Source organism: Pseudomonas sp. AC242 (assembly GCF_979258655.1).
This window is the reverse complement of sequence record NZ_OZ409873.1, coordinates 4,211,985-4,269,655: the sequence shown is the minus strand read 5'-3', so window position 1 is coordinate 4,269,655 and position 57,671 is coordinate 4,211,985. Positions and strand designations below refer to the sequence as shown.

Below are 57,671 nucleotides of genomic sequence, written 5' to 3'. Positions count from 1 at the left end.
CACCCCGGCGGCGGCCAGCCCGGCGTTGCGCAGGTCTTCGAACGCCACTTGCGGATGGCGCAGCAGGTGCAGGGTCCAGCCTTCGGCGCTCAGGGGCAGCGATTCCCACAGATAATCCGCCGTGCCTTGCGGGCCTTCGACGCGACGCAGATCGCTGTTGTCATCGAAGCGGCGCAGCGATAAATGAGTCAAGGGCAGCAGCGATTGCTTGTCGTACTGCCGGGTGGCTTTGATCTCATCCATGTCGCGGGCGCTCAACGGCCGCAGCGCGCGATAACGCCAGCCGGGCTGATTGGCGATGAAGATAATCCCGCGCGCATCGCTGACCAGCAGCGTGTCATTGCCCTGACTCCACTCCCGTTCCAGTTCGGGGAATTCCAGCTTGACCACCATCGCGCCAAGGAACTCGTCGTTGTCACCCAGCACCGCGCTGGAGAGAAAGTAGCCGGGAATTCCGCTGGTCACGCCCACGGCATAAAAGCGCCCGGTGCCCTGGGTGCGGGTCTGGCTGAAGTAGGGACGAAAACCGTAATTGTGGCCGACGTAACTGCTCGGCAGACGCCAGTTGCTCGCCGCCACGGCGAGGCCCGTGTGGTCGAGCAGTTCAAGGGTCGAGGATTGTGCCGCGCCGTTGATCTTTTCCAGCTTGAGATTCAGCGCCGCCTGTTCGGCGGCATCGACTGGCCCGGCCAGTGCCGAACGCAATTGCGGGTCCAGCGCCAGCACGGCGGGCAGGGCACGGTAGCGGTCGATCAGGGTGTGCAGGGAATTGGCGTACAACGCCAGTTGCTGGTTGGCGCGGGCGGCGTCTTCCTCCAGCGCCTGACGTTCGGCGTGGCGGATCGCAAGTGTGGCGGCAAGCGCCGCGCCGGCAATGATCAGCAGGGTATACAACGACAGACGCAAGGTACGGGAAGTCGGCAGCATGCTGGGCAAACGGATGGCAGTCGGGCGGGCACGATAGCATGTCGGCAGGCGGGAACATTGTCCCCGCTCAGAAAGCCGCCCATTTACGCGGCGGCGTTGTGAGCAGTTCTATGCTTTTGCACCGTTAACGCCAGACCGTGGAGCATGTCGGTGATTCGGGCTGTTTCCTGGTCTAGATCGTTGAGGTCGACGCCGTTCATGCTTGTCCTGCCAAGTGCGTGAGCATACTCATGGACCGTGTTGTTACTCGCCTCGATAGCCTGTGCAAGTCCGAGAATTTTCCCTTCGAATGCAAGCATTTTTTCGCTGGATTTTCCAGCGATGGCCTTAGCCGTTTCATTGACAATTTCCGGCAACGCCCATAACGCCGCGGCTCCGCTAGCGATGGCGCCGGCCGCTGCGGGAGGTAGTGAATTGAGAGTTCCCTTCACGCCCACCGCCGTTAGTTGAGCGCCCGCCTCCTTCACCAACTTGAGTCCGGATTTTTTGTCGCGGGGAATCAAGCCCTGGAGTTTGGCGTTTAAGTACTCAAGCGGCTGCATTTGTTTGTGTTGGGCTTTCTCAATAATAGTGTCCGCTGACACTTTGGAGGTTTTCAAATTGACCGACGCGCTCAGTCCGGTTCTTTCGGCCGCATAGTCGATGAGCGCGCTGACCCCGATTTTTGCGCCGTAGCCCATCCCTGCGCCTATCACATTGCCGACACCGGGTGCCGCTGCGCCGAGTGCCTGAGCACCGACACCGACCGTTAGACCGACGCCATAACTGAGGGCTTTGCTTGCGACCAATACCAGCGTTCTGCGTGTTGTCGCCAAGGCAATGTCGCTGCCTGAACCCATTCTGTCGAGTTGCTTTGCGGCATCGCTTGTGCGGCGCTGGGTGATCCCCAGGATTTCAATGTGTTGCATCATCTGATCATTCATTTGGCGGGCCATACGTTTTTCTGCAAGGCGTTGTCCATTTCTGGCATGGCTCGCATTTTGCGAAGCAATGATCCGATCCACTCCGGCATTCAGAGCATCCAGAGTGGGCCATTTTATTTCACCGTTGAAGTCGACATGGCCGATCGGATCGTTGCCCACGAACACATACAGATTCAGCCCATCCACATCCCCCGCCGGATCGGCACTGGCCCAGCGTTGCAACCACGCTGCGTAATAGCGCTCACCGTAGTAGTACAAACCACTGACATCCATCTCCTTGCCCGAATAACGGATGAATTTGTAGCGCACTTCCACTTCATGTCGTGCGGCCATCCACGCCGTTTCGCCGAAGGGGTAATAGCCTTCCTCGCTGATCACATCGGCCTGTTGATCAAGCTCCATGACACAGGAACCGAGGTGATCTTTCAGGCTGTAGCGCAGTTGATTGTTTTCGATGCCGCCGGGGCGTCCGCTGACCCAGTGCAGGCAACGTGCATTGCCGAGGGTGATGACGTGCAGCTCTTCGCCGTTGTCTTTGGTGCGGATTTCCAGGCCGGGCAGGTATCGCACCTGATGAAAGTGGCGGGTCGTGTCGGTAAACCATTCATGGCATTTGAAGACGCGCTGGCCTTGGCTGTAACGGTAATGCTCGGCGTCGCTGTTGCTGTTTTTTCGAGTCACCAGCGGCACGCTTTCCAGCTCGTCGCGCGCGTTCCAGTGCAACGTCGACCCTTGCTTGAGATCCAGTTGATTGCCGTGGCGATCAAACAGGGTGTCGAAATCCGGCAGATCGTCGCCGGTTTTCCAGCGCACGCTGCGGTTGCTGTTCGGGTCGACGCACATTTGGCGGGTAAAGGGATTGCCGTCTCGTACGTGACGCAGTTCGATCAGATTACCGCCGTTGTCGTACCGATAGGTCTGGGTGTAATTGAGGCGATTGTTCGGGTCGCCCGATTGCGGCAGGCCGGGAATGTCCGGCGGCGGGGCGTCGTCGTAGCCGGTGGTGCTGGTCAGCCGATAGAGCGAGTCGTAGGTGAAGTCGCGGTGGCCGTCGATCAACTGGTTGGCGAAGTAGCGTGGCTGAAAGACGTGGTCTTCGATGCGGGTGATGTTGCCGACAGGGTCGTAAAAATATTCGAAATCGTGAAGAACAGCGCCACTGTCCTTGCGACTGGACTGGGTGTGCAAACGGCCGTCCATCGGGTCGTAGGTCCACTGACTGCGCACCTGATTGCCGGCCAGTTGTTCGATGATCTGGTCGGCGGCGTTGTACTGCGCATCCAGCAGCACCGCTTGCCAATCGGTCTTGCCGTTGATTTGCAGGCGTGTTTGCTTGAGCTGTCCGCTCAGACCGTAGCGCGACTGTTGTCGATGACCGCCGGCGTCAGTCTGTTCCAGTACCGCGCCGAGGGGGCTGAATCGCCGTTGGTTGGTGAACGCCTGGCCATCTCTAAAGGTGCGTGTTTCTGTCAGCGACTGGCCGGCGAGAGCGAAGCTGTCGGTGCGCAATAAACCCGAACGGTCTTGCTGTTCCAGCAACTGGCCGCGCTGGTTATGCCCCGCGTCAGCCGTGGCATCGGCGTAGCTGAAAGTGTCGACATCCTCTCCGTTTTCCTTGACCTCCACCACGCGCAGTTGCTTATCGAAGGTCGTGCGCCAATGCGTGTCGCGCGCGTCCCAGCGTTGCAACGGCTCAGCGGCCAGCCCAGGCAGGTTGAGACGCCAGCCAGCGTCGACGCTGTCGATTCTCAATACCTTGCCGTCCAGACGATAAGCCGTGGTCAGACACGGGACAGACAGACGCGGATCCCATTGTTCAACCAGTCGTCCTGCGTGGTCGTGATGTTGCCGGGTAACCAGGGCAGTGAATGCGTCATTGGTCACAGTGTGCAAGTAACCCACTGTTCTGACCGGCAGCTTGCGCGGATCCCAGCTATGAAGGGTCGGGGTGCCTGAATGCAATGAGTCCATGTGCGTCCTCATGGCCTCAGGCTGCCCGCTTCACAGCCTTTTCCGCTGCGTAGACTCGATATCTGGCGAGTACGGCTTTGGTTTGGTCTACGCTGCGCAGTGCACTTTCTGTTGAAAGCCTGATTGCCGAGAGTTCAATCATCCTTGAATTCGAAGCGGCGACCCGTCCTTGTCCAAGGTCTCTCAGGTAATCTATAGAGTTCGTATATACCTGCTCGACCCCCAGTTCGTTGAACGCGACATTAATGGCCTCTGATGAACGGACAATGCCCTCGCGCAGGCTGTCGAGCATTGAGTCATACACATCTAATTCGAATTTGCTCAGTAGTTGCTCGGCTTTGGTCGTGTCCTTCGATAGTTGGAAAAGCTCAGCGAGTTCTGAGACTCCGGGAATCAGGGCTCCGCCAACCGAATCACGTCCAAGACTGAACAATGCTCTAATATTTTCAGATCTTTCCTGCCAGGTCGTTGGCGCTACAGAGTATCTATCCAAGGGGCTGGCGGACTTTCCAGAGCTTTGATCGTGTAGTAATTGCACATCCAGATCCGAGTGTCGCGGAAGAATAGATGCGTTCAGTTGTGATGTGATGTTTGAGTAGGCCCTACTCGCGTAGTCGGCGGTCTCGTTGCCTACGGTCAAGCCTTGTAGTTCTCCTGGCATATTTGATGGAAGCATACCGGTCGTACCATAACCGCTGAAGAAACCTACAGTCGCTCGTCCTGCAAGATAGATGAAGTTTTTTATAAGTTTTATTCGAAAGGTTTTAGGAGAGGTCAAGTCCGCCAACGTACTCTGTACTTCACTCATTCCGCCTGGAATATGAGCAAGAAATTTCGACTCTTCGGCGATAACATCTTTGAGCTGCGATGGTGTTCTTGTCGTACCACCAGTATCGATGTAGCTCATTGGATTGTTGCCTACAAATCCATAGAGATTCAGCCCGTCCACATCCCCCGCCGGGTCCGCACTGATCCAGCGCTGCAACCACGGCGCGTAGTAGCGCTCGCCGTAGTAGTACAAGCCACTGACATCCATCTCCTTGCCCGAATAACGGATGAATTTGTAGCGCACTTCCACTTCGTGTCGTGCGGCCATCCACGCCGTTTCGCCGAAGGGGTAATAACCTTCCTCGCTGATCACGTCGGCCTGTTGATCGATCTCCATGACGCAGGAACCGAGGTGATCTTTCAGGCTATAGCGCAGTTGATTGTTTTCAATGCCGCCGGGGCGTCCGCTGACCCAGTGCAGACAACGCGCATTGCCGAGGGTGATGACGTGCAGCTCTTCGCCGTTGTCTTTGCTGCGGATTTCCAGGCCGGGCAGGTAACGCACCTGATGAAAGTGGCGGGTCGTGTCGGTGAACCATTCATGGCATTTGAAGACGCGCTGGCCCTGGCTGTAATGGTAATGCTCGGCGTCGCTGTTGCTGTTTTTTCGAGTCACCAGCGGCACGCTTTCCAGCTCGTCGCGCGCGTTCCATTGCAACGCCGACCCTTGCTTGAGTTCCAGCTGATTGCCGTGGCGATCAAACAAGGTATCGAAATCCGGCAGATCTTCGCCTGTTTTCCAGCGCACGCCGCGGTTGCTGTTCGTGTCGACGCACATTTGGCGAGTAAAGGGATTGCCGTTTCGTACGTGACGCAGTTCGATCAGATTACCGCCGTTGTCGTATTGATAGGTCTGGGTGTAATTGAGTCGATTGTTCGGATCGCCCGGTTGCGGCAGGCCGGGAATGTCCGGTGGCGGGGCGTCGTCGTAGCCGGTGGCGCTGGTCAGTCGATAAAGCGAGTCGTAGGTGAAATCGCGGTGGCCGTCGATCAACTGGTTGGCGAAGTAGCGTGGCTGAAAGGCGTGGTCTTCGATGCGAGTGATATTGCCGACACGGTCGTAGAAGTATTCGACGTTTTGCAGGGCGCCCCCGCCGTCCTTGCGACTTGATTGAGTGTGCAAACGAGCGTCCGCCGGGTCGTAGGTCCACTGACTGCGCACCTGATTGCCGGCCAGTTGCTCGATGATCTGGTCGTTGGCGTTGTACTGCGTATCCAGCAGCACCGCTTGCCAGCCCGGCGTACCGCTGATCCACAGATCCGCTCGCTTGAGCTGCCCGGCCAGACCGTAACAAGAGCGGCGCCGATGGCCGCCGGCGTCGGTCTGTTCCAGCACTGCGCCCATCGGGCTGAACACCGAGTGGCTGCTGAACGCTGCCTCATCCTGGAAGGTGCGCGTCTCGCTCAGCGGCTGGCCACTGAGGGCAAAACTGTCGGTGCGCAGCGAACTCGAGCGATCTTTCTGCTCCCGCAACTGGCCACGCTGGTTGTGCCTCGCATCGGCCGAGGCGTCGGAATAGGTGAACACATCGACATTGACCTCGCCATTTTCCTCGACCGCGATCACTCGTAATTGCTTGTCGAACGTCGTGCGCCAATGGCTGCCGCGCTCGTCCCAACGCTCCAAAGGCTCACCGGCCCGCCCGGGCAGGGTCAGGCGCCAACCGGCGTCGACGCTGTCGGATTTCAACACCGTACCGTCCAGACTGTAGACCGTGGTCAGGGCAGGTGCCGACAGGCGTGGGTCCCACTGCTCGATCAGACGTTCGGCGTGGTCATGTTGCTGGTGGCTGACAAGGGCAGCAGGTGTGTCATCGGCCACGTTACGCAGGTAAGCAACTTGCCGTACCGGCAGGCCCCGGGCATCGCTCACCGCCAGCGCGGGTGTACGCCGGTGCACATTGGCAGTCATGACCGCGATGCCTTGGCTGGCGGGGACGGCTCGGCGGTGTCATTGAAGTCTTCGCTGGTGTGAAACCAGGGGTGATACGTTTCTCGAGAGCAATCGCCCTTGGCGTTGACCACTTTGATCTGTCGGCCAAGGGCGTCATAGAACACCTGATCGAAGAAGCCCATTTCGCGCAGGGACTGATCGTTGACGTAACCGTGGGTATCGGCGAAAAACGGCCGAAACTGACGGACTGGCAATCCCTTGTTGTTGTATTCGACCCGCTCGCTGATGCGCCAGCGCGAGTCAGTATCGACCTCTTTGAACTGGCCATTTTCGACGATCAGTGAACCGTCGTCGCCCACGGCATATGCCTTGCCCGGATCGACCCGTTGCTGGGTTTGCAGAGCCCTGCCAAAGCCGTCGACACAGGCTTTGACGATCTGGACCTGCCTTAACGGATCATCGGGGTAGCGGTCGGCACTGAGGATCACGCTGTGCACCGGTTCTCGGCGCACCGCACCGATAGCCTCGTGCAATGCCCGCTCTTCAGGCGTCAAGGCTCCCTGGCGCCGGGCGAGTTTTTGCCGCGCACTGGCCCTGATGTGGCCGCTGGGCAGGAGATAGCCTTGGGCAATCCATGCGCTGGCGCCGTTGGCGATCTGCCCCATCCAGCTGAACAGATCCTTGCGCAGGGTACTGGCGGCTTTTTGCACGGCGGCGGGCGGATCGGCAATCGCCGTAGCCGGGCGCCGATCCTGCGGAGGCAAGTAGTCGCTCAGCGGGTTGAAACCCACAGCCTTGTCGTTTTCGGTGCCGTAAAAACTGCTGGCCAAGGCCTGGCCGGAAGGTTCATGGAGCGCTTCGTGAGTGTTGTCGTTGGCATCGATGATGCGCAGCGGTTGCAGCGCGTGGTAGTCGTACTCAATGCGCGTAGTACAGCCGTCCGGCAGCACCACGAGCGTCACGGCCAGCGCATGAGCGTCGTATTCGGCGCGGGTGTACCCATGGCTGAGGGTTTCGCGATAGCGCAGTACCTTGTAGAAGCCGTCGAGGCCGGCGTATTCGGCGTAGCCGAAACTTGCCGACCACAGGTCATGCTCCGTGCTGCCCAAGGGATTTACCCAGAACAGAAACGGCATGGGCAGATAGCCAATCTTCTCCAGTTCGTCACGCACATTGAAGGGCGCAGGCAACACGCTGTAAGCGTCCAGCGCGGTCTTGTCCAGTTGTGCCAATTCCAGTGGACCGGCCAGGGCCTCGAATCCGGCAACGCCGTCGTCCAGCAGTTGGCCATCGGTGCTCAAGTAGCGCTGTACAGATTGCGTGATCAGCATCCGTTCAGCGTTCCAGTGCGCCGAATCCTCATGTTTCTTCAGGCACTCATAGGACACTTGCTCAGGCGTAAGCCCGGTGGGCAGTGTGCCTTTGGACAAGACCAGCGCATTGCCACGCTGCTGATAGGGCAAGCCGAGGCGCCAACGCAGCAGGTCTCTGATCAGATCGATGAACGTTGCACGGCTTTCATTCAGGTAAAACGATTGTTGCGCCAGGTCATGGGCGTCGCGCCACCATCGCTGTTCATCAGGATCCTTGAACGGTGGCGTATCCTTTTCTGTGAGTCGCCGGCCGTAGCTCACTGTGATGGAATGCGTCGGCTGACCGTGGACGTTATGGCGCAGGGTCACCTCATTGCGACAGCGTGGATCATCGATAAAACCGTCGTACTGGTAACTGATCTTCTCCACCACAAGGGGCAGCAGAACGGCGGCAGCATAAGGACCTTGCTCGCGCACTTCACGTACCAGGTAACGCAGCTCCTCGACGGTATAAAGCGTCGCAGTTTCGCCGCTGTCCACAGCTGTATCGGCATAGGTCTCGATGCGTGTGACGGCGCCGACCAGCGCCCGGGAGATCTGATACCGGGCGTCGTCATCGTGCGCAGGAATGATTTCATCGACATCGTCTTGTGAGTGATATCGACTGAACAGGGTGTTGCCCAGAGCTACAGCGTGTACATCTTGATTGAAGTAGTCGTCGCGCGGTCGATCCATTGATTGCCCGGTATGAAACCAGGTGCAGACCCGCATCGGTTCGCTGAAGCCGGTGCCCTCAGCGCCGGTGGCGCTCTCACTGTCGGTTTGTTGCAGCAGGCCGAAACCACGGAACTCGCGCTCACGGCTGTCGTAGAAGCCTTCGCGCCAAGTGAAAGTCTGCGTCAGAACGTTGCCGGTGATTTCATCCAGTTGCTGCTGTTTATGGACCACCGCCACCGGGAACGGCAGGTGGCACGCCGGAAAACGTCTAAGGGTGGGCATATGGCGTTTTTCATCCAGCCATTCCTGCGCCGAACTGCGGTAGACCACGCTGGCACTGCAACCCATGTTGTTGTTACTGCTGGTCAGCAGATACGGCTTGGCCGAAACGAAATCGTAGCGCCAGTGCTGCGGTTGCATGTGCGTCACCGTCAGGATCAGGCTGGAGCAGCCCAGGCCTTGCAGATCGGCGAAGCTCACTTGACTGAGCCGGTCGTAGCGCACGCCGTCCGGCCACGGTACGTTGATCGGTGTTTGCTCCAGACCATTGCCGCCGCGATTCAGGTAGATCTCGAAGAACTCCGATTGCAGGTAAATCAGCGACGCGGCACCGGAGCCGTCCAGGTCAGCAAGGCGCACGCGGGACGAGTCGAACGTTTCGTATCTGAAAGGCAATTCGCCGATCTTGCGACCTCTGCCAAACCGGCCGTGACCCAGGTTCGGCCAGCAGCGAATTTCGTCGTGACGTATCCGGCACAGCTCGGGCATGTCGCTGCCCAGCAGGTTGCCCAACAGCACCAGTTCCGTGCGGGAGTTGCTAAACAGTGGCAAGCGGTCGTCGTCGGGCTCGTGCGGCACCTCTTCAGGCGCGGCGAAGCCTTGTTCGCGCTGGTTGGCGTACAGCCGCACGGAGTGCGGCCCGATCAACGCCAGGCTACTCAAACCGTCGCCGATCAAGTCACCAAGCGTCGAGAGGGTGTTGAAAAACTCCGGCGGGAATCTGCCGAAAGGGACGAAGTCGGCAAACGTGCGTTGTTCTGTCAGGGTGCGAAAACCACTGATGCCCGGTTGTGCGGTGACCCAGTCGAGCCGACCGTCACCCGTCAGGTCGGTCAGCAGTTGCTGGACCGGACGGTTGCGATCAGCGACCGGAATCTTGTCCAGCGCGAGCCAGGGCGCATAGTCGATTTCATCGGGGCCTTTCGTCGCGCGGCGTGGTTCGCGGTAGTACCAACTCTGGTCATAGCGGCAGAGAAAACCCGGCACGCCTTCGCCATAAAGATCGACGCACTGGTAAAAACCACCGTCCTCGATACCCGGCTGAACATCGAATTCGAGGAAGCGCGCCGGGGTTTTATTGATGTCGAAAGGGGCGTAGTCGAACTCGACCGGTGGTGTGTTTTCGACTACGCCGCTGGCATCGAATGCCTGATAGTGCGCCGCGCTGATCTGGCTGTAGGCCCACTGCGCGATATTTTGCGGTTGTTGATATTCCAGTAACAGGCGGCGCACCAGTTTCGGTTGCTCAGTCGACTGCCCGGGAAAGTGATGAAACAGCAACGCCTGCTGGCAGAGTCTGCGAGTGCCCAGTTCAAAACCCTGACCGTGGGTTGAAAAACGATCAGGACGGACTGTCCAGGGTTTGAGGGAGTCACCGTCATATACCGGGATATCGGTCAGTGACGTGCTGCGCTCGCCGTAATCGAACAGCAGATGAAAGTGCCAATCCAGTTCGGCCGGATTATCCGTTGTCCAACTGTACAAATCGCTGCTGGCCGTGAAGTTGCCGTAACACACGCGGCGCAGATAACGCTGGGCGCGGTAGTCATGCAGCGGGTCGGGATCCTGATCATCGGCCTTGTATTCGAAGCAGATGTGTTCGCCGCGCGCGTTCATGCTTTCGCACAGCAGCCATGTGGCGATGTGTCCAGGGGCGTGCGGGTCGGCAACTCGTGTGGCTTCGGTTTTGCCGTAAAGGTGCAGCGAGCCGTCAGCGCCGTGTATCAGCCAGAATACCGGTGGATCGGCTTCCCCGGTTTGCCGCTGCCAGCGCTCGCGCAGGGCGAAATCGCTTTCCACTCGAGGCCAGTAGCGCACGACTCTGTGCGGGCCGATGTCGACGCTGTTGTAGGTGCTTTCCTCACGGAATTTGAGTTCACCGTTTTCATCCAGCTCCGGCATCCACACTTCGCCATCGACCCCGATGATCTCGTCGTGGTCGGAGTAACGCGGCACGCCTTTGTTGGTTCTGCGATTGATCTGACCGACGCCACCCAAATGCCAGGACAGGCCGAACGGACCATTGCCGCTTTGGCTGCTGTAATTCAGCGAAAACTGCGGATCCCAGCCCCGCCCGGCAGACGTCGGAATCGGCAATTCGAACGACGCCGCCCCGGTCGGCCCCACTGCGCCCCAGCTTTTGCCGATGGTAGCGATCGATGCGCTTTTGGCGATGGAAGGGGTGGTGATGCTCAGCTCTTGTTGATCAGGCATGGTCGAATCCATTGCGCGCGAGAGGGGCGTGAATGGACTGACGCTAACAAGAACAGCGCATAAATGAACCTGTCAGATCTGACAGGTGCGCAAGATCATTTTGTGTGCTTCGGCAGGTTTTTTATCGCGATTGGTTTGCACATGCAAAAACGGCCGGGTCACCCCTGAGGATGAACCGGCCGTTTTCATGCAGGCGAAGGGCTTACTGCACTTCTACCGCCAGGCTTTCGCTGATCTTCTGTTGCCAGATCGCAGGGCCGGTGATGTGCACCGACTCACCTTTGCTGTCCACCGCAACGGTGACCGGCATGTCCTTGACCTCGAACTCGTAGATCGCTTCCATGCCCAGTTCGGCAAAGGCCAGCACTTTCGACTTCTTGATCGCCTGAGCGACCAAGTAGGCAGCGCCGCCGACAGCCATCAGGTACACGGCTTTGTTGTCCTTGATCGCTTCGATCGCGGTCGGGCCGCGCTCGGATTTGCCGATCATGCCCAACAGGCCGGTCTGCTCGAGGATCTGCCGGGTGAACTTGTCCATTCGCGTCGCGGTGGTCGGGCCCGCCGGGCCAACCACTTCGTCACCGACCGGATCAACCGGGCCGACGTAGTAGATGAAGCGACCTTTGAGGTCCACCGGCAGGGTTTCACCTTTGTTGAGCATCTCGACCATGCGCTTGTGCGCGGCGTCGCGACCGGTGAGCATTTTGCCGTTGAGCAGGACGGTTTCGCCCGGCTTCCAGCTCTGCACGTCTTCCGGGGTCAGGGTGTCGAGGTTGACGCGACGGGCCGACGGGCCGGCTTCCCAGACGATTTCCGGGTAGGCGTCCAGCGGTGGCGCTTCCAGCGAGGCTGGACCGGAACCGTCGAGTACAAAGTGCGCGTGACGGGTGGCCGCGCAGTTCGGGATCATGCACACCGGCAGCGAAGCGGCGTGAGTCGGGTAGTCCATGATCTTCACGTCGAGCACGGTGGTCAGGCCACCGAGGCCCTGGGCGCCGATGCCCAACTGGTTGACCTTCTCGAACAGCTCCAGACGCATTTCTTCGATGCGGTTCTGTGGGCCACGGGCCTTGAGTTCGTGGATGTCGATGGATTCCATCAACACTTCTTTGGCCATGACGGCAGCTTTCTCGGCGGTGCCGCCGATGCCAATGCCGAGCATGCCCGGTGGGCACCAGCCGGCGCCCATGGTCGGAACGGTCTTGAGTACCCAGTCAACGATCGAGTCGGACGGGTTGAGCATGGCCATTTTCGACTTGTTCTCGGAACCGCCACCCTTGGCCGCCACGTCCACTTCCACGGTGTTGCCCGGGACGATGGAGTAGTGGATGACCGCTGGGGTGTTGTCCTTGGTATTTTTCCGAGCGCCCGCCGGGTCGGCGAGGATCGAGGCACGCAGGACGTTTTCCGGCAGGTTGTAGGCGCGACGCACGCCTTCGTTGATCATGTCGTCCAGGCCCATGGTGGCGCCATCCCAACGTACGTCCATGCCGACGCGCACGAACACGGTAACGATACCGGTGTCCTGGCAGATCGGGCGATGGCCGGTGGCGCACATGCGCGAGTTGATCAGGATCTGCGCCATCGAGTCACGGGCCGCTGGCGATTCTTCGCGCAGGTAGGCTTCGTGCATCGCCTGGATGAAATCCACGGGGTGGTAATAGGAAATGAACTGCAGGGCGTCGGCAACGCTCTGAATCAGGTCGTCTTGCTTGATCACGGTCATGAGTCGCGCTCCTCTAAAAGACGGGAACATTCAATAAGGTGCCTGCGGCTTGGGTGCATCGGTCGGTCGCAAGCACCTTTCAAGGCACGCCGGGGCTGCTGGCGCGACGCTAAAAAGGCGCGGCAGTATACCGCGCCTCGGTGGGGCGCACACGCGCTGGCAGTCATTCGTTGGTCGCATGGGTGGGCGAATATCGGACAGCGGGTTTGCACGTCAAGATTTACCCCCTCACCCCAGCCCTCTCCCCCAGGGGGGCGAGGGGGAAAGGGAGCCGATCTTGATGCTGTACAAACCTGAGCTCGACTCAGGAAAGGGGTCGATGTGCATGCTGTTCAAATCTGGTTTCGACTCAGGAAAGGGAGCCGATCTTGATGCTGTTCAAACCTGAGCTCGACTCAGGAAAGGAGTCGATGTGCATGCTGTTCAAATCTGGTTTCGACTGAGGAAAGGGGGGCGATGTTCATGTTGTTCAAACCTGAGTTCGGCTCGGTATTCCAGGTCGGCGTATCGCCAACAACCGACTCGGTCAGTCCCCTCTCCCTCTGGGAGAGGGCTAGGGTGAGGGGCTTTTGGCGGTATAAGCAGGCCACACTTTTGACGTCAAATTTCGAGCCCGAAAATCGGTGGTCATTTATCGACTACGCCTCTAAAGTGGCAGCCGGTCTGTAGAGTAGGACACTCGGTCAGCCTCTTATCGCACGGTGAGTCAACGATTGACCCATAACGCCATTCAACGTCTTTTGCTCAAACGCTTTGCCCTCGCTGCGGCCACCTATGGATTGGCTTTGCTGCTGCTGTGGCTGTCGTTTTTCACGGGTCATTACGAGCAGTCCCTGACTTCTGTGGCCGTCGGCAGTGCGCTGGTGGTGATCAGCCAGTCGGTGCTGTTCGCACTGTTCTGGAGCGGGCACAACCTGCGCTTTGCCGATCCCAGCCTGACCGAAGCACAGGTGCTGATCGGTCTCGGCTGGCAGACCTGGCTGATCGCCCATCTGGATGAAGCCCGCGGCGCCTTTCTGGTGTTCTACGTGTTGATCCTGCTGTTCGGCCTGTTCCACCTCAGTCGACGGGCGTTCATACGCTGTGCCCTGCTGGTGTTCTTCAGTTTCTGTGCCATCACGCTGTGGGACGGCTACTACTTCCGCTTGCGCGAGCCGGCGCTTGCCGCCTTGCAGGTGTGCATTCTGGCGATGGTGCTGGCGTGGCTGGTGCTTTACGCGCGCTTCGTCCAGGTTTCGCGACAACGCCAGCGCCAGCGCCGGTTTGCCTTGCAGGCGCATCAGGACACCCTGCGCGGGATGATGCGTCAGCTGGAAGATCTGGTCGCCACCGATGAACTGACCGGGCTGTTCAATCGTCGGCATTTTCTGCGCCTGGCTTCGCGAGAGCTCAATGCCATGGACGACGATGTCGTGCATGGCCTGGCGTTGATCGACCTCGACCACTTCAAACGCATTAACGACCTGCACGGTCATGCGGCGGGCGATCAGGTGTTGCAGGCCTTCGCCGGCGTTGCTCAAGCATGCCTGCGCGACGGCGATGTGCTGGCGCGTTATGGTGGTGAGGAATTCGTTGTGTTGTTGCCCGATTGCGATGCCGAACGGCTGACCGCGTGTTGCGAGCGTCTGCGTATCGCCTTCACCGACGTTGAACTGGTCGGCCTGAATGTGCGCAACCTCAGCCTGTCGGCCGGCATGACGCTGTTGACGTTGGGCGATGATCTGGACGATGCCTTGCAGCGCGCCGATCAGGCCTTGTATCGGGCCAAGCGTGACGGGCGCAATCGTTGTGCGGCCGCGTGGGAGAACGTCGATGCCTGAACTTCGCGTCGGTGAACGACAATGGTCTGTGGCCGCGGGCAGCAATCTGCTCGATGCACTCAATCAGCATGGCGTCGCGGTGCCTTACAGCTGCCGCGCCGGCAGTTGCCATGCCTGTCTGGTGCAATGCGTGCAAGGCCTGCCGGCTGACAATCGGCCGGACGCCTTGAGCGCCGAGCAGCGTCAGGAGGGCTGGCGCCTGGCGTGTCAGTGTCAGATCGTCGAAGATTTGCAGGTGCATACGTTCGACCCGATCACCGACGGTCGCCCGGCAGTGGTCGAAGCGCTGGACTGGCTCAGCGACAGCGTCCTGCGTTTGCGCCTGACCCCGCAGCGGCCGTTGCGCTACAGCGCCGGGCAACATCTGGTGCTGTGGATCAATCACATCGCGCGGCCGTATTCGCTGGCAAGCCTGCCGGAAGAAGACCGCTTTCTCGAATTCCATCTCGATTGCCGCCAGCCCGGTGAATTCAGTGATGCCGCACGGCGCTTGCAGATCGGCGACCCGATCCGCCTTGGCGAACTGCGTGGCGGCGCCTTGCATTACGACCCGGACTGGCACAACCGGCCGCTGTGGCTGCTGGCCGCCGGCACCGGTTTAGGCCCGCTGTTCGGCGTGCTGCGTGAAGCCTTGCGTCAGGATCACCAAGGCGCGATCCGCGTCATTCACGTCGCCCATGATGCGGGCGAGCATTATCTGGGCAAACCCCTTGCAGCGCTGGCTGCACAGCGGGAAAACCTCAGCGTCGAGTTGTGGACAGCGGCCGAGTCAGCCGCCGCTTTGGCGCAACTGCGCCTTGTTTCCCGACAAACCCTGGCCTTAGTCTGCGGCTCGACGGCCAGTGTCGATGCCTTCGCCCGACGTCTGTACCTGGCCGGATTGCCGCGCAACCAACTGCTGGCCGACGTATTTTTGAGCCGTGGTTGAGCGCTGAATTTCAGACGCGAGACACGCCATGACTGATGCCATCCTGCTGGAACGCGAACGCGGTTTGCTGACCCTGCGCCTCAACCGCCCGGACAAGAAAAACGCTCTGACCCGCGCCATGTACAGCCGTCTCGCCGAGGCGCTGAAGCAGGCCGGTGGCGACCCTGAAATCAACGCCGTGCTGATCACCGGCAGTGCCGAGTGCTTCACCGCCGGTAACGACATCGCCGACTTTGTCCAGCAACCGCCGAGCGACCTCGACAGTCCGGTGTTTCACTTCATGCTCAATTTGCTCGAATGCCGTAAACCGGTGATAGCGGCTGTGGCCGGCGCGGCGGTGGGCATCGGCACCACGCTGTTATTGCATTGCGATTTGGTCTACGTCAGCCGCGATGCGCGGTTGCGCATGCCGTTCGTCAATCTTGGATTGTGTCCGGAATTCGGCTCCAGCCTGATTCTGCCGCGTCTGCTCGGCCAGGCCAAAGCAGCAGAGCTTTTGTTATTGGGCGAAGGCTTTACCGGTGAACAGGCAGCGGCGTGGGGCATTGCCACCGAAGCATTGGGCAGTGGCGATGCGGCGTTGCGCAAGGCACGGGAGGTGGCGTTGCGTTTCGACGAACTGCCGGCTGAGGCGGTGCGTATCAGCAAGCAATTGATGAAGGCGCCGGATCGCGAGTTGATTCGTAAGGTGATCGAGGAGGAGGGCGCATTGTTCACTCAAAGACTGCGCTCGCCGGAAGCGTTGGCGGCGTTGACCGGATTTATCAAACGACATTGAAAAGCCAGCCCTCACTCAGAGGGAGAGGGAGCCGACCGAGGTGTAATGCGTTATACATCGACTTGAAAGAACCGGTCGGATTCAGCGCAGAGATAACAGGTCGGTGCAATTCTGCAATATCCCTCAATCGGTTCCTTCTCCCTCTGGGAGAGGGCTAGGGTGAGGGGCTTTCGATTCAACGCAGACAACAAAAAGCCCCGGCACTCACATGCCGGGGCTTTGGTTTTTCAGCGCGTCACTCAGACCTGCGGGTCGCCCACGTGCAGGATCTTCATGCCGTTGGTGCCGCCGGTGGTGTGGTAGCTGTCGCCCTTGGTCAGGATGACCCAGTCGCCTTTTTCCACAACGCCGCGCTTGACCAGCTCGTCGATCGCCTTCTGGCTGACTTCGTGCGGTTCCAGCGAAGCCGGGTCGAACGGTACGGTGTACACGCCACGGAACATGGCGGCACGCGCCTGGGTTTCACGGTGCGGCGAGAACGCATAGATCGGCACCGAAGAACGGATACGCGACATGATCAGCGGGGTGTAGCCACTTTCAGTCAGGGCGATGATCGCTTTGACGCCCGGGAAGTGGTTGGCGGTGTACATGGTCGCCAGTGCGATGCTTTCGTCGCAGCGGGTGAATTCCTTGCCGATACGGTGGCTGGAGGTTTTGCCGGTCGGGTGCTTTTCAGCGCCGACGCAGATGCGCGCCATTGCCTGCACAGCTTCCAGCGGGTACTGGCCAGCGGCGGATTCAGCCGAGAGCATCACGGCGTCGGTGTAGTCGAGCACGGCGTTGGCCACGTCGGATACTTCGGCGCGGGTCGGCATCGGGTTCTGGATCATCGACTCCATCATCTGCGTCGCGACGATCACAGCCTTGTTGTGGCGGCGTGCGTGCAGAATGATTTTCTTCTGAATGCCCACCAGCTCGGCGTCGCCGATTTCCACACCGAGGTCACCACGGGCAACCATCACCGCGTCGGACGCCTTGATCAGGCCGTCGAGGGTTTCGTCGTCGGCCACGGCTTCAGCGCGTTCGATCTTCGCCACCAGCCAGGCAGTACCGCCGGCTTCGTCGCGCAGTTGACGGGCGTATTCCATGTCGGCAGCGTCACGCGGGAAGGACACCGCGAGGTAGTCAACTTCCATTTCAGCGGCGAGCTTGATGTCGGCCTTGTCTTTTTCAGTCAGGGCCGGTGCGGTCAGGCCGCCACCGCGACGGTTGATGCCTTTGTGATCGGACAGCGGGCCGCCGATGGTCACGGTGCAATGCAGTTCTGTTGCGGTGGCGGTATCAACGCGCATCACCACGCGGCCGTCGTCGAGCAGCAGCTCGTCGCCCACACCACAGTCCTTGACCAGGTCCGGGTAGTCGATGCCGACCACTTGCTGGTTGCCTTCGGTCAACGGATGGCTGGTGGAGAAGGTGAACTGGTCACCGATCTTCAGCTCGATTTTCTTGTTGGCGAATTTGGCGATACGGATTTTCGGGCCTTGCAGGTCGCCCAGCAGGGCGACGAAGCGACCGTGCTTGGCAGCGAGGTCACGCACCAGCTTCGCGCGAGCCTTGTGCTCGTCGGGGGTGCCGTGGGAGAAGTTCAGACGGGCAACGTCCAGACCAGCCAGAATCAGCTGTTCGAGAACTTCCGGCGAGTTACTGGCCGGGCCAAGGGTAGCGACGATTTTGGTACGACGGACGGACATGCAAAGACTCCTGAGTTCAAGCGCTAGCGAAGGCTACTATGCTCTTGGGGTGTAGTCATTGTTCGTTTGCACTACTTAATGTTTTCTTTATTGAACTCGACAACTGGCGCAAACACTTCTGAAGATTTCTCGGCAAGGGTCGATACAGAGCACAAGACAGGAGAACCCTCATGCGATTCGTACCCATTGCCGCCCTTGCCCTCAGCGTCCTCGCCGTTTCGGGCTGCACCCGTTGGTCGATGAACCATCATTTGAACAACGCCTACAGCGCCTATGACCGTGGCAATTGCGAGCAGGTCATGCTCGAACTGTCCAAGGTCGAACGCGCCAGCCGCGCCCGTCCGTACGTGTGGCCGGAAGTGTCGATGATGCGCGGCCAGTGCCTGGAACGGCAGAAAATGTTTGTCGACGCGGCGCAGACCTACCAGTTCATCATCGCCTCGTACCCGAACAGCGAATACGCCTATCGCGCCCGTGCCCGTCTGGAAACCTTGCAGAGCCTGGGCCACTACCCGACGCGCAGTGCCGCTGCCGTGGTACGACCGACCCGTTTCTGATGACAGTTGTCATACAAAATCTGGCTGTGTGTACAAGCTGAGCTATAGTCGAATAACCCGGATTCAGCGTCAGGTTCCTGAATCCGGAGCAACACCCGCGACTGGCAGTTGTAAGGTGACGGCGACGTAGCGACCGTTACACCGGAAGCGGGGAGAGCGGCCGGCGAAACCGGCTCGTTCCGAAGCAAAGGTGCGGCTCTGTAATGGAGCCTTGCATGGCGAACTGCGCATGTTTACCGAACGGATCGAACGGCATCAGTTGCCGTATTTCCTCAGAGTGTTCAACAGCGTCACCGACAAGCCCATCGGTTTTCTCGGCAACCTCTCCGAAGACGGGCTGATGCTCATCAGCCAACTGCCCATGATGGTCGGTGTGGATTTTCAGTTACGCCTGAAAATCCCCGCCAGCGATGGCTGTCAGCAGGTAATCGACCTCACGGCGTGTTGCGTGTGGTGTCACGAAGACGCCACACCGCTGCACTACGACGCCGGCTTCGTCCTGCAACGCGCGCCGCCGGAATTTGGGCAGCTGGTGCAGGCGTTGCAGCGCTATTTCAGTTTTCAGCCGTTGCCGGCTTCTGCCTGATTCAAAACCGCTAAAAGCTTCGTGAGCAGGTCGCTCCTACCTTCGATTTGTGGTGTGTAACAGATCATGTGGGAGCGGGCTCGCCCGCGAAAGCGTCTCCACTGGAACACCAGTTGCAACGGTCAGGCTGGGTCATTCGCCCGTTCGTTATCCAGCCATTTCGGCTAGCCATATTCCCACCTCACTCAACTGATCAATCGCCATCTCCAGATGCCGTGTTTTGCTTTTCTTTCGGCCAACTCGCGCCTCGCAGCCATCACCGAAGCCGGCGTATCGAAGCGCCTTGTCGACCAGGGTTACCGTTGGTCGGGACTGTCAGGTTTGACAGGTGACATGTATTTGAAGGAGCGCTGATTCTGGACTCGGTTTTTAATTCGCTAATGCAGGAGAAAGAACAGTGACGGATGATTCAGAAATTCCCCTTGGCTGGGCAGCGCCTACTTTTTCTCCCAGTGTTAGCGGAACTCTTCAACAGTTCCCCCTGACTATTCGGGTCAACACAATACCGAACAACCTGACAAAGCGTGAGGTCCACTTCAAGCTTAATGGCAACCATTGGTACGAAATGGATCCAGGCTCAAACTCGAACGAGCAATGGTACGACGTCATTATTCCTGAAATAAAACATAGTGACCGTCTGGAAATACATACGCGTTACGTGGGGGGAATGGTGGGATCGGACTGGGGCTTCTCAGGACAGTTCCGCGTCATCAAGCCTTTGGAAATTATCTCGCCACCTCAAAATAGTTTTGTTTCTTCATCATTTATTATCACTGGCACCGGAGCCTGGGATAATCCCGTAATCGAAGTGACGACAGGCGACAAGTCTTTCAAAGGCACGCCAACCACCAGCGGGACATGGTCTGCCGTAGTGGAAAAACTTCCCCTCGGCAGACACAGCTTCCATGCGACACAAACTTTCGGTGGTAAAACTTCCAAATCCACGGAGTGGAATGTAACGGTAATCGAGGAGCCGCGAATAATATCTCCAGTAAGCGGTGCAGTGATCGGTGAGGCAAAACCGATTGTTTCCGGCACTGGTAAAGTCGGTACAAGGATCAACCTCCACCGGCAAGGAAACCCTCTGGATAGCTATGGTTCAGGAACTGTAGAGTTTGACGGTCGCTGGGAAGTAAAGCTGACCAAGGCGCTGTCATGGGGAAGTTTCGTTCTAGTCGCAGAACAATCGTTCGAAAATACGAAATTGCTTTCTAACCCTGTTGATCTCACGGTTAACCTTTCACCCGTTATTTTAGATCCGGCGTCGGGTACGACACAGTCTCAATCGTTTAACCTTTCTGGTGATTTGTCCATCCAGGGTGCAACCCTGGCTGTTTACAGGGATCTGGAAACAGAGAAAGTGGGGGAGGTCGAGGTCTCGGCTAGTTTCTGGAGAGTGCCGGTAAATGTCCAGCCTGGACCCGCTTCACTCGTAGCGATACAAACTCTAAATAATGTCCCTTCACCTCGCAGCGCCCCCCGCTCTTTCCGAATCCGCCCTCCCAAACTGGCAGAACCTGAGGTCACCTTTCTTCCTGATACAAGCTTGAAGTTCTCCGGCTCCGGCCATTTCGATCAAAACCTCTCGACCGAAATCCAGTTCTCTGCCAGCGACGGCTCGCTGCCTTTGCCGCCCAACGCCCGCGTCAATGCCCAGGGCTATTGGGAAACGGCCCCCGTTGTCTGGTCTCTGGGCAGCTACGATGTGACGTTGATTCAAAAGATCGCCGACAACGCCAGTGGCTGGATCGAATCGCAGCCTCTTGAGTTCAAAGTCCGCAACGACATGCCGGATATCACCGAGGCGAGCTACACCGAGGAGTATCTACCGGTCTTCAGCGGCAAAGGTTATACAGGTGCCACCGTCTCGCTCAGGTTTCCCAATACAAACGAGGCTGCACGGAGTGTAGTGGTCGTGAACGGCCAATGGTCGACGTCTGCTTTGGTTGAGTGGGGCCCAACCAACAAGCGGGAAGTGCGCATTACACAGCATCTGGGAAACCATCCTTCGCAACGTCCTTTCATCCTGTACGTCACGATTCCACCGCTGGCGCCAGGCGTGGATGATCTTGGCGAAGAGGGGCTGGAGCCGGTATTTCGCGGCACTTGCTTGTCGGGCGCCACGGTGAGCATCAGGTTCAGCGACGATACCGAGACGCATGTGGCGACCGTGACGGGATCCACCTGGACATTTCAGCGACCAACCCCGTTCGAGGCAAATATCGAACATGCCGCGGAGGTCACGCAAACAATCCTCGATCTCCTTTCAAAACCGACCTCGAAAACCTTCACTGTCCACAGAGTCATGTTGCAACCGCTCATTGTCGCGCCGGGATCCGGCTCGGAAGTGGGGTTCGACGTCACCATTGAAGGTGATAACGGCATGCAGGGCGCGGTGATGCAATTGCATGACAACCAGATAGGCGCAACGCTGGGTGATCCGCTCGAATTGCTTGAGGAGGGCAAATGGTCTATCCAGTTGCTCGGTCTGGACCTGAGGGAATATTTCCTCCATGCGCAGCAGACGCTCAACGGGCGAGATTCGGCAAACAGTGCTGAGCACAGGCTCAAGGTGGTGGTGCCGCCGCCTCGATTCACGATGCCGATCCCTGGCGGGAGAGCGCCGCGCACTTCGAAAATTGCTGGCACCGGCAGAGCTACCGCGCAGGTGGAGGTCTGGCTGGAAGGCGCTACTGAGCCATTGTTGACGGATATTGAGGTGAACGCGTCAGGCAACTGGGATGCCGAAGTGAGTTTGCCGGTGGGCAACACGACCATCTGGGCTTTTCAAACCTTCGTCCACAATGGCATTGCGCAGCGCTCTCAGGCCAATGAGCGTTTGCGTTACAAAGTTGTGCCGGCGGCTCCGTTTATCGAAACCCCGACTGCCGATGATCATGTCGGCCGACGGGTCGTGGTCTCGGGTTTCGCGACGCCCGGCGACACCGTGACCGTGACGCTGGGTAGCGACCAGGCCAGCGCCGAGGTGCGGGAAAACCGGACGTGGTCGGTAACGCTGGAGCCCGGTCAAGACGAGGGCAATCATGAGCTGGACGCTGTGGCGGCTTGCGAAGGGTTTATATCCGATAGCGCGAAACGCACGCTTCAGCTGGCAACTTATCTGCCCACCGTTGAGATCCCAGAACCGGGACGCTGGGTCAGCAACCCGGTGCTGTTTGCCGGCAAGGGCCGTCAAGGCGTCGGTGTTCTGGTCGATCCGTTCAACCCGGACAAGACATGGCTAGCGTCGATTCAGGTAGACCCTGACTGGCAAGGCCTGTCTGACCAAACGCTACCGTTGGGTGGCAACTGGTGTCGTTTCAAGCTGCAGCCGAGCGACAGCGATCCGATGGGTTCTGACTGGGTCGTCAGTGAGCGGTTTGAAATCGAATCAGTGCCGACGGATAAAATCCGGTTGTAAATTTCCGATGAGCGGTCATAAAACCTGTCATTTCTGACAGTTGGCAGCGACTGCGTTCAAGCGCTAAATCCTTATGCAACGCTGGGTCCGCCTGACACCACAGTCAGGCGGCCCGGGCGGTTATCGACTCAAGGAAAGTGACCATGGCTGATTCACTCCGTCCCGCTGCGCAGTTGTTCATTCAACTGTTTGGTGCGCAAACGTCTTCTGCGCAAAACCGGCTTTCAACGCTCTGGAGTTACCTTGAGCAGGGGGGATCGTTTTTCCCTCTGGTCGAAAAGGGTCTTCCGGTACTGGTCGGCGAGTACGGACTTGAGCAGGAAGAGGCCCGGCGCTTTTTGCGTCGGGCCAACAGCCTGGCGACCTATGTGCGGCGTCGGTTTATTGAGCATCACGCGCAGTGGGACAAAGCCGGGTCGACAGGACCGTCCAGCGGTTTGATGTCGCTCTTTGACGGGCCGCAACTGGAGCGAATATTCGATCTGCAGTTGAGCGCCAAATGCCCTTCGGATTCTCTGGAGTCCATGTTCGGGCCTTCGGCGTATCTCGTCTTCCTGTATCGCTTGATTCGCGACTTGATCGAATCCGTTGGTGACGACACCAAGCTGCCATTGCATGAGCGTCGCACGGATTTGATGAATTTGACGGTCGACAGTAAAACGGTGAACGCGCCGGAGCCATCAGTCGACGTGATCGTACGCGTGCTACAGGCGTTCATCACTGCGAACACGAAAGTTCCAATTGAACAGGCATTGATCAACGCACGCTATCCCAACGGTCTGCCGTATTACCAACATTGGGACACGATTGATGGGGTTGCGGGTTTCAACGGACGATCAGTGGGGGATTTTGCCAACATTGTTGACGGGAAATTCCCCAACTTCTTGCACTCCGGGTCCCTGACCAGTCTTGCCGCTGCTGCCTTGGCTCATGCCTCTCGGCTTGGTCCGTACCAGCAGAAGTTGGTGACTGAAGAATACAAAAATTCCGAGGATATGTATCAGTTCTATCTGGAGAACTTTGGCACCGAAGACGTTGAGTATATGAATCTCAACCAGATATTTTATTTGGCTCAACGTACAAATCTTGTGGCCGAGGAGGTTACAAGTCTTTTTTCGGTTGGGGACTACGCGCCGCGGCGTTCGGACAATGTGGATTACCCCAGTAAACCCGACGTCCCGGAAGGCGGCCGATCCGGCTCGGTTTACATCAATGGTAACGCTCACCCCGCTATCGGTATCAGCGCGCAGTCAGGGACTAATCTTCATCGGATACTCGTTAATCCCAATAACCCAAAAGGCTTGAATACATTTGATCGGCTCAACCGCAAGTTACGCCTGGATAAATGGCTGAATCTGCCTCCTGAGCAGACTGACGCCTTGTTGGCGGCAGCGATCAGGGCTGAAGCACGTGGTGCCGAAAAACCTGAGGTTTGGGCGATTTCGGTAAACGTGATCCATGCATTGGGTCTGTTTCAGCGACTGCGTGAACGCTACAACTGCACGGCAGCAGATTTCGCCGTGTTCCTCGATGAACTGTCACTGTACGGTCGCGGTGATGCACTGTCGCAGTTCGATCAGGTCTTCAACAATCAGGACAATTATCGCAAACCGCTGAAACTCGACGACAAAGCGTTTGCGCTGATACCGACATCGGATCAAGACAATCTGACGGTCAGCCAGCTATGCAGTGGTTTGGGCATTGATCTTCAGACTTACCACTATCTGGCGTTGGCGATAGCCCAGGCTCATGATCTTACCGATGATCTGGTGCGCAGTTCGGCGGTCATCTCCAGTTTTTACCGTTTGGTAAAACTGCCCCGGCTGTTGAATATCACGCCGGTCGAAGGCGTGTTGATGCTCCGTGTGCTGGGCGGAGAAACCTGGCTCAAAGGGCTGGCAGGCAAGCCGCGTATTGTCGACGTGGCGGTTGATGACAGCCGCACTGACGCTACGCCGGGTGTGCTGAGCCTGATCGAAGCCATGCAGGCCTGTGTGCAATGGTGCGAGCAAAACAACATATCGGTGCTGTGGATGTTGCAGCACGTGAGTGCACCACTGCGTTTAAGCGAGTTCTCCCAGCAGGATCAGCAGTTCTTCGACAAGATCGGCGCCCTACTGCCCAGCGCGCGGTTGTCCGGTAATTCTTTTCTCCTGGCCGGTATTCCACCGGCCGGAGAAAGCGACTGGCTGGATTTACTCTCGATTGACAGTGAGGGGCTGGCGCCGGTTGTCGATGTCAATGGCCTGATACTGGCCACTGACCTGACGCCGGAAGATTATTTGGCCTTTGCCCGCGAGAAACTCGAATGGGCCGTCAGGAACGGCCTGGAGATTGAGGAAATCCAGGTCAGCGTCTTGGTCGAGATCATGCTCACCGTTCTTCTGCAGGCCAGAGACGCGCAGGTGTCGCTGGTCAGGGAATCGCTGGCAATCTACGCCGGCATCGAGGGCGAATTGGCCATTCTGGTGTTGGACTGGGTCGATGCCTCGGTATATCAACTGTTGCGCCAGGTGTATGACCGCACCGCCCTCGAATCGCCAGCGAGGGCGCGCAGGCGCGACGAACCTTCCGATCCGTTACTCGAGCTGCTGGCTGTTGTGCGTCAGCGCGCTGAAGTTGTTTCGACACTGGGCTTGAGTGCGGCATTGGTCCGGGACTATCTGGATTATGGATACGCCAAGTGGATCGACCAAATCACCATCATCGATCCCTCTGAAAAATTTGTGTTCTCGGTGCGCATACTTTACGCAATGACCACGCTGACTCGCGCGTTCAGTCTGAGCGAACAGCCGGAGCAGAAGTTGCTGGATTATCTGCGCCAGGTCCATTCATTACCTCCCATGCTCAGCGCCGATGCATTACGCGTGGTGCAGCAGGCCGCGGCCATCAAACTGGCTGAGTTCTTTGCCTGGAGCGCGCAGGAAGTCAGCGAATGTGTTCGCCATATCGATCCTGAAACCCAAGTGTTGAAAACCCTGGATCAACTGGATCTGCTGATGCGCGTTTATCAGTTGTCGATGCAGACCGGTATGGATGCGCGGACCATTTTGCGGATCGGTACCTTGCCGGAGACAATCGATGCCAGTGAGGACTACGCCCAGGCGGCTGAACTGGCTTTGCTGAGTCATACCCAGACGCGTGTGCCGGTCGTGCAAGCACCGGGCGAACTGAAGCAGTTGGTCCGGATGACTTGCACCGTAACGCCTACAGAAGTCTTCGCTGGTAAACCAGACGAGAAAGCGATCATTACGATGACGCTTACTGACGCCCGGGGCGCAGCGTTGAAAGGTGTCGCGGTTGACTGGCACTCCGAGCTAGGGACCATCAGCTTGGGTATCACCGATACCCAAGGAGTCCTCACGGCTGAGTATGTTCCGGGCAAAGTCTTGGGCACGGACAGTCTTTATTTTTCCATGAGCCTGCTCGAGCCTGAGTGGGCAGTGAGCATCAACGTCATTGCCGACGCCGAAAGCATGAATTTCCCGACATCGGAAATGTCTCCGGTGCCAACGGAGGTCGTGGAGCTTGGTAAGACAATCACACTTTTCGCCAAGATGGTGGATCAGTACGAAAATCCTGGGGCCAACATGCTGGTGGACTGGGCCTGGGAAGAAGGAACAGATCCCGAGAAAAGGCCAACGATCCGCCCGGCACAGGGTTTCACCGATCAGGACGGTAGAACCACGGTTTATATCACCAGCGCTTTCAGCGGTGAATTCGAAGTCGGTGTACGCAGCCTGGCAAGCGCGAAGGGGACTGTCTTCGAACCCATCAGGTTTGGGGTGTCGCAAGGCCGCAGCCACTCGCTAGGACAAGCGTCACCGCCTTCTGACAGTGACGCGGGAACCTCTTCCACGGAGCAAGGATCATGACATCGAACAACATTGGTCTGTTGCAGGAAAAACGTCGTACCGCGTTGCTTGATTATTGCATCGGGCAAGTAAGGGCGGAGCGTTACCCGCCTTTGCGGACTCCGGAGGACCTGTTCGAATTGCTACGCATCGACCCGCTGGACAGTGCTCGGGTGCAGACGTCGGGGGTGGCCGAAGCGATCAGTTGTGCGCAGCAATACATCAGTGCCGTGTACAACAAAATGGAGCCCGGTTTCGAAAACCACGAATTTCCCCCAGAGCAGTTGGAAAACTGGGCGCTGTACAACAACTACTCGGACTGGGCTGCGGTGCAGATGATCGCGCTCTACCCGGAAAACTACATCAATCCGTTTGTGCGTCAGCGCAAGACGGATCTGTTCAAGACCCTTGAAAACAATCTCAACCAGGCCCGTCTCAACACCGATTCGGTTCAGGCGGCGCTGCAGGATTACTTGCATGCCTTCGAGCAGATCTGCGATCTGGATGTCGTCAGTGGCTACATGAACGGCACAAACCCTGAGCGCGCCGATTATTATTTTGTCGGGCGTCAGCGGGTGCCGCCGTTCCAGTACTTCTGGCGCAAGGCACAAATCGAGATAACGCCCACTTGCCGCGCCGTCAACCCGGCGGCGTGGAGTGAATGGAAAGCGGTGGACATTCAACCCGCCGGGCGGGTGCTGGACATACGTCCGGTGATCTGGAACGGACGCCTGTGTCTGGTCTGGGCGGAGTGGCGGGACAAGGTCGGCGAGATCATCAAAACCGATCCTCCGGATCCCGATAAGGACGACAAATCCCGGTTCGTACCGCATCAGCTGGATATCAATGTGGCCTTCATGAGGCAGAACGGCCAGTGGTCGGCGCCTTTGAATTTACGCCATCGCGAGTTTGATGAGGATCTCTCTGCAGGTGCCCGGCTGATTGCAACTGTGTGGGTCGATCCTCAGATCCCCAAAGGCAAGCTGGGGGTATTGCTGGTCAACGATAAAACCGGCACAGGTGCCTTGAAAGAGATCGCGATCATCGATGTGCTGATGCGTCCCGTTACCGGGGACAGTGGTAACTGGCTTGAGCTGGCCAAGACGGATCGATTTGTTTCTGCCTTGACGGTTCAGCACCCCTTGGGTCTTGAAGTTAAGGTGGTGTCCACCGAGTCGCCGTCAGGCTCCATGGCCGCTTTTCTGGGGCTGAACGTCTTCGCCATGCGCGTGGATGACAACGACGTGCTGACGGTTGAGGGCTTTTGCAGGTCAACAGGGTTACCAGGCATCGAGAAGACTGCGTTTACCTTGCAGTTGGAACTTGCAACTGTTAACGACCCTGAACCTGTGAGAAGTGAGGTTGCAATCGCCGGCGATTGGACGATGCAGTTCTTGGGGACCTTCACTCGACCAAAAGGGGCTTGGAACAACGTCAGGTTCACTCTAAAGAATGATACTGAAGGCTTTGGCGGTAAACAGTTTGACCTGACGATTGGCGATCTCTCGGATTTCCTCGCGCCAACGCTGCTGAAAAACACCACGGATGCCGCCCAGTTCCTCGACTTTCAAATGGGCGCTGGCTGGGCGCTGCAATACGTTCGGCTCAATTCGCTGTTCGGTCCCGAGTTGGTCACACGCTCCACTGTCTCTCCAGCGACTCTGATTAATTGGGACTCCCAGCATCTGTCAGAGCCGCCGCCTGCCGGTGTTGATTTCGAGGAGCGCAATGGCGCTTTCGACGGTGCCAACGGGCTGTTTTTCTGGGAGCTGTTTTTCCACTTGCCGCATTTGATCGCGACACGCTTGCGTGATGAAGAGCGGTTTGCCGAAGCACAGACGTGGTTGCATTTCGTCTTCGATCCCCGGGCTAATGCCGACAGCAGCACGGTACCCGAGAAACCGAATTACTGGCGCTGCCGACCGTTGATCAACGATCTGGGCAATGTCGGCTGTGAAGCCGTGGCGCCCGCCGACCCGGACGCGATTGGATATTCAGCGCCTGTGCATTTGAGGCTGCTGATGTTCATCGAGTATGTGAAGAACCTCATGGCCTGGGGGGACTGGCATTACCGTCAACTGACCCGCGAAAGTCTGGTGGCGGCAAAGCTTTGCTATGTGCAAGCGGGATCATTGATGGGCAAACCGCCTCTGACTCAAACGGTGAACTTGTGGCAGACCGCGACGCTGAAGGACCTGTTGGCCCAAAGTTGCACCCGTACGGCACTGGAAACGTTCGAGCAGACATTGAATTACAGCCTGGCAGATGTTCCGGCCGGCTCCGATAGGGCTCCCATGCTGGGCATGTTGGGGTGTCCGCCGTTCAGGGCACCCATCAATGATGAGTTGTTCACTTGGTTCAACCAGCCGCAGGACCGCATGAACAACTTGCGCAACAACCTGACGATTGATGGCAAGCCCATGCTCCTGCCGTTGTTCAACCCACCGACCGACCCGAACCAATTGCTGCGCGCTCTGGCTGCAGGTGGTGTCGGGGGCGCCAGACCGATGGGCGGACGGCTGGTGGTGATTGCGTTTCGCTGGCGCGTGATCTTCGAGGTTGCCTTGCGTGCGGTGCAGGCCTTGCAGGATTACGGCAGCCAGGTACTCAATCTGCTTGAGCGGCGTGATCGTGCCGAGCAGGAAGAGCTGCAGCAAAACCATCTGGTGGAGTTGGGCAACTACGCCAAAACCGTACAGGAGCAATCCATCGCTCAGTTGGAAGCGAGCATGACGGCGCTTGAGCAGAGCCGGGCAGTGGCGCGGGAACGGGCTGATGCTTACGCAGCACGCTATGACGAAAACGTATCGGCTGTCGAATATCAGGTCATGGCAAACCTGGACCAGTCCAAAGAGCTGGCGCTGGCTGCCAAAATCCTCAAACCGGTAGGCGTGGCATTTGCGACCGCACCCAATATCTTCGGTATGGCGAACGGTGGTTTTCGGATCGACAAAGTTACGGATGCCATCTGCTTTGGCCTGGAAATCGCTTCGTCGATGCTGCAAATCGATGCCGACAAGCAAGCCACCACCGAAGGTTATCGCCGTCGCCGCAATGAATGGGGGCTGCAACGCGATCAGGCGCTGGCAGAAATCGCTGCCATCGATGCGCAGATCGTCGCGCAGAGCCATGCGATTGATGCGGCCAGAACCAACCTCGCGCAAACGCTGCGAGCTAACGCTCAGGCGTTGACGATGTACAACTATCTGAAAAAGCGCGCGACCAATGCCGAATTGTTCGGCTGGATGCTCGGCCAGCTCAAGGCTTTGCACTATCAGGCTTACGACGCGGTGGTCAGTCTGTGCCTCAGCGCACAAGCGGCGATGAGCGCCGAAACCGGCGATTACGATTCATATATTCCCTTGCCGCAGGTCTGGCAGGATCAACGCCACGGTTTGACCGCTGGCGAGCATCTGCGCGCGTATCTGCTGCGTATGGAGCATGAGTACCTGCAGCGCACCGAGCGACGAGTTGAAGTGGTAAAAACCATCTCCTTGCGTCGCCTGTTCAACGATGCAATAGACCCTCAGCTCGGCATCGGTAGTTGGGAGGCTGCATTGGCGCAATTGCTGGCGACCGGCTCGCTGGTGTTCAAACTCACCCAATTGCTGTTCGATCGGGATTATCCGGGACATTACTGTCGGCAGATCAGTTCGGTGGAAATGGACTTTGCAGTGTTGACGGGCCCATTCGAGGACGTGCGCGCGACCTTGCTGCAGATCGGCAGCATGACCACCAGCCGGGCTTCGGTGCAGTCAGTGCAGTACTTGCACAATCCTGATCCTGATGTAGTGGCCCCTTCCGATCTGCTGTTCAACTTGCGTCCGGGCCAGCAGATAGCCCTGTCTGTGGGGATTGCCGACAACGGCATGACGGCGGTGAAGCCAGATGAAGGTTTGCTCTATCCATTTGAAAATACCGGTGTGGTGTCCACCTGGGAGCTGAAATGGCCATGGCATAAAGAACCGCGACAGGAGGCCATGCTGCGCTCGATGAACGATTGCATCTTGCGCATTCGCTATTCGTCCAAGTGCGGAGATCAGTCGTTTACCGATTCGGTGAAGGAGTTGGTCAATGCAGCGCAAGAACGCCTGGCCGGCAAGGGAGTGCGCAATCATGAGTGATCCTGTCGTTCGGATGAATGAAAACCTGGTGTGCAACGGTGATTTCGAAGAAAGGTTCGAATGTTGGGCAAGGACGGGGACAGTTGTCATAGGCACAGCGTATTACGAAAACAAGCCTGTCAAGCACCTCAAAGCGCCGAAGGGCGCGGGGGTCACTCAGGACGTCACACTTCCCAGAGATCCCGATGGCAATGGTGCTTATTGGCTGAGTTTTCTATGGGAAAGCAGTTTCGGCCAATCAGGCTGGGTGAAGATTTCTCAGGGAGAAGCCGAGCATTACCGCATCGAACTCGAACCCGTCGGTAAACCTGATCTGGCACAACAGCGCGAGGGTTTCGGATCTGGGCCAGAGAGGCGATTCAGTCCGACCCTGCATGAGGTAGAACTGACATCGCCCATCTCAAGTTCAAAGCCACTGCGCATCGAAATATACAGCTCGACAGAGTCTTCGAGTCCATTTGGCGAACTCTGGGTTACACGCGTCAAAGTCGAGTTGAAACTCGCGCCACTTGAGTTGCAGGAAATTGAGCTGGACGGCATCTCGTTCCTGCCCTTGCGCAAAATGTACCTGTGTCAGGGCGCCAGCAGCGGCGGAGCTTTTGGCAGCGACGCATTGATCACGCCCCACATGCTCGGTTTTGTACCTGTGCCGGATAACCCTTGGGACGGCACCCAGGTCGCATTGAGCATCGACAATAACCCGCAGGGCGCGATTGTCGCGACGCCTGCCTGGGACACCCCGCAATTGCTGGACGAGCCATGGACGCTCGATTGCCCGCTGATCGATGATCAGGACTACGAATTCACCCTGAGCTTGCGCAACCGTTACACCGCGCAGGCCTACGAGATCCCCGTATCGCTGGGGCATCATCGACTGATTTTTCGTGAGGTGGTCGAGGCCGCTTACTACCCATTGATTGAGCAAAGTGTCCGTTTGGGGGTGCAAGTGGCGTCGTATTACACCGGCCAGCCATTTGCCGGGCTTACGGTGAACTGGGCGACCGCCGAGCGGGGGGTGTTGGCGGCGGCCGTTACTGATGAACAAGGTTGGGCCTACTTCTGTTATGAGGCGAAGGCAGCAGGGGACTTCGTTATCGAAGCCTCTGTGGTCAGCCTTTATTACGAGCAGGGTGTGTGGACTCAGACGTTTGACGTGCGGGTACTGGGAGAGGATCCGTGGGCACAGATGACTGTCTGTGAGAATAACGAAATCAGGGACTGGATTGATAACAGTTTTCCGAACCGGGGTTCTACCCATTCCATTGATGTAATGCTGGCGGCCAACAGTCCTCTGCGAGGCAGCGACTTCTATCTGCACTGGCACGGTGACAGGCATGAGCAACTGGGTGTCGTGGTCAGTCCGCCTCTGGAAACGGCAGTGCCCATGCCGATCGATGGTGAGGGCACTGCCTCGTGGAGGCTGAGTTGTGAAGACCGGCGCGACGGGATGTTCGAATTGTCACTGGTCTGCTCGAAGCTGTTGTTGCCGTCGCCCAGAAAGCGCATGTCGCTGGCGCGCAACAGGATCAAGATCAAAGAGGTACGCCAGGCCGAGAATAGTCCGGTAGTGGATGAGAACGGAGTTGCGTACCTGCGCTTGCAAGTGGTGCATGTTACTGATCAGGGGGACGGCGAGCCGGTAATCGGTGCGAAGATCGAGTGGCAAACCGACAAAGGCATTTTCCGCAGCCAAACGGGAAGCGCTGGTTGGGGGAGCCTGAAGTATTACACCAGAGAACCCGGGATTCACGCGATCACCGCGGCGGTCCGAGCGCATGAATCGGCCGAGTCGCATGAGTGCGAATTTAGCGTGACCGCGATTGCCAGGAGTTCTTGGAAAGACAAGGTCAACATAACATTTGATCGTGGTGAGATCGTCCTTAATCAAGGTTTTTTCTGCAAACGAGGTCTCACCCATTCCCTGGAGGTCACTGCCCTCGCCGGCAGTCCTCTTATCGGCCAGGAAATCACGCTGGCATGGGGCATTGACGAACCAGGCATCGGGCTGGTGGTGAGTGAACTTGGCGAGCCCAGGGTATTGCGGGCAGATGAACCGCTGATCTGGACTCTGAGTTCTGAATACGCCAAGAGCCGCAGCAGCATGTTCGGACTGCGGTTGCTGACTGATTCACTGGAAGATCGAGAGTTGCTCGGCCGCTTGTTTTCACCGGATATTGACGATGAGTTCACGCTTGTTCTGGATCAAATGAGCCCCGAACGAGGTCAGTCACTGTATCCCTGCCTGGGCGCCGTACACCGGTATATTTTTAGAACCCATGCGCTGAGTGCCCTTGTGGGTCTTACGATGGATTTGGAATGGATCGGAACTCCAGCATCAGAATTGGGCATCGTCCTCGACCCTCCTCCAAAGAGTACCAATGTTATTGATGAAAGTGGCATGACTTGGACATTGAATTGTTTGGCGAGTCGGGTTGCCGGAAGTTTTAGAGTTAATTTTATTGCGGAGCTTGGGGGCCGAACCGATTCAACCACGCTGCACTTGGGCCACAACAAACTCAGCATTGAAACCGTGCGTGAGTCTGCCGTTTTCCCGATCGTGGGTCAGGACCCGGCATGGATGTGGGCGAAGGTCCGTTCGGACTTCTCGGAAGATGCCATGGTTCAAGTACCAACGCAGTGGAAGGTTGATGGTCACTCTGAAGAACGTGTGACTGCTGACGATGGCTGGGCAGGCTTTGCGCATTGGGCAACCACAGGCGGATCGGCGACGGTTGAGGTGTCTGTCAGCAGTCCGTATGACAATGTTACAGATACACGTTCGATGGCGGTCTGTTCGCTGGCCGACGATCCGTGGGATCGATTGCTGTTCAGTATGGACGACGGGACTGCACAGCCTTTTGGCCAGGACACCGGTTTTGCGCGGCGTAAACAGACCCATAGAATCGATATAACTGCTCCGGAAGACACCTTCTTGTCCGGTAAAAGGTTGATGCTGGGCATGGTCGGCAGCGGGCCTGAGGCACTCGGTATTCGTTTTACTCAACCAGTACTCGGTTTGCCACGGACCTTCAGCCGCGAGGCGGGATTCACCGATTCCTTCATGGTCGATGACAAGCGTAACGGCAGTTTCGGCTTGTTTCTGGCCTGCGAAAGCCTGGCTCGATGGTCACCTGTCAATGCAATCTCGGTGGGTGAAGGCGCGCAAGTGGTGACGATCTCCGAGCGTTCGTGGGTTAGCCAGACCCTGTTCTGGGGCGAGGCTGTGTCCAGGCAGATCAGCGTTGTTTCGGCCATCAGCAGCAGGCCTCTGGCGGGGATGAATGTTGTCTGGCGCGCTCCGGATCTTGACGAGGTGACGACGACCACCAACTTCTACGGCGTGGCGCGGATCCGCTTTGTGCCCAAGACTCCCGGAGCGGCGCAGCTGACCGCGACGGTGGGGGACGCGCAGTATTCGGAATCGATTTCATTGCCGTATTTCCTGCACGAGCCGCGAGAGATCAAAGAGCTGGTCAGTGATGATTTGACCGGTTATCCGGGGCAAGAAATTTCAGCTCAGGCTTTGGTGGTTTCAGCCAATACCGGCGAGCCTTTGGCCAATGTCGAAGTGATGTGGGAGTACGACAACACATCTTTACCGGTAACACTGACGGGTGCCGATGGGATGGCAACGGCGCGCGTTGTCTTGGGCGCAGCAGGTGAGGCTTCGTTGTGGGCGTCGGTAAATGGCAGCTTGGCTGGCTGGGACGTGAAAGCGCTGTGGTTGACTGTCAATGAACGTCCAGCGACTGTGAAGTCCGTTGTCGCCTCGCCGAATCCGGCTTTCGTGAACGACTGGGTAAAAATGACTGCGTTGATCGTAGACATGGCTTCTGGAGAGCCGATATCGAAAAGGAAAATTCTTGTCTCCATTAACGGGAGGCCATTCATTGAGTCCAGTACAAATGGCAGCGGTGAATACGAAACCTCCTGGAGGGTGATGGATCTGTCGGAAACCGTTTCTCTTGACGTCATAGTCGAGAATCCCGACGGAACCTCAAGCAGCGGATCTGTGCTCGTGCGGATCAATAGATGATCAAAGCGCCGCACTTCTCTTCCAATTGAGATACTGCGTCACCAGTTCGGCCCCCAACTCCGCGGGCCGGACATCCACCACTGGAACGCCATGAGCGCTCAACCGCTCATGGAGTTCTGCTCGCTCATTCATGTAGTTCACCGTGCCGCAGTAAGCCAGTGCCTCGGGCAATGTTTGCACCGTGGTCTGACGTAACGTATCCAGCGTTTCTTCGCGCAGACTGGCGACCAGCACCCGATGCTGTGCGCTCAGGCGTTTGACCGCACTCAGCAGTTCCTCATCGTCCTCATCGCGCAGGTTGGTCACCAGCACCACCAGTGCCCGGCGTTTCTGGCGGCTCAGCAACTGATTGGCGGCGGCCTGAAAGTCGGCGGGGCGCTGCGTGCTGTCGAGGTCATAAACCGTGTTGAGCAGCACGTTCAGTTGCCCGCTGCCTTTGACCGGCGCGAGATGGCGTGGCTGATCGCAGGCGAAGGTACTCAAACCCACCGCATCGCCCTGACGCAGCGCCACATAACTGAGTAGCAGACAGGCATTGAGCGCATGGTCAAAGTGCGACAGCTCATCGTCCTGGCTGCGCATGCGGCGGCCGCAATCGAGCAGGAAGATAATCTGCTGGTCGCGCTCGTCCTGATATTCCCGGGCAATCGGTGTGCGTTGACGGGCCGTCGCTTTCCAGTCGATCTGACGCAGGCTGTCGCCTTCACGAAACTCGCGCAGTTGGTGAAATTCCAGGCCCTGACCGCGACGTTGCCGCTGGCGTACGCCGAGCTGGCTGAGCCAGTTGTCCACGGCCAGCAGCTCACCGCCGTAGAGCCGGGCGAAGTCGGGGTAGACGCGGGTCTGATCGCTGACCCTGAGCAAGCGTTTGCCTGACCATAATCCCAAGGGACTGGGCAGGTTGACTTCGCAGTGGGCAAAGCTGAAATGACCGCGTTGGAGCGGGCGCAGGCGATAGCCGAGCAGACTGCGCTGGCCGGGTTGCAATTCAATCGCCAGCGGCAGGTTTTCGAAACTCAAACCTTCTGGCGGGTGGTCGAACAGTTCAATGTGTATCGGCTCGCTGAAGTCATGTTCGATTTCCAGACGCACTTCACCCCAACGGCCTAGTGCCAGACTGCCGGGCATCTGTCGCGTGATGCGCGGTGTCGGCAGACGTTGCAGGCGTAGCGCATCCAGCGCCGCCAGAGCCAACAGCGCCAGCAGCAACCCCCAATTGATCGATACCAGGCTCGCCGGAGTTTCGATCTCCAGTGTGCGCAATGTGCCCAGCACAATACCGATGGTCAGCAGCAAGGCCAGCCAGATCAATAGCAGGCGCGAGGGTTTCACAGACGCGGCGCCGGAATCTGGTCGAGCAGTTGCTGGAGCACTTGATCTACTTGCAAACCTTCAATGTCCAACTCCGGGGCAATGCGTACACGATGGCGCAGCACGGCCAGCGCGCAGCCCTTGATGTCGTCGGGAATCACAAACTCACCGCCACGCAACAAGGCGCGGGCGCGGGCGCAACGCACCAGGGCAATCGACGCGCGCGGCCCGGCGCCAAGGGTCAGCCCCGGCCAGGTGCGCGTGCCCCGCGCCAGACGTACGGCGTAATCGAGGACCTGATCGTCCAGTGGCAGGTCACTGGCGATACGCTGCAAGGCTTGCACGTCCTTGGCTTGCAACACCGTGCGTAGCGGTTGCACATCAAGCATGTCAGCGCGGGTCGAACGGCAGACCTGACGCACCATGTTCAGCTCTTGATCGGCGTCGGGGTAGTCCATGCGTACCTTGAGCATGAACCGGTCGAGTTCGGCTTCCGGCAGGGGATAAGTGCCTTCCTGTTCGATCGGGTTCTGCGTGGCCAGGACCATGAACGGTTGCGCGATGGGCAGGGCACGACCTTCGAGTGTGACCTGACGTTCCTGCATCGCTTCGAGCAAGGCGGCCTGGGTTTTCGCCGGCGCACGGTTGATCTCGTCGGCCAGCAACAGGTTGGTGAACAACGGGCCTTTGCGCAGCTTGAACTGTTCGGTTTGCAGGTCGTACACAGCGTGGCCGGTGACGTCGCTGGGCATCAGGTCCGGTGTGAATTGAATCCGTGCAAACTCGCCACCGAAGCAGCGGGCCAATGCCCGCACCAGCAGGGTCTTGCCCAGCCCCGGCACGCCTTCAAGCAACACGTGACCACCGGCGATAAGTGCCGTCAGCACGTCGTCGATTACCTGGTTCTGGCCAATCAGCGCTTTCTGCAATTCGCCGCGCACCGCTTGTGCCAACTGGCTGGCACGCTGGCGTTGCTGGGCGGCGTGGCTGGCGCTGCCGGGCTCGATCTGTTCAGTCATAGCGTGTTCCTCAGGGTTTGCAGGTGGGCGACCTGGCGGCAGAAATCGGCGCTGGAAACCCGCCGGTTCGGCACCGGGCTCAGGGCCTGGCTGATAGCGCGGGTGGGTTGTCGGGTCAGGCGCGACAACGCCAGCCATTGTTCGGCAACGTTCAATTGGTCAAAGCCTGGATGGCGGCGGCGGGCGCGGCGCAGCACGTCCTGTTGCAGTGCTTGCAGCAGCGCCTGCTGGCCGTTGTGGCGTAACAGGAAATCGGCGCTGGCGCGCAGGTGTTCGTGCAATTGCCGACGCCCGCCTGGAGCGGGTAATTGCAGTGGGCCGTGGCGTACGCCGACGTGCCAGAGCCACAGGCCGATCAATGCGAGCAGGGCGATGATGGCTTGCGGGAAGTAGCGCCAGAGCAAGGTGAGCAGGCCATCATGCTCGGTGTTGTAGATCAACGTGACGTCGGTGTCGGCGCTCAAATACCAGAGCAGCCAGGCGTTGTCGTACTGGGCGATGGCTGCGGTTTTCCACAGATCGGCGTCGGTGACCACGGTAATCGTGCCCAGGCTGTAGGGCAGTTGCATCATGTGCGTGGCTTTGGCGCTGTTGGCCCAGGCTTGCGCAAGATTCTTCGGGTCCTCGAGGTGGAAGTCGGTGTCGAAGCCAGCGTAGGCCGGTGCGTCTTCGTCTTCCAGATAGAGTTTGGTCAGTTGCGGGAAGCGATCGGGTTCAGCGTCGGCGGGCAAGTCTTTCAGATCCTTGCTCAGCGATTGATGCAGTTGCACCTGATCGAGCAACAGGTCGTTGCTCTGTCTGGTTTGCTCATCCCACAGCGATTCGGCGACGAACACCAGACGCCCGCCGGCTCGCGTCCAGTTCAACACTTGATCGACCTGCCGCGGCGTCATTCGCGAGCGGTCGTTGAACAGCAGAAGCGTATGCCGGCGCGGATCGATATCGGGGAGCATCGCGAGGCTTTCGGCATGGCTGACGTTGAGGCCGCGCTCACGCAAAAACAGCTCGGCCGCCAGATAAGGATTGGCTTGCGCGGCGGGCGAGGGGCCGTGATCGACTGCTTCCTGATAAGGCTTGGCCTTGAGGACGAGGAAAACGCTCAGTGCGCCCAGCAGCAAGGCGATCAACGCAGCGACCCACCACAGTGTCCGGCGACTCAACGGGCGGCTCCGGGGCCGAACAAGGCGCGCCAGCCATCGCACAATTCCTGCTGCAGAGACGCCGCCGGCACGCGATGCCCGTAGGCCATGTTCTGCCAGTGGGTAGTCAGGTTGCGGCTGAACGCGAGCAGCTCGGGACGCTGCAATTGTTCAACGTGCGCCAGTACCTGGAGTTCGGTGTCGGCGGGTTTCAGCGTCAGGTCGAAATCGTGGAGCAGATGGCTGAGCAGTCCTCGATACAACAGGCCCAGTGCTGCGCGGGGTTGGCTTTGCCAGAGTTGTTCGGCGCTGGTGGCGATGTCGTCAGGCAACGCGTCGCGGTTCAAGTCCAGGCCAAAGGCTTGTTGCGGCACCGCACGTTTGGGCTTTGCGGGCAGTCTCGGGCGGCGGCTGACGAAGGCTTGGAGAAAATCGCGATAACGCCAGATCAGCCAGCCGATTGCAGCGATGACCGCCCCCCACAGCAACACTTCAATGAGCTTCGCCAGCACGTTGAGGTGTTGCCCGTCGAGCCAGCCCAACAGGCTTTTCAGCCACTGCGGCGCTTCACCCGGTGTTTGCGCTTTGGCCGGTTCTGCGGGGTCCTTGCCGAAGCGATAGCGGGTGACGAATTCCTTGTTCTTGAACGGCGGTTGCTCAAGCAGTGCCTTGATGCTGTCACGCGATGCCTGACTGGTCAGCGGCTGATTCAACAAGCGCGGTGTCTGTGGACCGTCATCGGGCTCGGCGGCCCAAACCCTGGGCACGTTCGGCACAATCAGACAGACTGCCAGCAGCAATCCCAACACACCGTTGTTCAGACGCTGACGCAAGCGGCGGAATACCAATTCGATGTCCCATGCTTCCAGTTGCGTGCGCCGGTTCAGATAAAGGCTGAAGCCGCAGGCGACGTAGACCGGTTCCCACACCACGAGCACCAGCGCATAGAAGACATTGGTCAGATGTTCCAGCCAGCGCCACTCGTTGTCCGCCGCGAGAACCAGTGACTGCCAGTCCCAATCCGTTTCGATCTGCTGCGGCAGCAACATGTAGAACAGCACCATCAGGCCGATCCACAACGCGGTTTCCAGATGCACGCCGATGATGGTCAGCCATTGCGCCGCGCCGGCGTTGCGTTGCAGCAGCACCTGCAGGCGTTGTTGCCGGGCGCTGCCGTCGAGGCCTTCGAGTTGCAGCACCGGCAATAGAAAGCTGCGGCTGAAACTCAGGCGGCGCCAGGTCAGGCTGGCCAGCAGTTGGGGTCTGAGCAGGCGCGGCCATTCGCGCAAGGCTTGTTTGAGCGTCGGCGTTTCGCCAAACAGCGCTTTCGACAGGATGTACAACGGCAGGCGTTCATACGCCGGTTTCAGCCACCAGAAGATAAACACCGCCAGTGATGGCGAATCCCACAGCAACAGGCTGAGCAAGGTGAACAGCGGCAGGGTGACGATCGCCCAACTGCTCATCAGCAGACGCCGATGTTGCTGGCTCATCAGCACACCAAGGTCCATGGCTTCCCAGGTTGTGCGCGGACGGATCACCACGGTGGCGTCACTCAGGCGCATGGCGGGTCCTTCCGGCGAACGACAGATAGATCGCAACCAAGGCCCAAAGTCCGGCCCCGACCAGATATTTTGTCAGCGGCGTGACGCTGGTTTTCGACGACCAATAGGCTTCGATAAACGCGGCAATCAGCAGGAACAACATCACCCCGCAGACCAGCAATACGCTCTTGCGCGCGGCCCGTTTCAGCGCTTCGCCGCGAGTCAGCCGTCCGGGTGCGATCAAGGCCCAGCCGAGTTCCAGGCCAGCCGCGCCAGCGAGGGCAATGGCGGTGAGTTCAAAGGCGCCGTGGGCGATGACGAATGACCAGAAAGTCTGGCCGAAACCGATCTCGCTCAGGTGCCCGGCCACCGCGCCGATGACCATGCCGTTGTAGAACAGAAAGAACGCACTGCCCACGCCCATCAGCAAACCGCTGGCAAAGGTCTGAAAGGCGATGCCGATGTTGTGCATCACGTAGTAACCGAACATCACCCAGTCTTCGCTGGCCGCGCGTTCGGCGGGGCGCCCGAGGTGGCCGGCGACCGGGTCGTACATGCCTTGCATTTCACGCACCTGATCGGCGGGGATCAGGTTGTAGACCAGCTCGGGAAACACATATACCAGCATGCCGACGCCGATCAGGCTGCCAAAGAACAGCAGGCTGGCAACCAGTACAAAGGGCCATTCGGCGCGCACCAGACGTGGAAAGTCAGCGAGAATGAAACTCAGCAGATTGGCACCGAGCCGGCTGCGGTGGCGGTACAGCTGTTGATGCCCGCGTAACACCTGTTGCTGCAATGAGTCGATGAGAAAACTGCTGTAACCGCGCTCCTGTGCCAGCGCAAGATGCTGGCAAAGCCTGCGATAGGCCTTGGGGAAACCGGCGACTTGTGAGGTGTCCTTGCCCCGTTCAAGGCGTTCGAGGGCCAGCGCAAAACGCTCCCATTCGTCCTTGTGGCGACTTTCGAAAAGGCTTTGCTTCATGTCGGGCCCAACAAGCCGCGAGCGATGCCGTTGAGTTCAGCGACAGCTTTGGGCGCAGAAATATGCAGGGGTTGGGCGAGCAGGGCCGCCAGTTCATTGACCCGCGCTGGCGATAACTCTCCTTGGCGCTCGGCGAAACCAAGCACGGCGCGTTGTTCGCTGAGGGTGAGTGGCACGGGTGAGCGCCGCGGTTCGGCGTCAGGCAATTGTGGACGGCTGAGCGGGCGTTCGCTGTAGATCACCAGCGTACCGGCAGCCATGTCACCGAGGCGTTTGAAGGTCGGGTGTTGCAGGCAACTGAGGGTGCCGAGAAAGTAGCCAAAAGGCAGCAGATCGACAAAGCGCAGCAAGTTTCGCAATAGCGACGCCGACCAGCCGATCGGTGTGCCGTCGTCGTGCACCACGCGCAGCCCCATCCATTGTTTACCCGGCGAGCGGCCCTGACGCAGCACTTCGAACAGCACCATGTACCACCAGCTGATTGCAAACAGCAGCAGCGAACCAAGACCCATGCCGAGCTTGCCGAGAAACGCCAGGGCAATGAAAAGCACGCCCATGATCACGCCGCGAATAACCAGATCGAGCGCAAAGGCCACGGCACGCACCATCAACCCGGCGGGACGCAATGGCAGGTCGATGCCTTCCGGCGTTTCGACCTGATGCCGCGTATCCAGCGGCGGGGCCAGCGGTGCTTTCCTTGGCGGTGCTGTGGGCTCGAGCATGGGCTACCTGATGTTCGCCTGTTCGGGGTGCAAGTGAGGCCGATGCTAGCAGCCTCTCGGGGGAAAACGACATAACTATGTATTGCACATCGTGAAGCGCGAAGTGTTTGAATGACGCGAGGCTGGCCGCGAGCGCGGTCGAGCGCCTAGACTTTGCCGATCTTCAGTTCAGGAACCGCCCGTGACTTCAATCTTCTGGTACGACTACGAAACCACTGGCATCAATCCGCGTAACGACCGCCCGTTGCAGGTGGCCGGTATCCGCACCGACCATGCGCTCAACGAGATCGACGAGCCGGTCAATCTTTATTGCCAGCCCAGCGAGGACATCCTGCCGCATCCGGCAGCGTGCGCGATCACCGGCATCACCCCGAGCCAGCTCGCCGAAAAGGGTTTGAGCGAGGCTGATTTCATGACTCGCGTGCATGCCCAACTCGCGGCACCGGGCACCTGTGGCGCCGGTTACAACACGCTGCGCTTCGACGACGAGATGACCCGTTACAGCCTGTATCGCAATTTCTTCGACCCGTACGCCCGGGAGTGGCAGGGCGGCAACAGTCGTTGGGATCTGATTGATGTGGTGCGCGCCGCTTATGCGCTGCGTCCTGACGGCCTGGTCTGGCCGACCGATGACGAAGGCCGGGTGACCCTCAAGCTCGAACGCCTGACGGCCGCGAACAATATCGATCACGGGCATGCCCACGAAGCGTTGTCAGACGTACGCGCGACCATCGCACTGGCGCGGTTGATCCGCGAGAAACAACCAAAACTGTATGACTGGCTGTTCCAGTTGCGCAGCAAGCAAAAAGTCATGGATCAGATTCGCCTGCTGCAGCCGCTGGTGCATGTTTCCGGGCGTTTCTCGGCGGCGCGCAGTTATGTCGGTGTGGTGCTGCCACTGGCCTGGCACCCGAAGAACCGCAATGCCCTGATCGTCTGCGACCTGCACCTCGATCCGCAGGGGTTGCTCGATCTCGACGCGCAAACCCTGCGCGAGCGTTTGTACACGCGCCGCGACGACTTGCTGGAAGGCGAGTTGCCGGTGCCGCTCAAGCTGATTCACATCAACCGTTGTCCGGTGGTGGCACCGCTTGCGGTTTTGCGCGCGCAGGATCAGCAACGTCTGGGGCTGGACATGGCCCTGTATCAACAGCGAGCACTGCGGCTAACTGACGCACAACAAGTTTGGAAAGATAAAGTAGCGGAAATTTATGTCAGCGAAGATTTCATTCCGAGTGAGGATCCGGAACAACAGTTGTACGACGGATTTATCGGTGACCGCGACCGGCGTCTATGTGAGCAAGTGAGGAGCGCCGACCCGTCACAACTAGCGCAAGAGCAATGGCCTTTCGATGACGAACGTTTGCCCGAATTACTTTTTCGATATCGCGCACGCAACTTTCCCGAGACGTTGAATTTCGAAGAGCAAGAACGCTGGAGATTATTTTGTCAGCAGCGCTTGTCCGCGCCTGAATGGGGCGCGCCGAATACCTTGAAGTCTTTTACAGAAGCGGCAGAGCAGTGGTCACTTAATGCCACGCCGCTGCAGAGTGAAGTGCTCAATGAATGGCAAAATTATGTCCAGGCATTACGCAAACGTTTGAGTCTTTGAAATCGAACATGACCGGGCTTAAATGCCGGGCATAAAAAAACGCCAGCATTCGCTGGCGTTTGTTTTTTCGCGGATATCTCTGCGAAGGCGTTGCGGCTTAGCCCAGCAGGGTAGCCCAGCCTTCAACCACGTCACCGCCCCACTTGGCTTTCCACTCTTTCAGAGTTTTGTGGTTGCCACCTTTGGTTTCGATGACTTCGCCGTTGTGCGGGTTTTTGTATTGTTTAACTTTGCGAGCACGCTTGGTGCCGGTAGTTTTTACTGCGCCGCCGCGTACTGCTTTGGTTTTTGCTTCCGGGTCCAGCAGCGCGATGATGTCACGCAGGGACTTGGAGTATTCGCCCATCAGGGTGCGCAGTTTGCCTTCGAATTCCAGCTCGGCTTGCAGTTTGTCGTCTTGGGACAGGTTCTTCAAACGGGCTTGCAGCTCTTTGATAGCTTCTTCGGTGGCGCGGTATTCGTTGATCAAGGACATGATTACTACCTTAGTAGAGTGCTGAATGGCAGGGGGACAGTGCCGCAATAATAGTCAGGCTGTTTCATCAAGTAAACATTTAACCTGAGTTTTTATTTAAATTAGTTACGAGAAACTGCCATCTATTGAATATTCAGTTAAATAGTGTGACCCAGTCATCACAGATATTCACAGTTGTCTGATCAAGCGATACCACGGGATCACTGTCAGGTGGACGATCACCCCCTCAAGCATCCGTCATGCCGAGCCTGCCCCGGACCGTGCTGATCAATACTGCAGTTTTCCTGCGCAGCCGCTAGAATGGCGGCCTTTGCGAAGTTCTGGAGTTTCCCCCTCATGCGCACTTTTCGGCTGGTGATATCTTGCCCGGACCGCGTTGGCATTGTTGCCAAAGTCAGTAATTTTCTGGCAGCCCATAACGGCTGGATCACCGAAGCGAGCCACCACTCGGACAACCAAGTCGGCTGGTTCTTCATGCGTCACGAAATTCGTGCCGATTCGCTGCCTTTCGGTATTGAAGTGCTGCGCGAGAAGTTTGCGCCGATCGCCGAAGAGTTCTCGATGGACTGGCGCATCACCGACACCGAGCAGAAAAAGCGCGTTGTGCTGATGGCTAGCCGCGAATCCCACTGCCTCGCCGATTTGCTGCACCGCTGGCACAGCGATGAACTGGACTGCGAAATCTCCTGCGTGATTTCCAACCACGATGACCTGCGCAGCATGGTCGAGTGGCACGGCATTCCTTATTATCACGTCCCGGTCAACCCGCAGGACAAGCAACCGGCCTTCGATGAAGTGTCGCGCCTGGTCAAACAGCACGATGCTGAAGTGGTGGTGCTGGCGCGTTACATGCAAATCCTGCCGCCGGACATGTGCCGCGAATACGCGCACAAGGTCATCAACATTCACCACAGCTTCCTGCCGTCGTTCGTCGGCGCCAAGCCGTACCACCAGGCTTCCCTGCGTGGCGTGAAACTGATCGGTGCGACCTGCCACTACGTGACCGAAGAGCTGGACGCCGGCCCGATCATCGAGCAGGACGTGGTTCGTGTCAGTCACAGCGACAGCATCGAAGACATGGTGCGTTTCGGCCGTGATGTCGAGAAGATGGTGTTGGCGCGCGGCCTGCGTTATCACCTTGAAGATCGCGTGCTGGTGCACGGCAACAAGACTGTGGTGTTCTGATCGAACCCACACAGGCTTGAAAAACCAAGGGTCTGGGCGTTCAATCGTTCCAGGCCCTTCGCCGTTTCTGACCCGAGGAAATGTTCATGAATGATCCACTGGACAAAGCCACTTCCAAAGCTCCGGCAACGTTGGGCGAGGGTTGTTTGAGTCGATATGATCCCGAGGACATGAGCCCTGAGGATGGTACCGAGTTTCCCGGCGCTGCCGAGTTGTGGGAACAACTCAAAGAACAGCAGCAGGACGACGTCAAGAAGCCTGTCTGACGTTCATCAGCTTCTTCAACAGCGGCCGCCCCAGCATCAACAGAAACACCGGGCCACCCACCAGCAGGTAAAAGTAATACGTCACCACCCGCCAGATCAGGATCGCCGCCGCTGCGGTGGATTTCCCCACCATCGGCGCCAATAAGGCCGCCGAGGTCAGTTCCGCCGCCCCCGCACCGCCCGGTAGCAGACTGAATTGCCCGGCGCCCAGCGACAGCATCTGCACCAGAAAACTCCAGGCCCATTGCAAGTCTGCGCCCAGGCCGCGCAGCGCCAGATACAACACGCTGTAACGCAGCAACCAATGCACACACGTCAGGGCGAAGACTTTGCTCAGCGTCTGCCAGGGCAACTTCAGCGTGTCGGTGAACGCGGCGAGAAAGTGCAGCAACTTGCGCGCCCAGCGGCGTCGAGTGCTGGCCTTGACGTTCATTCTGGCTAACAGGCGCCCGCTCAGGCGAATCAATGCGCGGTGATAACGCGCGAGCAATACACAACTGAACAAGCCACCGAACAACGAAACGGCGCTGACCATCAGCAGCCACTCCAGCCGATCGCTGAGGTGTTGAAACAACGCATAAATCAGAATCCCGCTGAGGGCGCAGAGAAAGAACAGCAGGTCACTCAACTGATCCATGGCAAACACTGCGCTGCCTCGCGCCGGGCGCACACCCGATCGGGCCAGCAGGGCCATGATCGTCAGTGGTCCGCCGCTGCCACCGGGTGTCGCGCAATAGGCGAATTCGGCGGCCATGACCACGCCAAGACTCTTCATCGGCGTGACGCGATCGCACTGATCGCCGAGCAGCAAACGTAAACGCAGGGTATTGATGCCCCAGCACAGCAGGATCATGCCGAACATCACCAGCAGCCAGTGCAGCGGAAAGCTTTGCAGGCGCGCCCAGGTTTCGCTGCCGCCGAGCACCACCGGAATCAGCACGGCCGCGAGCAGGCCGATCAGCAGCAGAATGCCGCGACTCATGCGGCGCGCTCCCATTGGCTGTGCTGTTGCGCCAGCCAGTCGATTTTAGTCATCGGTACGCGTCCTTCCGCCAGCAGTCGTTCAAGGGTTTTCAACCAGTAATCGCGGGAGAAACGGTGGCGCATGTCCACCGGGTGCAAGCCTAGCCGAATCACCGGTGCCTGGCACCAGCGCTGTTCCCGCTGCTCGCAGACTAACTTCGACAAGCCTCGGCGCCAGGCACTGCGGGCGCTCCAGACCAGACCTGGAGCATTGATGGCGGTGAACTCCGGCAACCGATACAGATGCTGCGGATCACTGGTATAGCTCAGCGGCAACTCACGCAGGGCCTGGCGGGTGCCGTCACTCATCAGCCAGGCAGGGGCGACGAAACCGTGCAGGGGCCAGTCGTAACGCTGAAATACATCGATACCCGCGCGCAGACGGGCGAGGGCGGACTCGCGGGACAAGCGGTAGAACTCGCCTTCATGGGTGTAGACCCGGCGCATGAACCAGTCGCGCGGGGTTGTCGGGCCGGGTTCCTGATCATCATGGAAGTAACCGTGCAGGGCCAGTTCATCGCCACGGGCAACGCGTTCATCGAGCAATCGGCGAAACGCCGGGTGAGCATTGAGGGCGTTGTGCCGATGGAAATCCGGCACCACCAGCCACGTCATCGGCACTTGTCCCAATGCGTCGACCGCTGCGACAAACGGTTGGTAAGCCGCCCAAGTCGAGGGCGCCACGTCGTGCAGCACCAGCAGCACAGCCGGGAGATTCGTCGATTCAGCCATTGGCGACTCGTGGCAGTGTGTGGCCGAGGACGGCGTGATAGTGATCGAGCAGACTGTCGACCACCGTGTCCCACGCGTAATGCTGTTCAACATGCTCGCGCGCCTGTTGGCCGAGTTTCACGCAGCCGCGACTAAACAGTTCGCGCACGGCATTGGCCATCGCTTGCGGGTTGTTCGGCGCGCACAGCAAGCCACAGGACTCGCTGATGATTTCCTCGAAGGCACCCGCGGCCACGGCGACCACTGGAATGCCACAGGCCATGGCTTCAAGAATCACCAGACCGAAGGTTTCCTGATCACCGGCATGGACCAACGCGTCTGCGCTGGCCATCAATTGCGCGACTCTGTGTGGCGGGCAGAACTCATCGATCACACTGACGTTGTCCGGTACGGCAGCGGGCATTGATGAGCCGACCAACAGCAGGTGATAACGCGGGCCAAGGCGTTTCATGCAATTGAGCAGTACTGGCAGGTTTTTCTCTTTCGAACCGCGCCCGGCGAAAATCAACAGGCGCGTCTCTTCGACGATGCCCAGTTCCGCGCGCAGATTGCGGTTGCCCGCGTCTGGATGAAAGGTCTGCAGGTCCACGCCCAATGGCTGCACGAAAACATTGCGCACGCCGAGTCCGCTGAGCTTGTCAGCCATGACCTGACTGGGCGCCAGGACCCGGTCGAAGTTGCCGTAAAGCCGGGTGACATAGGCCTCGATATTCGGCGTTACCCAATGGCCCATGCGATTGCCGACCAGCAAGGGCAGATCCGAGTGATAGAAACCGATCACCGGCACGTCCAGTTGCCGCCGCGCATCCAGCGCAGCCCAGGCGGTCAGATAAGGATCGCCGACTTCGATCAGATCGGGCTGCAAATCCTGCAGCACATTGCGCCATGGCGCGAGGCGTACAGGGAAGCGGTAACCTTTGCCGAACGGCAGGGCAGGGGCGGGAACCGTGTAAATGCCGTCGTGTTCGCCGAAATGCGCGCCGGGAATCAACAGACTGTGGCGAATGCCGGGTTTGACCCCGAGCCGGCGGTGTTTGGCATCCAGATAAGTGCGCACGCCGCCGCTGGCCGGGGCGTAGAACATAGTGATGTCGGCGATATGCACGGTGACCAACCCTCCGCTGCGTGGTTCTCCCTTGGTTGACCTTTATCAAGAATAGATGTTCGGTCGGGATTGCGCGGTAGAGCTGAAGAGCTTCAGAGCGGAAGAGCCCCTCACCCTAACCCTCTCCCGGAGGGAGAGGGGACTGACCGAGGTGTTTGGGTTTTATGCATCGACCTGAAAGTCTTCAGTCGAACTCAGGTTCTGAACAGCATGAAGATCGGCTCCCTTTCCCCCTCGCCCCCTGGGGGAGAGGGCTGGGGTGAGGGGGTAAAGCTTTTGATCTTCAGATGCGGAAACTACCCACCAACTGTTTCAACCGCGAAGCCTGCTGCTCCAGATCCGAACAAGCACGCAACGTCGCCTGCAAGTTCTCCACGCCCTCCTGATTCAGCGTATTGATCTCGGTGATATCGACGTTGATCGATTCCACAACAGCGGTCTGCTCCTCGGTCGCCGTGGCCACCGACTGATTCATCCCGTCGATCTCGCCAATGCGCTGCGTCACGCTGTTCAAGCGCTCCCCGGCGAGGTTGGCAATCTCGACGCTGTCCTGGCTGTGGCGCTGGCTGTCGCTCATGGTGCTCACCGATTCACGAGCGCCAACCTGCAGCTCCTCGATCATGGTCTGTACCTGTTGCGCCGACTCCTGGGTGCGGTGCGCCAGATTGCGCACTTCATCGGCCACCACGGCAAAACCACGGCCGGCCTCACCGGCACGTGCCGCTTCAATCGCAGCGTTGAGCGCCAGCAGGTTGGTTTGCTGGGAAATGCTGGTGATCACTTCGAGAATCTGACCGATGTTCACGGTCTTGCTGTTCAGCGACTCGATATTGCTGCTCGATGCGCTGAGCATGCTCGACAGTTGATTCATCGCCTTGATGCTGCGATCGACCACTTGCTGGCCGTCTTCAGCCAGACCGCGAGCGTCGCTGGCCTGATTCGAAGCCTGGGCGGCATTGCGGGCGATTTCCTGCGCCGCAGCACCAAGCTGATTGATCGCTGCAGCGACACTACTGGTGCGCGAGGCTTGCTGATCGGAGTTGTACATCGACGAGTTCGACGCGGCGACTACACGCAGGGCGACCTCGTTAACCTGGCCGGTCGCCGAAGACACTTCGCGGATCGAACCGTGAATTCGCTCGACGAAACGGTTGAACGCGGTACCGAGGATGCCGAATTCATCGTTATTGACGATGGTCAGGCGTTTGGTCAGATCACCTTCGCCGTCGGCAATGTCTTCCATGGCGCGGGTCATTACATGCAGCGGCTGGATCAGCAGGCGGATCAGCATGCCGAGCAGGGCAATGATGATCGCCACGGCAATCACTGTCGCGATCACTGCCGAGGTGCGGAACTCGCTGAGCATCGCGAACGCCTGATCTTTGTCCACCGACAGACCGATGTACCAGTTCACTGACGGCAGGCCTTTGATCGGCGCGAAGGTGACGATGCGGGTCTTGCCATCGACGGTGACTTCACTGAAGTCGCTGCTGATGCGCGGGGTGTCCTGCGGATAGGCTTCTTTCAGTGATTTCATCACCAAGGCCTTGTCCGGGTGCACGAGGATCTTGCCGTCGGCACTGACCAGGAACACATAACCCATGCCGTCAAAATCGCGGGCGGCGAGGGTGTCGACCAGCGATTGCAGGCTCAGGTCGCCGCCGACTACGCCCACGCTCTGGCCGGCCTTTTTCGAGGCGGTGGCGATGGAGATGATCAACTGGCCAGTGGCGGCGTCGATGTACGGCTCGGTCAGGGTCGAGGTGCTGCTGCTCTCGGCACCTTTATACCAAGGGCGCACCCGTGGATCGAAACCGTCCGGCATCTTCGCATCCGGGCGGATGGTGAAGTGGCCGGTGGCATCACCGAGGTAGGACGCCATGAACGTCGAGGTCAGGGCTTTCTGTTCCAGCAGGCTGGCGACATTGACCGGTTCCGGGTTGATGGCGATGTTCTGGGCGGCGTTCTCGATCAGCAGAATGCGGCCGCTGAGCCAGGTCTGGATATTGCCGGCAGTGACTTCGCCCATCTCGTTGAGATAGTTGTTCAGGTCATCGCGGATCGCATTGCGCTGCAACCAGTCGTTGTACAGCGTAAACGAGGCGAAAGCGGCGATGACGATGAGGGCGGCGGCAAGCAAAATTTTATGGCTGAAGCGCAGATTTTTGTTCATGGCTTGGGGTTCCGCTAAGGTCTTAATGTCCAGGGCGTGCTTTTATAGAAGCGCGCAAAATGGGCAAGGGTGAAAACAAGCTGATATTTCCGTCTCTCCTTAGGGAAATGTCCGGCCTGACTTGTGGTCGGGTCTCTCACTCCTCTGTATCGGCCATGCGTAATCAAAGATTAACCATTGGGTGACAAAATGCCTGACTCCTCGCAACTCGTAATCGGCGCCGATCTCGCAGGCCAGCAGATTGCTCAGGCCATGCGCCTGGCGAACCGCCACGGACTGGTCGCGGGCGCCACCGGTACCGGTAAAACCGTCACCTTGCAGCGTTTGGCCGAGGCGTTCAGTGACGCCGGGGTCGCGGTATTTGCCGCTGACATCAAGGGCGATCTGTGTGGTCTCGGTGCGGCCGGCAACCCGCAGGGCAAAGTGGCCGAGCGTATCGCCGGGATGCCATGGCTCAACCACAAGCCGCAGGCGTATCCGGTGACCTTGTGGGATATCCACGGTGAGTCCGGTCATCCGTTGCGCACCACCTTGAGTGAAATGGGCCCGCTGTTGATCGGCAGCCTGCTGGAACTGACTGACAGCCAGCAATCGGCGCTCTACGCAGCCTTCAAGGTCGCTGATCGCGAGGGCTTGTTGCTGTTGGATCTGAAAGATCTGAAGGCGCTGCTCAATCACCTCAAGGACAATCCGCAACTGCTGGGCGAAGACGCGGCGTTGATGACCACCGGTTCCAGTCAGGCGCTGTTGCGCCGCCTGGCGATCCTTGAGCAGCAGGGCGCCGAAGCCTTGTTTGGCGAACCGGCACTGCAACTCGAAGACATTCTGCAACCGACTGCCGAGGGGCGGGGGCGCATTCATCTGCTCGACGCCAGCCGTCTGGTGCACGAGGCGCCGAAAGTCTATGCAACGTTCCTGTTGTGGCTGCTGGCTGAGTTGTTCGAGCAGTTGCCAGAGCGAGGCGATGCCGACAAACCGCTGCTGGCGTTGTTTTTCGATGAGGCGCATTTATTGTTTGGCGATACGCCCAAGGCCTTGCAGGAGCGCCTCGAGCAAGTGGTGCGCCTGATCCGCTCCAAAGGTGTTGGCGTGTATTTCGTCACGCAGTCACCGGCGGATTTGCCCGATGACGTGCTGGCGCAACTCGGTCTGCGCATCCAGCACGGCTTGCGTGCGTTTACCGCCAAAGAGCAGAAATCCCTGCGCGCAGTGGCGGACGGCTTCCGGCCGAATCCGGCGTTCGACAGTTTGTCGGTGTTGACTGAATTGGGGATCGGCGAGGCGTTGGTCGGCACGCTGACCGAGAAAGGCACGCCGGAAATGGTTCAGCGCGTACTGGTCGCACCGCCGCAATCGCGGATCGGGCCGCTGACCGAAACCGAACGCACGCTGCTGATTGCCGGCTCGCCGTTCAAGGGGCGCTATGACAAGCCGATTGATCGTGAATCGGCTTATGAAATTCTGATGGGGCGCAAAGGCCTGGCGCCTGAAGCCGAGGCGCCCGCCGGCAAGCCTGCGCCTGAAGAGCCGAGCCTGGCCGACAGAGCAGGAGAGTTCCTCGGCACCGCTGCCGGGCAAGCGCTGAAATCGGCGATGCGCCAGGCTGCCAATAACCTTGGCAAACAACTGGTACGCGGCTTGATGGGCTCTTTACTCGGTGGCAGCAAACGCCGCTGACCTAATGTAGGAGTGAGCCTGCTCGCGATTGCGGTATGCCAGTCACGACAATGTCGACTGTTTCACCGCTATCGCGAGCAGGCTCACTCCTACAATTATTGATAGCTGTCAGGACTTGTCTTTGGCGTGCGCCGCCAGGCGCTCCAGCGCCGCGCGCAATCCCGGATCAGTGATCCCGTCTGCCGTGGCCTGAATCGTCGCCGCTGCATCCGTGGACAAATCCATCGTGTGCCCGGCTGACCCGCGTTGAACCGTCGGCGGCTGCACCTTGAACAGAATCCGCGTCAAACTGGCAAACTCGTCAAACATCTGCAATTGTCGCTGCAAGCGTTTTTGCTGGTAACGCAGGCGCGTGGCCCAGTGACCATCGGTGACGATCAACAACAAACTGCCCTCACGCCACGACGCTACATGGCAATGTTCGCGGGCGGCGGGCTGCAATTGGCTTTCGAGCAGGCGTTGTAAATGGCCCAGGCGCTGGGCATGGCCGAGGATGGCTTTGAGCGGCTTGGCTTCGCGCAAGAGAACGGCGGGTGCTTTAGCCGTAAGAGGGCGAAATGCCATGATCGAACACCTGAAGTAACAGAATCGCCATGGTAGCAGAAAGGCCAAACTCACTCGCCCATTGCTTTTGCCCCCGCTTTACCCATTAAATCAACAACTAACTTCTGCCTTGTATGACTTGAAGTTGAGCAAAACGCCCCTATTTTAAGTGAGCCCCGTCAAAGCGCAGTGCCAGCATCGTGGAACATCGCCACTTTCCTCACTTCCGTTTCCGGGTAGAATGCTCGTTCGCATGCGGCCATGAGGGCTGCACGGGCGACGCTCACGGGGCCGCCCTCCATCCCTTTAGTGTGGAAGATCCTGCCGATATGTTTGCGCCTTTGTTAAAGAAACTTTTTGGAAGCAAGAACGAGCGTGAAGTCAAACGCATGCTCAAGACGGTGCAGCTCGTCAATGCCTTCGAAGAGCAAATGGTGGCCCTTTCGGACGATCAATTGCGCGCCAAGACCAATGAGTTCAAGGCCCGCATCGCCAAAGGGGAAACCCTCGACAAGCTGCTGCCAGAAGCCTTTGCGGTCGCCCGCGAAGCCGGCAAGCGCATCATGGGTATGCGCCACTTCGACGTGCAGCTCGTCGGTGGCATGACCTTGCACGAAGGCAAGATCGCCGAAATGCGCACCGGTGAGGGTAAAACCCTCGTAGCGACCCTGGGCGTTTACCTCAACGCACTGTCCGGCAAGGGCGTGCACGTTGTGACGGTGAACGACTACCTGGCGCGTCGTGACGCCAACTGGATGCGCCCGCTGTATGAATTCCTCGGCCTGACCGTTGGCGTCGTGACACCGTTCCAGCCGCCGGAAGAGAAACGTCTGGCCTACGCCGCCGACATCACCTACGGCACCAACAACGAATTCGGTTTCGACTACCTGCGCGACAACATGGCGTTCAGCATGGAAGAAAAATTCCAGCGCGAACTCAACTTTGCCGTGATCGACGAAGTCGACTCCATCCTCATCGACGAAGCGCGTACCCCGCTGATCATCTCCGGTCAGGCCGAGGACAGCTCCAAGCTGTACATGGAGATCAATAAACTGATCCCGCAGTTGGAACTGCACGTTGAAGAAGTCGAAGGCGAAGTCACCAAGGCTGGCCACTACACCGTTGACGAGAAGACCCGTCAGGTCGAACTCAACGAAGCCGGTCACCAGTTCATCGAAGACATGCTCACCCGCGTCGGCCTGCTGGCTGAAGGCGAGAGCCTGTACTCGGCACACAACCTGGGCCTGTTGACCCACGTGTATGCCGGTCTGCGTGCGCACAAGCTGTTCAATCGCAACATCGAATACATCGTGCAGGACGGCCAGGTCGTACTGGTCGACGAACACACCGGCCGTACCATGCCGGGTCGTCGTCTGTCCGAAGGCCTGCATCAGGCCATCGAAGCCAAAGAAGGCCTGAACATCCAGGCCGAGAGCCAGACCCTGGCCTCGACCACGTTCCAGAACTACTTCCGTCTGTACACCAAGCTGTCCGGCATGACCGGTACCGCTGACACCGAAGCGTTCGAATTCCACCAGATCTATGGTCTGGAGGTCATGGTCATTCCGCCGAACAAACCGTTGGCGCGTAAAGACTTCAACGACCTGGTGTTCCTGACCGCCGAAGAGAAATACGCGGCGATCGTTGCGGACATCAAGGAAAGCATGGCGGCCGGTCGTCCGGTGCTGGTGGGTACTGCCACCATCGAAACCTCCGAGCACATGTCCGCTTTGCTCGTGAAAGAAGGCATCGAACACAAGGTTCTGAACGCCAAGTTCCACGAAAAAGAAGCCGAGATCATCGCGCAGGCCGGTCGTCCGGGCGCCCTGACCATCGCCACCAACATGGCCGGTCGTGGTACCGACATCCTCTTGGGCGGTAACTGGGAAGTTGAAGTTGCCTCGCTGGAAAACCCGACCCCTGAGCAGATTGCCCAGATCAAGGCCGACTGGCAGAAGCGTCACCAGCAAGTGCTGGAATCCGGCGGTCTGCAGGTGATTGCCTCCGAGCGTCACGAATCGCGTCGTATCGACAACCAGCTGCGTGGCCGTGCCGGCCGTCAGGGTGACGCCGGTTCCAGCCGCTTCTACCTGTCGCTGGAAGACAGCCTGATGCGCATCTTCGCTTCTGATCGAGTGAAGAACTTCATGAAAGCCCTGGGCATGCAGCCGGGCGAAGCGATCGAGCACCGCATGGTGACCAATGCGATCGAGAAGGCGCAGCGCAAGGTTGAAGGCCGTAACTTCGACATCCGTAAGCAACTGCTCGAGTTCGACGACGTCAACAACGAACAGCGTAAAGTGATCTATCACATGCGTAACACGTTGCTGGCCGCTGACAACATCGGTGAAACCATCGCCGATTTCCGTCAGGACGTGCTCAACGCCACCGTCAGCGCACATATTCCGCCGCAATCGCTGCCTGAGCAGTGGGACGTGGCTGGTCTGGAAGCGTCGATTGCCAGCGATTTCGGCGTGACATTGCCGATTCAGCAATGGCTCGACGAAGACGATCACCTGTACGAAGAAACCCTGCGCGAGAAGCTCATGACCGAGCTGATGGCGGCGTACAACGAGAAAGAAGATCAGGCCGGTGCCGACGCACTGCGCTCGTTCGAGAAACAAATTGTGCTGCGCGTGCTGGACGATCTGTGGAAAGACCACCTGTCGACCATGGACCACTTGCGTCACGGTATCCATCTGCGTGGCTACGCTCAGAAGAACCCGAAGCAGGAATACAAGCGCGAGTCGTTCACGCTGTTCTCCGAGCTGCTGGATTCGATCAAGCGCGACTCGATCCGCGTGCTGTCGCACGTTCAGGTGCGCCGCGAAGATCCGGAAGCCGAGGAGCAACGTCTGCGTCAGGAAGCCGAAGCGCTGGCCGCCCGCATGCAGTTCGAACACGCCGAAGCGCCAGGTCTGGAGCAGCCGGAAGTACTGGGTGAAGAGGTCGATGTCGCCCTCGCCACCGCCCCGGTTCGCAATGAGCAGAAGCTGGGCCGCAACGAACTGTGCTACTGCGGTTCGGGCAAGAAATTCAAGCATTGCCACGGGCAGATCCAGTAAAACCCGTTTCAATCGCTGAAATACCCGCGCCGCGACCGGCTCCTGCCGTCGCGGCGTTTTGCCATTTAAACCACCGTTGCCGCGCGCGACGGTGCTGACATCATTGAGTAAGGAGCGCATTCATGGCTGTTGGTCTTGGTCCTTTGCCAACGTTGCACCCGGTTGCCGGTTTTGAACTCGGTATCGCCTCGGCCGGCATCAAGCGCCCCGGGCGCAAAGATGTTGTTGTGATGCGCTGCGCCGAAGGTTCGACCGTGGCGGGCGTGTTCACTTTGAACGCGTTTTGCGCGGCACCGGTGATCCTGGCGAAAAAACGCGTGCAGAACGCCGTGCGTTATCTGCTGACCAATACCGGCAATGCCAACGCGGGCACTGGCGAGCCAGGCCTGGCTGCCGCTGAGCGCACCACCGCCAGACTGGCCGAACTGACCGGTGTTGATGCCAGCCAGATTCTGCCGTATTCCACCGGCGTGATCGGCGAGCCACTGCCGGTCGAGAAGATCGAAGGCGCGCTGCAAGCCGCGCTGGACGACCTGTCGGAAAACAACTGGGAAGCCGCTGCTACTGGGATCATGACCACCGACACCCTGCCGAAGGGCGCCAGCCGCCAGTTCGAGCATGACGGCGTCACCATCACCGTCACCGGCATCAGCAAAGGCGCGGGCATGATCCGCCCGAACATGGCGACCATGCTTGGCTACATCGCCACTGACGCTAAAGTCTCCCGCGAAGTCCTGCACAATTTGATGCTCGACGGCGCCAATAAATCGTTCAACCGCATCACCATCGACGGCGACACCTCGACCAACGATTGCTGCATGCTGATCGCCACCGGCAAGGCTGCGCTGCCGGAAATCACCCGCGCCGAAGGCGAGCTGTTCGGCAAACTGAAGCAAGCGGTGTTCGAAGTGTGCATGGACGTGGCCCAGGCCATCGTGCGTGACGGCGAAGGCGCGACCAAGTTCGTGACGGTTGAAGTGAATGGCGGCGGCAATCATCAGGAATGCCTCGACGTCGGCTACACCGTGGCGCACTCGCCGCTGATCAAGACCGCGCTGTTCGCCTCCGACCCGAACTGGGGCCGTATCCTCGCCGCTGTCGGCCGTGCCGGCGTGCCGGATCTGGACGTGAGCAAGATCGACGTGTTCCTTGGCGACGTGTGCATCGCCAGCCGTGGTGCTCGCGCCGCGACCTACACTGAGGCGCAGGGTTCGGCAGTGATGCAGCAGGAAGAGATCACTATCCGTATCGAGTTGGGTCGCGGCGATTGCAGCGAAACCATCTGGACCACCGACCTGTCGCATGAATACGTGAAGATCAACGCTGAATATCGCACGTGATCTAACCTGAGACCGAGTCGCCTGCATCGCCAGCAGGCTGGCTCCCACAGGGATCTGTGTCTTTCACAAATCCCTGTAGGAGTGAGCCTGCTCGCGATGGCGACCTCTCAGGCACCGAAGATCCGGCCTGTCCATCCTGATGAAAGGCACCCAACCATGTCCCTGCACCTGATCATCGGCGACAAACTGCTTTCCTCCTGGTCCCTGCGTGCCGCCCTGGCGCTTGAACTGACCGGCGCACCCTATACCGAAGAACTGATCAAACTCGGCAAGCCCGATACCCGCGAGCTGCTGCTCAAGCATTCGCCCACCGCCAAAGTCCCGCTGCTGCAAACGGCGCGCGGCACCATCGCCGACTCACTGGCCATCGCCGAATACCTCGCTGAACAGTTTCCGTCCGAGCAGCTCTGGCCGAGCGATATCTTCGCCCGTGCTCAGGCCAGATCCGCCTGCGCGCAAATGCACAGCGGTTTCTTCGCCATGCGCAATCACATGCCGTTCAACCTCAACCATGACGCACCGCTGAACCCGGTACCGCCGGAGGTCAAGGCTGATATCGAGCGCATGCTCGCGCTGTGGGCCGAGTGCCGTGCCGCTGCCACCGAAAGCGGCCCCTATCTGTTTGGCCGTGTCAGTCTGGCCGATGCCTTCTTCGCGCCGATTGCCGTGCGTCTGCGCACTTATCAGGTGAAGCTGCCGGCCGCCGACGAAGCCTATGTTGAAACCGTCTACCAATGGCCCGCCTTCAAGGCGTGGCAAAAGGCTGGACTGGAGGAGTTGAATCCGTGAAACGTGTACACGTCGCCGCTGCCGTCATTCGTGACGACAGCGGCAAAATCCTCATCGCCCGCCGCGCCGATAGCCAGCATCAGGGTGGTCTGTGGGAGTTTCCCGGCGGTAAGGTCGAGGCCGACGAGTCGGTCGAAAGCGCACTGTCCCGTGAGCTGCACGAAGAGTTGGGCATCGTCGTTGGCGCCGCCCGACCGGTGATCAAAGTGCGTCACGACTACCCGGACAAGCAAGTGTTGCTGGATGTCTGGGAAGTTTCGGCATTCACCGGTGAACCGCACGGTGCCGAAGGCCAGCCATTGGCCTGGGTTACCGCGAAAGAACTGGCGAACTACGAGTTCCCGGCCGCCAACCAGCCGATCGTTGCCGCCGCGCGTTT

Annotated in this window: 35 protein-coding genes and 1 pseudogene (2 of these 36 cut by a window edge); 17 read left to right on the top strand and 19 right to left on the bottom strand. The window is 58.8% G+C overall.

The genetic code is table 11. The annotated features are described in order from the left end of the window. The 5 genes from ACZZ0A_RS19115 to ACZZ0A_RS19095 all read right to left on the bottom strand — a co-directional run. On the bottom strand, nt 1–927 hold the 5' portion of the coding sequence (locus tag ACZZ0A_RS19115) for an ATP-binding protein (RefSeq protein ID WP_463543595.1). Its footprint begins 834 nt before the window's first position; only the first 927 of its 1,761 coding nucleotides appear in the window; its start codon is at nt 925–927; its stop codon lies off the left edge, out of view. A gap of 83 nt (nt 928–1,010) precedes the next feature. Beyond that, on the bottom strand, nt 1,011–3,821 hold the full coding sequence (locus ACZZ0A_RS19110) for an RHS repeat domain-containing protein (RefSeq protein WP_463543594.1): 2,811 nt from the start codon (nt 3,819–3,821) through the stop codon (nt 1,011–1,013). 16 nt (nt 3,822–3,837) lie between these two features. Then, the gene (locus ACZZ0A_RS19105; protein WP_463543593.1) at nt 3,838–6,561 is read right to left on the bottom strand and encodes an RHS repeat domain-containing protein; all 2,724 of its coding nucleotides are present in this window, start codon (nt 6,559–6,561) and stop codon (nt 3,838–3,840) included. Beyond that, nucleotides 6,558–11,066, bottom strand: coding sequence for a SpvB/TcaC N-terminal domain-containing protein (locus ACZZ0A_RS19100; RefSeq protein WP_463543592.1), 4,509 nt, complete (start codon nt 11,064–11,066; stop codon nt 6,558–6,560). Before ACZZ0A_RS19100 ends, ACZZ0A_RS19105 begins: the two co-directional genes overlap by 4 nt. A gap of 202 nt (nt 11,067–11,268) precedes the next feature. After that, a complete protein-coding gene (locus tag ACZZ0A_RS19095; protein ID WP_007916251.1) occupies nt 11,269–12,792 on the bottom strand; it encodes a fumarate hydratase in 1,524 nt (507 codons plus the stop codon). A 713-nt stretch (nt 12,793–13,505) separates the two neighbouring features. On the opposite strand from ACZZ0A_RS19095, the gene ACZZ0A_RS19090 reads away from it, so the two are divergent. Genes ACZZ0A_RS19090 through ACZZ0A_RS19080 form a run of 3 tightly spaced genes read left to right on the top strand, consistent with a single transcriptional unit; the run spans nt 13,506 to nt 16,318 of the window. Further along, the gene (locus ACZZ0A_RS19090) at nt 13,506–14,612 is read left to right on the top strand and encodes a GGDEF domain-containing protein (RefSeq protein WP_463543591.1); all 1,107 of its coding nucleotides are present in this window, start codon (nt 13,506–13,508) and stop codon (nt 14,610–14,612) included. Then, entirely contained in the window at nt 14,605–15,540 is a 936-nt protein-coding gene (locus ACZZ0A_RS19085; RefSeq protein ID WP_463543590.1) for an iron-sulfur-binding ferredoxin reductase, read from the top strand. Before ACZZ0A_RS19090 ends, ACZZ0A_RS19085 begins: the two co-directional genes overlap by 8 nt. 28 nt (nt 15,541–15,568) lie before the next feature. Further along, on the top strand, nt 15,569–16,318 hold the full coding sequence (locus tag ACZZ0A_RS19080; protein WP_463543589.1) for an enoyl-CoA hydratase-related protein: 750 nt from the start codon (nt 15,569–15,571) through the stop codon (nt 16,316–16,318). 239 nt (nt 16,319–16,557) lie between these two features. Here the strand turns inward: ACZZ0A_RS19080 and pyk are convergent, their stop codons facing one another. Then, a complete protein-coding gene (pyk, locus tag ACZZ0A_RS19075) occupies nt 16,558–18,009 on the bottom strand; it encodes a pyruvate kinase (protein WP_007916243.1) in 1,452 nt (483 codons plus the stop codon). Nucleotides 18,010–18,179: 170 nt separating this feature from the next. Here pyk and ACZZ0A_RS19070 point away from each other — a divergent pair, with 170 nt between their 5' ends. From ACZZ0A_RS19070 to ACZZ0A_RS19045, 6 genes are all read left to right on the top strand, one after another. Beyond that, complete coding sequence (locus ACZZ0A_RS19070; RefSeq protein WP_007916242.1) at nt 18,180–18,566, top strand: tetratricopeptide repeat protein; 387 nt, start codon at nt 18,180–18,182, stop codon at nt 18,564–18,566. 229 nt (nt 18,567–18,795) lie between these two features. Next, a complete protein-coding gene (locus ACZZ0A_RS19065; RefSeq protein WP_007916241.1) occupies nt 18,796–19,152 on the top strand; it encodes a PilZ domain-containing protein in 357 nt (118 codons plus the stop codon). 397 nt (nt 19,153–19,549) lie between these two features. Beyond that, entirely contained in the window at nt 19,550–22,573 is a 3,024-nt protein-coding gene (locus ACZZ0A_RS19060) for a hypothetical protein (RefSeq protein WP_463543588.1), read from the top strand. Nucleotides 22,574–22,716: 143 nt separating this feature from the next. Then, nucleotides 22,717–26,448 carry a Tc toxin subunit A gene (locus ACZZ0A_RS19055; RefSeq protein ID WP_463543587.1) on the top strand — a complete coding sequence of 1,244 codons (3,732 nt, stop codon included), beginning with the start codon at nt 22,717–22,719 and terminating at the stop codon, nt 26,446–26,448. Then, the gene (locus ACZZ0A_RS19050; protein WP_463543586.1) at nt 26,445–30,551 is read left to right on the top strand and encodes a Tc toxin subunit A-related protein; all 4,107 of its coding nucleotides are present in this window, start codon (nt 26,445–26,447) and stop codon (nt 30,549–30,551) included. The genes ACZZ0A_RS19055 and ACZZ0A_RS19050 overlap by 4 nt, the downstream gene beginning before the upstream one ends. Beyond that, nucleotides 30,502–34,587: an Ig-like domain-containing protein gene (locus ACZZ0A_RS19045; protein WP_463543585.1), complete on the top strand. Its 4,086-nt coding sequence runs from the start codon at nt 30,502–30,504 to the stop codon at nt 34,585–34,587. Before ACZZ0A_RS19050 ends, ACZZ0A_RS19045 begins: the two co-directional genes overlap by 50 nt. Here ACZZ0A_RS19045 and ACZZ0A_RS19040 read toward each other — a convergent pair whose 3' ends face one another. From ACZZ0A_RS19040 to ACZZ0A_RS19015, 6 genes are read right to left on the bottom strand one after another with little or no spacing between them, the layout of a single operon-like run. Further along, a complete protein-coding gene (locus ACZZ0A_RS19040; RefSeq protein WP_463543584.1) occupies nt 34,588–35,919 on the bottom strand; it encodes a DUF58 domain-containing protein in 1,332 nt (443 codons plus the stop codon). Then, nucleotides 35,916–36,917: an AAA family ATPase gene (locus ACZZ0A_RS19035; RefSeq protein ID WP_007912781.1), complete on the bottom strand. Its 1,002-nt coding sequence runs from the start codon at nt 36,915–36,917 to the stop codon at nt 35,916–35,918. Before ACZZ0A_RS19035 ends, ACZZ0A_RS19040 begins: the two co-directional genes overlap by 4 nt. Next, a complete protein-coding gene (locus tag ACZZ0A_RS19030) occupies nt 36,914–38,077 on the bottom strand; it encodes a DUF4350 domain-containing protein (RefSeq protein WP_007912780.1) in 1,164 nt (387 codons plus the stop codon). The genes ACZZ0A_RS19035 and ACZZ0A_RS19030 overlap by 4 nt, the downstream gene beginning before the upstream one ends. Further along, nucleotides 38,074–39,621: a DUF4129 domain-containing protein gene (locus ACZZ0A_RS19025; RefSeq protein ID WP_007912779.1), complete on the bottom strand. Its 1,548-nt coding sequence runs from the start codon at nt 39,619–39,621 to the stop codon at nt 38,074–38,076. The genes ACZZ0A_RS19030 and ACZZ0A_RS19025 overlap by 4 nt, the downstream gene beginning before the upstream one ends. Further along, nucleotides 39,608–40,585 carry a stage II sporulation protein M gene (locus ACZZ0A_RS19020; RefSeq protein WP_007912778.1) on the bottom strand — a complete coding sequence of 326 codons (978 nt, stop codon included), beginning with the start codon at nt 40,583–40,585 and terminating at the stop codon, nt 39,608–39,610. Before ACZZ0A_RS19020 ends, ACZZ0A_RS19025 begins: the two co-directional genes overlap by 14 nt. Beyond that, nucleotides 40,582–41,307: an RDD family protein gene (locus tag ACZZ0A_RS19015; RefSeq protein WP_007912777.1), complete on the bottom strand. Its 726-nt coding sequence runs from the start codon at nt 41,305–41,307 to the stop codon at nt 40,582–40,584. The genes ACZZ0A_RS19020 and ACZZ0A_RS19015 overlap by 4 nt, the downstream gene beginning before the upstream one ends. Nucleotides 41,308–41,488: 181 nt before the next feature. On the opposite strand from ACZZ0A_RS19015, the gene sbcB reads away from it, so the two are divergent. Continuing rightward, complete coding sequence (gene sbcB, locus ACZZ0A_RS19010; protein WP_007912776.1) at nt 41,489–42,919, top strand: exodeoxyribonuclease I; 1,431 nt, start codon at nt 41,489–41,491, stop codon at nt 42,917–42,919. Nucleotides 42,920–43,016: 97 nt separating this feature from the next. On the opposite strand, the gene mvaT is transcribed toward sbcB, so the two are convergent. Continuing rightward, nucleotides 43,017–43,394: a histone-like nucleoid-structuring protein MvaT gene (gene mvaT / locus ACZZ0A_RS19005; protein ID WP_007912775.1), complete on the bottom strand. Its 378-nt coding sequence runs from the start codon at nt 43,392–43,394 to the stop codon at nt 43,017–43,019. 336 nt (nt 43,395–43,730) lie between these two features. Between mvaT and purU the strand changes: the two genes are divergently transcribed. Continuing rightward, complete coding sequence (gene purU / locus ACZZ0A_RS19000) at nt 43,731–44,579, top strand: formyltetrahydrofolate deformylase (protein ID WP_007912774.1); 849 nt, start codon at nt 43,731–43,733, stop codon at nt 44,577–44,579. Nucleotides 44,580–44,665: 86 nt separating this feature from the next. Continuing rightward, on the top strand, nt 44,666–44,845 hold the full coding sequence (locus ACZZ0A_RS18995) for a hypothetical protein (protein ID WP_123376459.1): 180 nt from the start codon (nt 44,666–44,668) through the stop codon (nt 44,843–44,845). Here the strand turns inward: ACZZ0A_RS18995 and ACZZ0A_RS18990 are convergent. The 5 genes and pseudogenes from ACZZ0A_RS18990 to ACZZ0A_RS18970 all read right to left on the bottom strand — a co-directional run. Continuing rightward, complete coding sequence (locus ACZZ0A_RS18990; protein ID WP_007912772.1) at nt 44,829–45,827, bottom strand: lysylphosphatidylglycerol synthase transmembrane domain-containing protein; 999 nt, start codon at nt 45,825–45,827, stop codon at nt 44,829–44,831. The two genes, ACZZ0A_RS18995 and ACZZ0A_RS18990, sit on opposite strands and share 17 nt — an antisense overlap. Continuing rightward, the gene (locus ACZZ0A_RS18985; protein WP_463543583.1) at nt 45,824–46,600 is read right to left on the bottom strand and encodes a DUF2334 domain-containing protein; all 777 of its coding nucleotides are present in this window, start codon (nt 46,598–46,600) and stop codon (nt 45,824–45,826) included. The genes ACZZ0A_RS18990 and ACZZ0A_RS18985 overlap by 4 nt, the downstream gene beginning before the upstream one ends. After that, nucleotides 46,593–47,705, bottom strand: coding sequence for a glycosyltransferase family 4 protein (locus ACZZ0A_RS18980; RefSeq protein WP_463543582.1), 1,113 nt, complete (start codon nt 47,703–47,705; stop codon nt 46,593–46,595). Before ACZZ0A_RS18980 ends, ACZZ0A_RS18985 begins: the two co-directional genes overlap by 8 nt. Nucleotides 47,706–47,988: 283 nt before the next feature. Next, complete coding sequence (locus tag ACZZ0A_RS18975; RefSeq protein ID WP_371043227.1) at nt 47,989–48,753, bottom strand: methyl-accepting chemotaxis protein; 765 nt, start codon at nt 48,751–48,753, stop codon at nt 47,989–47,991. A gap of 93 nt (nt 48,754–48,846) precedes the next feature. Continuing rightward, nucleotides 48,847–49,878: pseudogene (locus ACZZ0A_RS18970) on the bottom strand (HAMP domain-containing protein); the annotation flags it as partial. A 189-nt stretch (nt 49,879–50,067) separates the two neighbouring features. Here ACZZ0A_RS18970 and ACZZ0A_RS18965 point away from each other — a divergent pair. Continuing rightward, on the top strand, nt 50,068–51,555 hold the full coding sequence (locus ACZZ0A_RS18965; protein WP_007912768.1) for a helicase HerA-like domain-containing protein: 1,488 nt from the start codon (nt 50,068–50,070) through the stop codon (nt 51,553–51,555). A 108-nt stretch (nt 51,556–51,663) separates the two neighbouring features. Here ACZZ0A_RS18965 and ACZZ0A_RS18960 read toward each other — a convergent pair whose 3' ends face one another. Further along, complete coding sequence (locus ACZZ0A_RS18960; protein WP_007912767.1) at nt 51,664–52,119, bottom strand: DUF721 domain-containing protein; 456 nt, start codon at nt 52,117–52,119, stop codon at nt 51,664–51,666. Nucleotides 52,120–52,427: 308 nt separating this feature from the next. Here ACZZ0A_RS18960 and secA point away from each other — a divergent pair, with 308 nt between their 5' ends. The 4 genes from secA to ACZZ0A_RS18940 form a co-directional block, all read left to right on the top strand. Then, nucleotides 52,428–55,163, top strand: a complete 2,736-nt coding sequence (gene secA / locus ACZZ0A_RS18955; protein ID WP_414915492.1) for a preprotein translocase subunit SecA — start codon at nt 52,428–52,430, stop codon at nt 55,161–55,163. A 122-nt stretch (nt 55,164–55,285) separates the two neighbouring features. Then, nucleotides 55,286–56,503 carry a bifunctional glutamate N-acetyltransferase/amino-acid acetyltransferase ArgJ gene (argJ, locus tag ACZZ0A_RS18950; RefSeq protein WP_007912763.1) on the top strand — a complete coding sequence of 406 codons (1,218 nt, stop codon included), beginning with the start codon at nt 55,286–55,288 and terminating at the stop codon, nt 56,501–56,503. Nucleotides 56,504–56,659: 156 nt separating this feature from the next. Then, complete coding sequence (locus ACZZ0A_RS18945) at nt 56,660–57,292, top strand: glutathione S-transferase family protein (RefSeq protein WP_463543581.1); 633 nt, start codon at nt 56,660–56,662, stop codon at nt 57,290–57,292. Continuing rightward, on the top strand, nt 57,289–57,671 hold the 5' portion of the coding sequence (locus tag ACZZ0A_RS18940) for a Nudix family hydrolase (protein ID WP_463543580.1). It continues 565 nt past the right edge of the window; only the first 383 of its 948 coding nucleotides appear in the window; it begins with the start codon at nt 57,289–57,291; its stop codon lies off the right edge, out of view. Before ACZZ0A_RS18945 ends, ACZZ0A_RS18940 begins: the two co-directional genes overlap by 4 nt.

Coding starts and splice junctions, on each gene's coding strand:
- ACZZ0A_RS19110 (WP_463543594.1), bottom strand. CDS start 3,821: ATGGACTCATTGCATTCAGGCACCCCGACCCTTCATAGCTGGGATCCG.
- ACZZ0A_RS19105 (WP_463543593.1), bottom strand. CDS start 6,561: ATGACTGCCAATGTGCACCGGCGTACACCCGCGCTGGCGGTGAGCGAT.
- ACZZ0A_RS19100 (WP_463543592.1), bottom strand. CDS start 11,066: ATGCCTGATCAACAAGAGCTGAGCATCACCACCCCTTCCATCGCCAAA.
- ACZZ0A_RS19095 (WP_007916251.1), bottom strand. CDS start 12,792: ATGACCGTGATCAAGCAAGACGACCTGATTCAGAGCGTTGCCGACGCC.
- ACZZ0A_RS19085 (WP_463543590.1), top strand. CDS start 14,605: ATGCCTGAACTTCGCGTCGGTGAACGACAATGGTCTGTGGCCGCGGGC.
- ACZZ0A_RS19080 (WP_463543589.1), top strand. CDS start 15,569: ATGACTGATGCCATCCTGCTGGAACGCGAACGCGGTTTGCTGACCCTG.
- pyk (WP_007916243.1), bottom strand. CDS start 18,009: ATGTCCGTCCGTCGTACCAAAATCGTCGCTACCCTTGGCCCGGCCAGT.
- ACZZ0A_RS19070 (WP_007916242.1), top strand. CDS start 18,180: ATGCGATTCGTACCCATTGCCGCCCTTGCCCTCAGCGTCCTCGCCGTT.
- ACZZ0A_RS19065 (WP_007916241.1), top strand. CDS start 18,796: ATGTTTACCGAACGGATCGAACGGCATCAGTTGCCGTATTTCCTCAGA.
- ACZZ0A_RS19055 (WP_463543587.1), top strand. CDS start 22,717: ATGGCTGATTCACTCCGTCCCGCTGCGCAGTTGTTCATTCAACTGTTT.
- ACZZ0A_RS19050 (WP_463543586.1), top strand. CDS start 26,445: ATGACATCGAACAACATTGGTCTGTTGCAGGAAAAACGTCGTACCGCG.
- ACZZ0A_RS19045 (WP_463543585.1), top strand. CDS start 30,502: ATGCAGCGCAAGAACGCCTGGCCGGCAAGGGAGTGCGCAATCATGAGT.
- ACZZ0A_RS19035 (WP_007912781.1), bottom strand. CDS start 36,917: ATGACTGAACAGATCGAGCCCGGCAGCGCCAGCCACGCCGCCCAGCAA.
- ACZZ0A_RS19025 (WP_007912779.1), bottom strand. CDS start 39,621: ATGCGCCTGAGTGACGCCACCGTGGTGATCCGTCCGCGCACAACCTGG.
- ACZZ0A_RS19020 (WP_007912778.1), bottom strand. CDS start 40,585: ATGAAGCAAAGCCTTTTCGAAAGTCGCCACAAGGACGAATGGGAGCGT.
- ACZZ0A_RS19015 (WP_007912777.1), bottom strand. CDS start 41,307: ATGCTCGAGCCCACAGCACCGCCAAGGAAAGCACCGCTGGCCCCGCCG.
- mvaT (WP_007912775.1), bottom strand. CDS start 43,394: ATGTCCTTGATCAACGAATACCGCGCCACCGAAGAAGCTATCAAAGAG.
- purU (WP_007912774.1), top strand. CDS start 43,731: ATGCGCACTTTTCGGCTGGTGATATCTTGCCCGGACCGCGTTGGCATT.
- ACZZ0A_RS18995 (WP_123376459.1), top strand. CDS start 44,666: ATGAATGATCCACTGGACAAAGCCACTTCCAAAGCTCCGGCAACGTTG.
- ACZZ0A_RS18990 (WP_007912772.1), bottom strand. CDS start 45,827: ATGAGTCGCGGCATTCTGCTGCTGATCGGCCTGCTCGCGGCCGTGCTG.
- ACZZ0A_RS18985 (WP_463543583.1), bottom strand. CDS start 46,600: ATGGCTGAATCGACGAATCTCCCGGCTGTGCTGCTGGTGCTGCACGAC.
- ACZZ0A_RS18975 (WP_371043227.1), bottom strand. CDS start 48,753: ATGTACAACTCCGATCAGCAAGCCTCGCGCACCAGTAGTGTCGCTGCA.
- ACZZ0A_RS18965 (WP_007912768.1), top strand. CDS start 50,068: ATGCCTGACTCCTCGCAACTCGTAATCGGCGCCGATCTCGCAGGCCAG.
- ACZZ0A_RS18960 (WP_007912767.1), bottom strand. CDS start 52,119: ATGGCATTTCGCCCTCTTACGGCTAAAGCACCCGCCGTTCTCTTGCGC.
- secA (WP_414915492.1), top strand. CDS start 52,428: ATGTTTGCGCCTTTGTTAAAGAAACTTTTTGGAAGCAAGAACGAGCGT.
- argJ (WP_007912763.1), top strand. CDS start 55,286: ATGGCTGTTGGTCTTGGTCCTTTGCCAACGTTGCACCCGGTTGCCGGT.
- ACZZ0A_RS18945 (WP_463543581.1), top strand. CDS start 56,660: ATGTCCCTGCACCTGATCATCGGCGACAAACTGCTTTCCTCCTGGTCC.